This window comes from Bradyrhizobium sp. HKCCYLS20291 (genome assembly GCF_051167715.1).
In the GTDB taxonomy this organism is placed as follows: Bacteria; Pseudomonadota; Alphaproteobacteria; order Rhizobiales; family Xanthobacteraceae; genus Bradyrhizobium.
Genome location: NZ_JBNPTO010000028.1, coordinates 1 through 57,671, shown reverse-complemented (window position 1 = coordinate 57,671; position 57,671 = coordinate 1). Strand labels below are relative to the sequence as shown.

The 57,671-nt window shown below is 66.5% G+C and carries 48 protein-coding genes (1 of these 48 running past the window's edge); 24 read left to right on the top strand and 24 right to left on the bottom strand.

Annotated elements, in window-relative coordinates:
• The 3 genes from ACQR07_RS35615 to ACQR07_RS35605 form a co-directional block, all read right to left on the bottom strand.
• Positions 1 to 1,302, bottom strand: the 5' portion of a protein-coding gene (locus ACQR07_RS35615; RefSeq protein WP_434906709.1) for an FAD-binding oxidoreductase. The gene continues 144 nt to the left of window position 1, outside the view; only the first 1,302 of its 1,446 coding nucleotides appear in the window; the start codon lies at positions 1,300 to 1,302; its stop codon lies off the left edge, out of view.
• 71 nt (positions 1,303 to 1,373) lie between these two features.
• Positions 1,374 to 2,891, bottom strand: a complete 1,518-nt coding sequence (locus ACQR07_RS35610; RefSeq protein WP_434906708.1) for an AMP-binding protein — start codon at positions 2,889 to 2,891, stop codon at positions 1,374 to 1,376.
• 69 nt (positions 2,892 to 2,960) lie between these two features.
• Positions 2,961 to 3,983 (bottom strand): helix-turn-helix domain-containing protein, encoded by a 1,023-nt coding sequence (locus ACQR07_RS35605; protein WP_434906707.1) that lies wholly within the window; start codon positions 3,981 to 3,983, stop codon positions 2,961 to 2,963.
• A 158-nt stretch (positions 3,984 to 4,141) separates the two neighbouring features.
• Between ACQR07_RS35605 and ACQR07_RS35600 the strand changes: the two genes are divergently transcribed.
• Entirely contained in the window at positions 4,142 to 5,332 is a 1,191-nt protein-coding gene (locus tag ACQR07_RS35600) for a serine hydrolase domain-containing protein (protein ID WP_434906706.1), read from the top strand.
• Between the two features lie 33 nt (positions 5,333 to 5,365).
• Positions 5,366 to 7,345 carry a primary-amine oxidase gene (locus ACQR07_RS35595; RefSeq protein WP_434906730.1) on the top strand — a complete coding sequence of 660 codons (1,980 nt, stop codon included), beginning with the start codon at positions 5,366 to 5,368 and terminating at the stop codon, positions 7,343 to 7,345.
• 392 nt (positions 7,346 to 7,737) lie between these two features.
• Here ACQR07_RS35595 and ACQR07_RS35590 read toward each other — a convergent pair whose 3' ends face one another.
• Both ACQR07_RS35590 and ACQR07_RS35585 read right to left on the bottom strand, forming a co-directional pair.
• Positions 7,738 to 7,908 carry a Flp family type IVb pilin gene (locus ACQR07_RS35590; protein ID WP_434906705.1) on the bottom strand — a complete coding sequence of 57 codons (171 nt, stop codon included), beginning with the start codon at positions 7,906 to 7,908 and terminating at the stop codon, positions 7,738 to 7,740.
• A gap of 159 nt (positions 7,909 to 8,067) precedes the next feature.
• The gene (locus ACQR07_RS35585) at positions 8,068 to 9,630 is read right to left on the bottom strand and encodes a winged helix-turn-helix domain-containing protein (RefSeq protein WP_434906704.1); all 1,563 of its coding nucleotides are present in this window, start codon (positions 9,628 to 9,630) and stop codon (positions 8,068 to 8,070) included.
• 139 nt (positions 9,631 to 9,769) lie between these two features.
• Here ACQR07_RS35585 and ACQR07_RS35580 point away from each other — a divergent pair, with 139 nt between their 5' ends.
• Entirely contained in the window at positions 9,770 to 10,819 is a 1,050-nt protein-coding gene (locus ACQR07_RS35580; RefSeq protein WP_434906729.1) for an alpha/beta fold hydrolase, read from the top strand.
• A 9-nt stretch (positions 10,820 to 10,828) separates the two neighbouring features.
• On the opposite strand, the gene ACQR07_RS35575 is transcribed toward ACQR07_RS35580, so the two are convergent.
• Positions 10,829 to 11,398, bottom strand: a complete 570-nt coding sequence (locus ACQR07_RS35575; RefSeq protein WP_434906703.1) for a GNAT family N-acetyltransferase — start codon at positions 11,396 to 11,398, stop codon at positions 10,829 to 10,831.
• A gap of 304 nt (positions 11,399 to 11,702) precedes the next feature.
• Here ACQR07_RS35575 and ACQR07_RS35570 point away from each other — a divergent pair, with 304 nt between their 5' ends.
• From ACQR07_RS35570 to ACQR07_RS35560, 3 genes are all read left to right on the top strand, one after another.
• Complete coding sequence (locus ACQR07_RS35570; protein WP_434906702.1) at positions 11,703 to 13,214, top strand: hypothetical protein; 1,512 nt, start codon at positions 11,703 to 11,705, stop codon at positions 13,212 to 13,214.
• A 178-nt stretch (positions 13,215 to 13,392) separates the two neighbouring features.
• Positions 13,393 to 14,730 (top strand): hypothetical protein, encoded by a 1,338-nt coding sequence (locus tag ACQR07_RS35565; protein WP_434906701.1) that lies wholly within the window; start codon positions 13,393 to 13,395, stop codon positions 14,728 to 14,730.
• Positions 14,731 to 14,991: 261 nt separating this feature from the next.
• A complete protein-coding gene (locus ACQR07_RS35560; RefSeq protein ID WP_434906700.1) occupies positions 14,992 to 16,536 on the top strand; it encodes a hypothetical protein in 1,545 nt (514 codons plus the stop codon).
• 9 nt (positions 16,537 to 16,545) lie between these two features.
• Here the strand turns inward: ACQR07_RS35560 and ACQR07_RS35555 are convergent, their stop codons facing one another.
• Positions 16,546 to 17,805, bottom strand: coding sequence for an Hsp70 family protein (locus tag ACQR07_RS35555; RefSeq protein WP_434906699.1), 1,260 nt, complete (start codon positions 17,803 to 17,805; stop codon positions 16,546 to 16,548).
• An 83-nt stretch (positions 17,806 to 17,888) separates the two neighbouring features.
• Between ACQR07_RS35555 and ACQR07_RS35550 the strand changes: the two genes are divergently transcribed.
• A complete protein-coding gene (locus ACQR07_RS35550) occupies positions 17,889 to 18,503 on the top strand; it encodes a WG repeat-containing protein (protein WP_434906698.1) in 615 nt (204 codons plus the stop codon).
• A gap of 276 nt (positions 18,504 to 18,779) precedes the next feature.
• On the opposite strand, the gene prfH is transcribed toward ACQR07_RS35550, so the two are convergent.
• From prfH to ACQR07_RS35495, 11 genes are all read right to left on the bottom strand, one after another.
• On the bottom strand, positions 18,780 to 19,403 hold the full coding sequence (gene prfH, locus ACQR07_RS35545; RefSeq protein ID WP_434906697.1) for a peptide chain release factor H: 624 nt from the start codon (positions 19,401 to 19,403) through the stop codon (positions 18,780 to 18,782).
• Positions 19,400 to 20,539, bottom strand: a complete 1,140-nt coding sequence (locus ACQR07_RS35540) for an RNA ligase RtcB family protein (protein ID WP_434906696.1) — start codon at positions 20,537 to 20,539, stop codon at positions 19,400 to 19,402. The genes prfH and ACQR07_RS35540 overlap by 4 nt, the downstream gene beginning before the upstream one ends.
• Positions 20,540 to 21,084: 545 nt before the next feature.
• Positions 21,085 to 22,362, bottom strand: coding sequence for a hypothetical protein (locus ACQR07_RS35535; protein WP_434906695.1), 1,278 nt, complete (start codon positions 22,360 to 22,362; stop codon positions 21,085 to 21,087).
• A gap of 66 nt (positions 22,363 to 22,428) precedes the next feature.
• On the bottom strand, positions 22,429 to 23,988 hold the full coding sequence (locus ACQR07_RS35530; RefSeq protein ID WP_434906694.1) for a hypothetical protein: 1,560 nt from the start codon (positions 23,986 to 23,988) through the stop codon (positions 22,429 to 22,431).
• Between the two features lie 161 nt (positions 23,989 to 24,149).
• Positions 24,150 to 24,482, bottom strand: a complete 333-nt coding sequence (locus ACQR07_RS35525) for a hypothetical protein (protein ID WP_434906693.1) — start codon at positions 24,480 to 24,482, stop codon at positions 24,150 to 24,152.
• 409 nt (positions 24,483 to 24,891) lie between these two features.
• Positions 24,892 to 25,929 (bottom strand): helix-turn-helix transcriptional regulator, encoded by a 1,038-nt coding sequence (locus tag ACQR07_RS35520; RefSeq protein ID WP_434906692.1) that lies wholly within the window; start codon positions 25,927 to 25,929, stop codon positions 24,892 to 24,894.
• A 509-nt stretch (positions 25,930 to 26,438) separates the two neighbouring features.
• Positions 26,439 to 26,891: a hypothetical protein gene (locus tag ACQR07_RS35515; protein WP_434906691.1), complete on the bottom strand. Its 453-nt coding sequence runs from the start codon at positions 26,889 to 26,891 to the stop codon at positions 26,439 to 26,441.
• 427 nt (positions 26,892 to 27,318) lie between these two features.
• Positions 27,319 to 28,299: a phosphotransferase enzyme family protein gene (locus ACQR07_RS35510; RefSeq protein WP_434906690.1), complete on the bottom strand. Its 981-nt coding sequence runs from the start codon at positions 28,297 to 28,299 to the stop codon at positions 27,319 to 27,321.
• Between the two features lie 689 nt (positions 28,300 to 28,988).
• A complete protein-coding gene (locus tag ACQR07_RS35505) occupies positions 28,989 to 30,950 on the bottom strand; it encodes a putative bifunctional diguanylate cyclase/phosphodiesterase (protein ID WP_434906689.1) in 1,962 nt (653 codons plus the stop codon).
• A gap of 251 nt (positions 30,951 to 31,201) precedes the next feature.
• Complete coding sequence (locus ACQR07_RS35500; protein WP_434906728.1) at positions 31,202 to 32,095, bottom strand: aldo/keto reductase; 894 nt, start codon at positions 32,093 to 32,095, stop codon at positions 31,202 to 31,204.
• Entirely contained in the window at positions 32,095 to 33,252 is a 1,158-nt protein-coding gene (locus ACQR07_RS35495) for an LLM class flavin-dependent oxidoreductase (protein ID WP_434906688.1), read from the bottom strand. The genes ACQR07_RS35500 and ACQR07_RS35495 overlap by 1 nt, the downstream gene beginning before the upstream one ends.
• Before the next feature lie 111 nt (positions 33,253 to 33,363).
• Here ACQR07_RS35495 and ACQR07_RS35490 point away from each other — a divergent pair, with 111 nt between their 5' ends.
• The 6 genes from ACQR07_RS35490 to ACQR07_RS35465 all read left to right on the top strand — a co-directional run bounded on the left by ACQR07_RS35490 (position 33,364) and on the right by ACQR07_RS35465 (position 40,381).
• On the top strand, positions 33,364 to 34,071 hold the full coding sequence (locus ACQR07_RS35490; protein ID WP_434906687.1) for a GntR family transcriptional regulator: 708 nt from the start codon (positions 33,364 to 33,366) through the stop codon (positions 34,069 to 34,071).
• Between the two features lie 153 nt (positions 34,072 to 34,224).
• Positions 34,225 to 35,298 (top strand): ABC transporter ATP-binding protein, encoded by a 1,074-nt coding sequence (locus ACQR07_RS35485; RefSeq protein ID WP_434906686.1) that lies wholly within the window; start codon positions 34,225 to 34,227, stop codon positions 35,296 to 35,298.
• Between the two features lie 55 nt (positions 35,299 to 35,353).
• A complete protein-coding gene (locus ACQR07_RS35480; RefSeq protein WP_434906685.1) occupies positions 35,354 to 36,589 on the top strand; it encodes an ABC transporter substrate-binding protein in 1,236 nt (411 codons plus the stop codon).
• Positions 36,589 to 37,503, top strand: a complete 915-nt coding sequence (locus ACQR07_RS35475) for a carbohydrate ABC transporter permease (RefSeq protein WP_434906684.1) — start codon at positions 36,589 to 36,591, stop codon at positions 37,501 to 37,503. Before ACQR07_RS35480 ends, ACQR07_RS35475 begins: the two co-directional genes overlap by 1 nt.
• 2 nt (positions 37,504 to 37,505) lie before the next feature.
• Positions 37,506 to 38,357: a carbohydrate ABC transporter permease gene (locus tag ACQR07_RS35470; protein ID WP_434906683.1), complete on the top strand. Its 852-nt coding sequence runs from the start codon at positions 37,506 to 37,508 to the stop codon at positions 38,355 to 38,357.
• Between the two features lie 32 nt (positions 38,358 to 38,389).
• Complete coding sequence (locus ACQR07_RS35465) at positions 38,390 to 40,381, top strand: alpha-glucosidase (RefSeq protein WP_434906727.1); 1,992 nt, start codon at positions 38,390 to 38,392, stop codon at positions 40,379 to 40,381.
• 204 nt (positions 40,382 to 40,585) lie between these two features.
• Here ACQR07_RS35465 and ACQR07_RS35460 read toward each other — a convergent pair whose 3' ends face one another.
• The 4 genes from ACQR07_RS35460 to ACQR07_RS35445 form a co-directional block, all read right to left on the bottom strand.
• Positions 40,586 to 41,143 carry an HNH endonuclease gene (locus tag ACQR07_RS35460; RefSeq protein ID WP_009025578.1) on the bottom strand — a complete coding sequence of 186 codons (558 nt, stop codon included), beginning with the start codon at positions 41,141 to 41,143 and terminating at the stop codon, positions 40,586 to 40,588.
• Between the two features lie 204 nt (positions 41,144 to 41,347).
• Positions 41,348 to 42,322, bottom strand: a complete 975-nt coding sequence (locus ACQR07_RS35455) for a peptidyl-alpha-hydroxyglycine alpha-amidating lyase family protein (RefSeq protein WP_434906682.1) — start codon at positions 42,320 to 42,322, stop codon at positions 41,348 to 41,350.
• Positions 42,323 to 42,352: 30 nt separating this feature from the next.
• Positions 42,353 to 44,125 (bottom strand): flavin-containing monooxygenase, encoded by a 1,773-nt coding sequence (locus tag ACQR07_RS35450; RefSeq protein ID WP_434906681.1) that lies wholly within the window; start codon positions 44,123 to 44,125, stop codon positions 42,353 to 42,355.
• Between the two features lie 81 nt (positions 44,126 to 44,206).
• Complete coding sequence (locus ACQR07_RS35445; protein WP_434906680.1) at positions 44,207 to 44,851, bottom strand: DNA-3-methyladenine glycosylase family protein; 645 nt, start codon at positions 44,849 to 44,851, stop codon at positions 44,207 to 44,209.
• A 125-nt stretch (positions 44,852 to 44,976) separates the two neighbouring features.
• Here ACQR07_RS35445 and gluQRS point away from each other — a divergent pair, with 125 nt between their 5' ends.
• Complete coding sequence (gluQRS, locus tag ACQR07_RS35440; RefSeq protein ID WP_434906679.1) at positions 44,977 to 45,846, top strand: tRNA glutamyl-Q(34) synthetase GluQRS; 870 nt, start codon at positions 44,977 to 44,979, stop codon at positions 45,844 to 45,846.
• A 636-nt stretch (positions 45,847 to 46,482) separates the two neighbouring features.
• Positions 46,483 to 47,616: an ATP-binding protein gene (locus tag ACQR07_RS35435; protein ID WP_434906726.1), complete on the top strand. Its 1,134-nt coding sequence runs from the start codon at positions 46,483 to 46,485 to the stop codon at positions 47,614 to 47,616.
• Here the strand turns inward: ACQR07_RS35435 and ACQR07_RS35430 are convergent.
• On the bottom strand, positions 47,543 to 48,448 hold the full coding sequence (locus ACQR07_RS35430) for a YihY/virulence factor BrkB family protein (RefSeq protein WP_434906725.1): 906 nt from the start codon (positions 48,446 to 48,448) through the stop codon (positions 47,543 to 47,545). The genes ACQR07_RS35435 and ACQR07_RS35430 overlap by 74 nt on opposite strands.
• A 133-nt stretch (positions 48,449 to 48,581) precedes the next feature.
• Here ACQR07_RS35430 and ACQR07_RS35425 point away from each other — a divergent pair, with 133 nt between their 5' ends.
• From ACQR07_RS35425 to ACQR07_RS35395, 7 genes are all read left to right on the top strand, one after another.
• A complete protein-coding gene (locus ACQR07_RS35425) occupies positions 48,582 to 48,776 on the top strand; it encodes a twin transmembrane helix small protein (protein ID WP_434906724.1) in 195 nt (64 codons plus the stop codon).
• Positions 48,777 to 48,811: 35 nt separating this feature from the next.
• The gene (locus ACQR07_RS35420; RefSeq protein ID WP_434906678.1) at positions 48,812 to 49,384 is read left to right on the top strand and encodes a cob(I)yrinic acid a,c-diamide adenosyltransferase; all 573 of its coding nucleotides are present in this window, start codon (positions 48,812 to 48,814) and stop codon (positions 49,382 to 49,384) included.
• Positions 49,385 to 49,502: 118 nt separating this feature from the next.
• Positions 49,503 to 50,252 carry an electron transfer flavoprotein subunit beta/FixA family protein gene (locus ACQR07_RS35415; protein WP_434906677.1) on the top strand — a complete coding sequence of 250 codons (750 nt, stop codon included), beginning with the start codon at positions 49,503 to 49,505 and terminating at the stop codon, positions 50,250 to 50,252.
• Positions 50,252 to 51,196: an electron transfer flavoprotein subunit alpha/FixB family protein gene (locus ACQR07_RS35410; protein ID WP_434906676.1), complete on the top strand. Its 945-nt coding sequence runs from the start codon at positions 50,252 to 50,254 to the stop codon at positions 51,194 to 51,196. Before ACQR07_RS35415 ends, ACQR07_RS35410 begins: the two co-directional genes overlap by 1 nt.
• 98 nt (positions 51,197 to 51,294) lie before the next feature.
• Positions 51,295 to 52,173, top strand: coding sequence for a 3-hydroxybutyryl-CoA dehydrogenase (locus tag ACQR07_RS35405; RefSeq protein WP_434906675.1), 879 nt, complete (start codon positions 51,295 to 51,297; stop codon positions 52,171 to 52,173).
• Between the two features lie 80 nt (positions 52,174 to 52,253).
• Complete coding sequence (locus tag ACQR07_RS35400) at positions 52,254 to 52,451, top strand: putative motility protein (RefSeq protein ID WP_434906674.1); 198 nt, start codon at positions 52,254 to 52,256, stop codon at positions 52,449 to 52,451.
• Between the two features lie 238 nt (positions 52,452 to 52,689).
• On the top strand, positions 52,690 to 54,978 hold the full coding sequence (locus ACQR07_RS35395) for an ATP-binding protein (protein WP_434906673.1): 2,289 nt from the start codon (positions 52,690 to 52,692) through the stop codon (positions 54,976 to 54,978).
• Positions 54,979 to 55,001: 23 nt separating this feature from the next.
• Here the strand turns inward: ACQR07_RS35395 and tlpA are convergent, their stop codons facing one another.
• Positions 55,002 to 55,691, bottom strand: coding sequence for a thiol:disulfide interchange protein TlpA (tlpA, locus tag ACQR07_RS35390; RefSeq protein WP_434906672.1), 690 nt, complete (start codon positions 55,689 to 55,691; stop codon positions 55,002 to 55,004).
• A gap of 98 nt (positions 55,692 to 55,789) precedes the next feature.
• Here tlpA and argH point away from each other — a divergent pair, with 98 nt between their 5' ends.
• Both argH and lptM read left to right on the top strand, forming a co-directional pair.
• Positions 55,790 to 57,181, top strand: a complete 1,392-nt coding sequence (gene argH / locus ACQR07_RS35385; protein WP_434906671.1) for an argininosuccinate lyase — start codon at positions 55,790 to 55,792, stop codon at positions 57,179 to 57,181.
• Between the two features lie 111 nt (positions 57,182 to 57,292).
• Positions 57,293 to 57,571 carry an LPS translocon maturation chaperone LptM gene (gene lptM, locus ACQR07_RS35380; RefSeq protein ID WP_434906670.1) on the top strand — a complete coding sequence of 93 codons (279 nt, stop codon included), beginning with the start codon at positions 57,293 to 57,295 and terminating at the stop codon, positions 57,569 to 57,571.
• Positions 57,572 to 57,671: the final 100 nt, after the last annotated feature.

Genomic DNA, 57,671 nt, shown 5'->3' with positions numbered 1-57,671 from the left:
CGCGCCGCCAATCGCGGTGATGCGGTCGATCAAGGCCTCGGTCGTGCGCATCATGTCGATCTCGCCTTCCGGCGAGGTCGATTGCGAGAACGACATCACGGCGGCGATGCGGCGCACCGGCGCGATGGTCAGCGCCGGCGTCTTGTCCTCGGCGACGTAGCGCAAGGTCACGTTGAGGAATTCGGCACGCGCCTTGGGAATGATCTCGCGGCAGGCGGTGAGGAACTCGCCGAACCGCTCCGGCGCGACGAAATATTCGTGCAGGATGTCGGTGCGGTGCATGTCCTTCTGCGCCAGGTTGGCGACCGGCTCGGCCATCAGCGAGTTGCGGGTGTAGCGGCCGTCGGAGATGGCGGGGCCGAGCCGCGTCTCCATGAACCAGCGCAGCCCCTTGGCGACCTCCCAGCCGGTCTGCGCGCGATAGATCGTGTTGGCGACACCCGTCAGCTTGCCCGAGTTCGTCACCGCAGGCAGCGTCGCCGGTGCGTCGGGGACGGGGCGGAAGGTGACGAGCAGGGCGTCGTCGAAGAACGCCTTGCGTGACACCGACATGCGGCCATAGGCCATCTTCACATTGGCATCGCTGTCGATGCTCTGCGTGAACTTCTCGGCGAACGCCGCCGGCGCCATGCGCTCGAAGCGCGGTTCGAGCAGGACGTTCGGCACCATCTCGACCTCGAGATCGACGATCACGCCGAACAGGCCGTAGCCGCCCATCGCGAGCCCGAACAGCTCGGCATTCTCGGTGCGCGAGCACTGCACCAGCGTGCCGTCGGCGAGCAGCATGCGGATCGACTTCACCGTCGAGCCGAAGGGACCGTAGGGCACCGGCCAGCCATGGGCGTTGACGCTGAACGTGCTGCCGACGCCGAAATCGCTGTTGGACTGCATCACGGCCGGGGAGAAGCCCTTGGTGTCGAGTGCGGCGATGACGTCCCACCAGCGGTTGCCGGCCCCCGTGCGATAGGTCCCCGCCGCGGTGTCGAGCTCGATCGGGCCGCCATCGAGCGTCACGGCGGTGCCGTCGCGGGGCAGGCTCTGGCCGCCCATCGAATGCCGGGCCACCGCCACCGTCATCGGACGCTTCGCAGCCGCAGCCTCCTTCAGCTCGGCGCGCAGGCGTGCGATCAGGTCGTCGGTGGCGGGCTTGGTGATCACGACATGCTTGGCCACCGGTGTCGGATTGAGCCGGCTGGCATCGTTGAGGATGGTGCGCAGCTCGGCCCGCGCCCGCGGCATCCGCGCCAATGGAAGCGATGCAGCCATCGCTGCGGTGCGCAGAAACCGTCGTCTCGAAATCATGGCGCGGACACTCCTACCCCCTCACGGAGTCTATGCCAGCATCGTAAACGTTCGAAAAATTCTCCTGACGGTCAATCCGAGGCCGCTCGCGTCCGGGCCGGCATGATGCGGAAATCGCGGCCGTCCTTGATCCAGCCGGAGCGTTCGTCGCGCAGCAGGGTCCGGCGCACCTTGCCGGAATCGTCGCGCAACATCGTGTCGACCAGCTCATAGCTCTCCGGATGCTTGTAGCGGCTGAGCCGGTCGGCGAGGAACGTGCCCATGCCGTCGATGATCCCCTTGATGTCCTTGGCCCGGTCGATCTCGACGATCGCATGCACGCGCTGGCCAAGCTCCGGATCCGGCAGGCCGACGACGACGCAGGAGCGGATGTCGGGATGCGCCATCAGCGCCGCCTCGACCTCGGCCGGGTAGATGTTGGCGCCGCCGCGCAGGATCATGTCGGCGAGGCGGTCACCGAGATAGAGATAGCCGTCGGCATCGAGCCGGCCGACGTCGCCGAGCGATTCCCAGCCATCGGCACGCCGCTTCGGCTCGGCGCCGAGATAGTGATAGGTGGCGCCGGGACCATCCGCCGGCAGGAAGTAGATCTCGCCGCTCTCGCCGGGCGCGACGTCGTTGCCGTCCGGGCCGAGAATGCGCAAGCCGCAAGTGTCGTCGATCTTGCCGACCGAGCCCTTGTGCTGCAGCCATTCGCTGCCGGAGATGATGGTGCGGCCCTGGCGCTCGGTGCCGCCATAGAGCTCGTAGACGCGTTCCGGCCCGAGCCACTCGATCCACTTTTCCTTCAGCCAGGGCGGCATCGGCGCCGCCATGTGGAACACCATCTTCAGGCTCGACATGTCGTAGCTGTTGCGGATCGCCTCCGGCAGCGCCCAGATCCGGTGCATCATGGTCGGCACGAAGTTGACCCATTGGATGCGCTGCGCCTGGATCAGCCGCAGCGTCTCCTCGGCATCGAACTTCACCATGCCAGTCAGGGTGCCGCCGGCGAACAGCGCATAGTGCGACACGATGAAGGGCGCGTTGTGATAGAGCGGCCCGGGATTGAGCAGCGACGCGCCCTTGGGAATTCCGAGCGGCGGCTCGGCCGCGGTGTCGGTCACCGCCGGCGCATGATCGAGGATCACTTTCGGCCGTCCGGTCGAGCCGCCGGAGGTCATCGCCTTCCAATAGCGCGACACCGGCGCGGTGAGCGGCTCCTCCGAAAATCCCTCGGGCGTGAAGTCCGCCGGCAGCGCGTTGGGCGCGTTCCAGTCGGCCTCGCCGCCGACCACCAGAGACGGTTGGAGAATCTCCAGCACGGCGGCCGCCTCGCCGCGCGGCAGCCGCCACGACAATGAGGTCGGCGTCGCGCCGCATTTCCACACTGCAAAACTGGTCTCGAACAGCGCATTGCCATTGGGCAGGCCGATGGCGACGAAGTCGCCGGGCTTGACGCCCTTGGCGGCGAAGGCGCGGGCGCGCGCATTGGCGCGGCGTTCGAGCTGCTCCCAGGTCAGCGCGTCGGTTCCATGCTGGACGGCGATGCTGTGCTTCGGCTTGCGCTCGGCATACCAGCGCGGCACGTCCGCGAGTGGGATCAGCATCTCATCCTCCGCATCATCGGCCGCGTCGCTTGCGTGCCATTCTTGGTCCGCCGGCTCACGCGGCAGACGTCAGTGATGAGCGGAGTTGTGCCTCAACTGACGAGACGCGTCCATACGCGCCCGCCGCAGGGTTTCGGATGGCAGTTCTGCGAAATGGCGCTTGTAGTCGAGCGAGAACTGGCTGAAGTGCCAGAAGCCGTGACGCACGGCGATGTCGTAAATTCCGTCGCGCGGATCGCGGTCCGACTTCAAGTCGCGTCGTACGCGATTGAGGCGCACCGCGCGCCAATAGGTTACGGGACTGGTGCCGAGCACGTCCTGGAAGCAATAGCTCAGCTTGCGGCGGCTGGCGCCGACCGCCTTGCAGATGTCGAGCATGGACACCGGTTCGTCCGCCGCGGTCAGCATCATCTCGCAGGCCCGATCGACGATGCGCTTGCGCGCCGTACCGCTGCTGATGTCGTCGCAGGGCCGCGCACTCGGCAGCATGTCGGCGATCTCGATCAGCAGGGCGTTCTGCTGTGCCTCGCAGACGGCCGCCGGATCGATGCCGTCGTCGTGTTCGCGCGCCATCGCATCGATGGCCGCCAGCAGACCGCGGAAGCGCCGCAGCGCCTGGGGCGGCACTGCCACCGCTCGCATCCGGTGTTTGAGATCGTGCGGCAGCTCGATGGCGAGCTGGACGATGATGTCGTCGATCTGCTGCGTGGAGATGGTGAGGCCGCGCAACTCGGAGCCGCGCGGCGTGCCGAGGTCGACGTCGCCATCGAAGGACAGGATCAGCGCATCTTGCGGCACGGCCGTGCCGTTGACGTGGATCGGGCCTTCGCCGCGGCAGGGCACGGCGAGGCCGAAGCAGCCATGCCCGAGCTGGCCGGACTGCCGGACCTGCTGGCTGGTCACCTCGTGGAAGATGTCGAGCTGCGGCAGCGAGATCTGGGTGAAGCTGCCGCGGAAGGCGCCCGCGCTGATCTGGTCATAGGTCAGTCGCCAGCCGCCGAGATCGGCGCAATGCTCGTCGACGTCGGCGCTGCGCGTCTGCAGCAGCCACGGCCGGTTGTCCAGGGATCGATGCGATGCGGTCAAGATCATGACGTTACGACGGAAATACAGCCCGAACCTTGCAAGACCCGCGCCTGGGCGCAACGTCTTGCGGGTTGCGGATCCATCGATCTTGCCCGATTTCGATAACCCTGTCCCGCGCCCGATTGGCAGTCTCGCCTCACATCCACGTGCCGAGGGAGGACGACATGCGACCGACGGACATCATGCGCGGCTGCCCTCCGCCGCCGGAGGCGCAGGTCACGAAGGCCAACTGGCGCACCTATCCGGCGATCCGCTGGGGTTTTACCCACGCGCGCGAGCTGCTGCCGACGGCGGCAATCCGCCGTGCCGCGCAGCCCTCCTCGCTGTTCTCGGCGCAGCGCGAACTGACCGGCCTGCCGTTCACCGCGCCCGATGGCCAGGCGACCACGATCGCGGAAACGCTGCAGGCGACCGATGCCGATGCGCTGATCGTCATGCATCGCGGCGTCATCGTGACGGAATGGTATGGCGAGGGCATGAGCGTCACCACGCCACACATGCTGTGCTCGGTGAGCAAGTCGATCTGCGGGACGCTGGGCGGCGTGCTCGCCGCGCGCGGGTTGATCGATCCCGCCGACCAGGTCACGACCCATCTGCCGGAGCTTGCCGACACCGCCTATCGCGACTGCACCGTCCGCCACCTGCTCGACATGCAGGTCGGCATCCGCTTCGAGGAGGACTACGACGACCCGAACGGCGACGTGACGCGCTACCGCTATTCGTCGGGCTGGGACGTCGCGCCGCCCGGCGTGCCCTCCGGTGACCAGCGCGGCTTTCTGACGACCCTGCGTCCGAGCGGCAAGCCGCATGGTGAGGTGTTCCACTACGTGTCACCGAACACCGATGTGTGCGGATGGGTCTATGAGCGCGCCTGCGGCGCGCCCTATGCCAAGCTCCTGTCCGACTATCTCTGGCAGCCGATGGGCGCGGCCGAGGATGCCTCGATCACGCTCGACTCGATGGGAGCAGGGCGGTTCGCGGGCGGCATCTCGGCGACCGCGCGCGACCTCGCCCGTTTCGGCGAGATGATCCGTTGCCGCGGGCTGGTCCAGGGCCGGCAGGTCGTGCCCGGCGCGTGGATCGATGACATTCACGATGCCGGCAACCGGGAGGCCTGGACCAACGGCGATCTCGCCTTCGTGTTTCCCGAGGGCCGCTATCGCAGCAACTGGTACACGGTCGACACTAGGCGCCGCGATCTCGCCGCGGTCGGCATCCACGGCCAGTGGATCTATGTCGATGTCGCCAGCGACACCGTCATCGTCAAGCTCGCCACCCAGGCCAAGGCGCTCGACGTCACCCAGGACCATCGCTGGCTGGCCGCGTTTCGCGAGATCATCGCGCATCTTTCCTGACCCGCATCACCGAGGGAGACGCTCGTGCAGGACATCACCGCTTCGGTTGCCGTTGTTCATCCGCTCGATCCGCTGACATCAAACGAGATTGCGGCCGCCTGCAACCTGGTGCGCGCCGGTGCGGCGTCGCCGGACGATTGCCGCTTTCCCATCGTGCGGCTGGAGGAGCCGACCAAGGCCGAGCTTGCCGCTCATGCGAGCGGGCAAACGCTGCCGCGCAGGGCCTTCGTGGTCTCGCTCGACATTGCCAGCGGCTTGTCGGTCGAGCACGTCGTCGATCTCGACGCGAACGAGATCACGGCCCGCAACGTGGTGGCGAACCGCGACGCACCTTATGGCCAGCCGCCGGTGATGCTGGAGGAGTTCTTCCGCTGCGAGGCGGCGGTCAAGGCCGATCCCGGCTGGCGCAAGGCGATGCACCGGCGCGGCCTGACCGACAAGGACATCGAGCTGGTGCAGGTCGATCCGTTCTCGTCGGGCTTCTTCGACCTGCCGTTCGAGCGCGGCGCCCGCATCGTCCGCGCCGTGAGCTATTTCCGCGAGCATCCGCAGGACAACGGCTATGCGCATCCGATCGAGGGTGTCGTCGCTGTTGTCGACCTGATCGCCGGAAAGGTCATCGACCTCACCGACGAGGACCCGGTGATCCCGATTCCGCGCAAGAAGCGCAACTACGGCGCCCACGAGGTTGCGTCACCGCGCGCCGATATCAAACCGCTCAACATCGAGCAGCCGCAGGGGCCGAGCTTCACGGTCGACGGCTGGAAGGTGGACTGGCAGAAATGGAGCTTTCGTGTCGGCTTCACGCCGCGCGAGGGCCTGGTGCTGCATCGGCTGTCCTATCAGGACGGCGAACGCAGGCGCCCCATCATCCATCGCGCCAGCGTCACCGAGATGGTCGTTCCCTACGCCGATCCGACCGCCAATCATTTCTGGAAGTCGGCTTTCGACGCCGGCGAGTACGGTCTCGGCATGCTCGCCAATGCGCTCGAGCTCGGCTGCGACTGCCTCGGCAACATCCATTATTTCGACGTGCCCGCCGCCGACAGCAAGGGCGAGCCGCTCGTGATGCAGAACGCGATCTGCATGCATGAGGAGGATTACGGCATCCTCTGGAAGCACTACGAGTTTCGCAACGGCCTGTTCGAGGTGCGGCGCTCGCGGCGTCTCGTCATCAGCTTCTTCGCCACCGTCGGCAACTACGATTACGGCTTCTATTGGTACCTGTACCAGGACGGCACCATCCAGCTCGAATGCAAGCTGACCGGCATCATCCAGACCGCGGCGGTGGCGCCCGGCGCGACCTATACGTGGGGCGGCATGGTCGATGACAATATCGGTGGCCCGACTCATCAGCACTTCTTCAACGCGCGCCTGCACATGGATATCGATGGCGGCGGCAACACCGTGACCGAGCACGAGTTTGTGCCGCGTCCGTGGGGCCGCGACAATCCGCATGGCAACGTGTTCGACACCACCAGCCGCGTGCTGGCGCGCGAGCGTGATGCGGCACGGCTCGCCAATGGGGAGACCGGGCGCTACTGGAAGATCTCGAATCCGAACGTCAAGAATTCCGTCGGCGCCGCGCCGGGCTACAAGCTCGTGGTTACTCCGAGCCCGGTAATGCTGGCGCAGGAAGGCAGCTTCGTGCGCCGCCGCGGCGGCTTCGCCACGAAGCATGTCTGGGTTACGGCCTACGAGCCGGCGGAGAAGTATGCGAGCGGCGACTATCCGAACGTGCATGCCGGCGGCGACGGCCTGCCGCGCTACATCGAGCAGAACCGCAACATCGAGAATGCCGACATCGTGGTCTGGCACTCGTTCGGACACACCCACGTCTGCAAGCCGGAGGATTTCCCGGTCATGCCGGTCGAATATGCCGGCTTCATGCTGAAGCCCGTCGGCTTCTTCGCCGCCAATGCCGGCTTCGACGTTCCGGCGGAGCGCAACGCGAAGAGCGTGTTGAGCGCCGACACGTCCGCGGGGCCGAGCGGCGGCTGCTGTCATAGCTAATGAGATGGGGTGGATTCATGCCGGGAACAGGTTAGGCGTCAGCGCGTACCGATACGTTGATGTCGCAGCCAGAAACCGGCAAAATCAGCTGCGTCCGCCGTTCCCCATTATGACCGGTTGTCACCCGGCATGCACGGAGAGAACCAGTTCGAGGGTGGTTCGTTCCGGCGTGACGGGCGGTTAAGAACCCTCTCAGTCGATCGTCATTGACGAAAGACGCCTGCCGCAGTTGCATGAGCGCGTGCGAGGACGCGGGCCGCGGCATGACGCATTGAGCGAGCGCCGCAGGGTGCCTCGAACGACCAAGGGCCGGGCGCGAACGCCCGGCCCGTCCGACCATGGCGACCGGATTGCTCCGGCCCTGAGAACGCCATTGCAGACAATCTGATCGATCAGCCCCCGCCCAACTTCGCCGTGAGCGTCTTGAAGATCCCCTCGATGGTCAGTCCGAGCTGGCCGAGGATGGTGATCAGCGCGAGCGCGATGCCAGCTGCAATCAGTCCGTATTCAATGGCCGTAGCGCCCGATTCATCTTCGTAAAATTTGCCGAGTATTTTTTTCACTGCTCATCTCCGCCGTCCCTCGATTCCGTTGTCGGGCGGCGTCCGCGAAATTACGGAGTGGAACCTAAGGTAGTATGAACGGAGGACGGTCAAGTTTCGCGGCTTTGCAAAATATGGCAGAATTTCCAGTTGTGGCAGTGATTACTACACGCAAGAGCCCTAATCCGGAACACCCGCTGCGCGCAGTGCTTCCGCATAGGTTGTGGCCATCGTGCGAACCGGAAACGGAATCCGTGCCAGGAATTGGGACACCGTGAGGTTGGGTTCCACCTGCAGCAGCTGCCGCGCGACCTCGTTGGCGCGCCCGCCGTTGCCGGTCTTGACCAGCGCCACGATCAAGACGCGTAGCGCGACGGCGAAACGCCGGTTCTGCGACAGCGCCGTTTCGGCCCATTGGATGGCCGCGGCGAGATCGTCCTCCGCGACCGCGCAGATCGCGAGCGCACCGGCGGCGAACCAGCCGCGCGCGTCGCGCGGGTTCAACCGCCGTGCCCGTTCGATCATCGTACGGCCGGCAACCGGATATCCGGCCATGACCTCGATCCAGCCGCTCAACGTCAGCGCCATCGCCGAGTTCGGATTGATGGCCAGCGATCGCTTGAACAGTTCGCGCGCCGGCGCGATCTCGTCGGCCATGTTCCAGATCGCGAACGCCGCCATCCACAGCACCTGCGCGTCGTTGGGAGCGCGTTCGCTTGCCTGCCAGGCCAGCGCCACCGCCGCCGCGCGATGCTCGGCGTCCGGGGCGCTCCAGCCCTGGAAATGGCACAGCGCCCGGCAATAGGCGCTCGCGGCCATGGCCGGCGCCCAGCACGGGTCGATCGCCAGCGCCTGGTCGAGACAGTCCGTCGCCGCCCGCAGACTGTCGGGCGTGAAGGCATCGCGCAGGCTGGCGGCGCGCAGCAGCAGGTCATAGGCGTCCGGATGCAGCGGCGGCATGGCGCGGCGTCGTTCGCCCTCGGCAAGCTCGAGCGTGGGCTCGATGGCGGCGACGATGCTTGCGGTGATGCGGTCCTGCAACGCGAACACATCGTCGAGCAGGCCGTCGAAGCGCTCGGCCCAGAGATGCGCGCCTGACGTCGCGTCGATCAGCTGCCCGCTGATGCGCAGCCGCGCGCCCGCGCGACGGACGCTGCCTTCGAGCACGTAGCCGACGCCGAGCTCGCGTCCGACCTCGCGAATGTCGACGGCCTTGCCCTTGTAGGTGAAGGAGGAGTTGCGCGCGATCACCGCCAGGCCGCTGCAGCGGGACAGCGCGGTGATGATGTCCTCGACGATGCCGTCGGCGAAGTAGTCCTGCTCGGGATCACCGCTCATGTTGGTAAACGGCAGCACGGCGATCGCGGGACCATCGAACGCGGCTGCGGCCGTGGTCGCGGCAGGCGTCGTCGCCGCGTCCGCCGTCTCACGGACGTCGCCGACAAAACGGATGCCCTTGCGTGGAATGGTGCGGATCAGGCGTTGCGTCTCGCCGCTGTCGCCGATCGCGCTGCGCGCGGCGCTGATGCGGCTGGCGAGCGTCGCCTCCGAGACGATGCGGCCGCCCCAGACCTCGGCGAGGATCTCGTCGCGGCTGACGACGTGGTCGCGCGTCCGGATCAGGAACGCCAGCAGGTCGAACACCTGCGGCTCCATTGCGATCAGGCTGTCGCCCCTGCGCAGCTCGCGGCGGCCTGGATCCAGCACGAGATCATCAAAGCAATACACCACATGCGCCGCCATGGCTGTCGCAGGACCCAATCCACCTTCGCGTCACGCGTCCTGCAAAATCAAGCCGGCCTCAAGGAAAAATCCACGCCGCCTGCAAGCGCAGCGACGCGCTACGGCGCACGATGGACGGATCGGAACCCAAGGAGACGTCATCATGTCCGCCCTGCATCAGAGCCGCCGCCGCTTTCTCAGCTTGGTCGGAACCGCAATCGCCGCGCTTCAGCTTGGTTCCACCGCCGCAACGGCGCAGGGCTTCACATCCGCGTCGAAGCTGCCCGCGATCAGGCCGGGCGCGGCGACGGTGCTCGGGCCGATCAAGCAGGTCATCGCAGGGGATGTCAGCATCGGCTATGCCGAGCTCGGCTCTGCCGACGCGCCCGTCGTGATCCTGCTGCACGGCTGGCCCTACGACGTCAATAGCTTCGCCGACGTCGCGCCGGTGCTGGCCGCGTTGGGACATCGCGTCATCATCCCGCATCTGCGCGGCTATGGCACGACGCGTCTGCTGTCGCCGACCGCCCCGCGCAGCGGCCAGCCCGTTGCGGTCGCCGCCGACATCGTGGCGCTGATGGATGCGCTCGCGATCAGGACGGCGACGCTGGCCGGCTACGATTGGGGCGCGCGCACCGCGAACATCATCGCGGCGCTGTGGCCCGAGCGCTGCAACGCCATGGTCTCCGTCAGCGGCTACCTGATCGGCAGCCAACAGGCCGGCCGTATGCCGCTGACGCCCGCGGCCGAACTGCAATGGTGGTATCAGTTCTACTTCGCGACCGAGCGCGGCCGTGAGGGTTACGACAAGAACCGGCGCGCGTTCGCGAAGCTGATCTGGCAGACGGCGTCGCCGAAATGGGCGTTCGACGACGAGACGTTCGCGCGCAGCGCCGCCGCTTTCGACAATCCCGATCACGTCGATATCGTCGTGCACAATTATCGCTGGCGTCTCGGCCTCGCGCAGGGCGAGGCCAAGTACGACGCGCTGGAGGCGAAGCTTGCGACCTTCCCCGACATCGCCGTGCCCACCATCACCATGGAGGGCGATGCCAACGGCGCGCCGCATCCCACGCCGCAGGCCTATGCCAAGAAGTTCACCGGCCGCTACGAGCACCGGCTGATCACCGGCGGCATCGGCCACAATCTGCCGCAGGAGGCGCCGCAGGCGTTTGCGCAGGCCGTGATCGACGTGATCGCCGGCGCGTAAGCGCAACGATCAGGCGGGAGGCTGGGGGGACCTGCGCTGCAGCCACGCCTCTCGCCGCACGATCCATTGCTCGGATCTGGTCTCGCCATTGTGGTGCGCGAGATCGATGAAGCCAGTGAACTCCGCACCGGTCTTCTGCTTGACCCGGCGCGACGCCGCGTTGGTCGCGACGTTGCACACTGTGAACTGATCGAGGCCGAGCGGGCCGAACGCGAAATCGTTGACGGCTGCGATCGCCTCGCTCATCAAGCCGCGATTCCAATAGGGTTCGGCGAGCCAGAAGCCGCGATGGCCCTTCACCGACTCGATGCGCGGCCGGAAGTGGATGTTGCCGATCGCTTCGCCGTCGCCGTCGCGCAGCACCAGCACCCATTGATAGATTTCCTCGCCAGCGGCGATCTTGTCGAGCTGCAGCCTGATGAACGTCTCGGCGCCGTCGCCGGGGTAGGGCCAGGGCACCACCGCCGACAGGTTGCGGATGATGTTCCAATTGTCGAACTGGCGCTGGATCGCCGGCGCATCGGTCAATGCGAGCGGGCGCAGGATCAATCGTGCGGTCTGCAGCTGAGGCGTGAGCATCCCCGTGACCCTTTCCAAGTCCTCCACGCGCACCTCCCACCGCAGCCCGTCCGGTGCGCAAACCCCGTAAAATCCCGTGATATCCGGTAATATTCCGGTGGTGCAATTAAGGTTTCCGGAAGCTTTAAGCCACCGGACGCAGCCCAATACTTCCGCAATGCGGCAACGTCTCGTATTCCACACGTGGCTGCAATGGTGCGGCCCAGATTCAACCGCCGCACGGCCCACCGGGTCGGTTCCACCGCGATGGTGGCCGCGCGATCGGAAAGAAGGGTCCTGGGTCGGCTGGGTTCAGGGTGTTGTTGTGATCAAGCGTCAAACGGCTGGCCAACAGTTGCGTCGTCTGCAGGCTGAGCAGGCGTTCGATTCCCGGACATGGCGCGAGCGGCAGCTTGGCCGCGCCGTTCCGTTCTACGGTTACGCGCTGTTTCAGCTCGGCTGCCCGCCGCTGGCCTCCTTCGTCGGCGCCTTCCTGGGCTGTCTGGTGACGCTGCATCTGAGCGCGGCCGGCGTGTCGCCGCTGATCGCCTCGGCCGCCGCCGCGTTGCTGCTGTGCTCGTCTCTGATCCTGACCCGCACGGTCGAGTTGGTGCCGAGCACGTTCTTCTCCTCGGCCTATGGCGGCAGCTTCGTCGGCATGACCCCGGTCGCGCTGTTGAACGCGAGCATCATCCGCTCCGGGCTGCCGCTCGATGCGGCGTTCGTCCTGCTGTCGCTGTTCTGCGGACTGATGTTCTGCCTCGGCTGCGCGCTCGACATGTGGCTGCGAGGCGGACTCGCCCGCGGCTATGGCGGACGGCTTGGCGCACTGGCCGCAGTGGCCTCCTTCCTGTTCGTCGGTCTGGCGCCGGTGTTCGGCGCGGACGGCGAACTGTTTCCGATCGCCAGCCGCGGCGTGATCGATCGGGGGCTCCTGACGGCCGCGATCACCTTCGTCCTGAGCACGGTGGGCATGCTGGCGACGATGGCCGCGCTGCGCTGGGCTCCGGTCGCAGGCTCGCGGCGCGCGGTGCGCATCTTCGTCGCCGCGACGGTCGCGTTTGCCGGCCTCGTGACGCTGCAGCGGCTCGCGCCGAGCGACGAGTTCTATCTCGACGCCTATTATGCGGGATGCTTCGTCGGCATGTCGTCGGAGCGCCGGCTGCGCAGCCTGTTGCAAGCGGTGGCGGCGGCCGTCGTGCTGACCGCTCTGCTGCTCCTGACCTGTCCGATCCTGCCTGCTGTCGGCGGCAGCCTCGGCTACGTCGCCTTCGTCTCGGTGCTGTTCGTCGATGCCGCCGTCCGGCTGTTCCTCGAAGCAGGGGAGGCGCTGCGACAAAGCATGGTCGCGGGAATGCGGGGCCTTGTCGCTGCGCTCGCCATTCTCGTCGCGCTGCTGTCGACCGAACTGCTCCTCGAGCGTGCCCATGACGACAAGCCCACGGGCACGATCCAGGACGCGAACAATCTGCCTCCCGCACCGCCGGTCCCGCGCATTCCGTTGCCGGACACCGGCGCCGATCCGTCGAGCGGGCCGGCGGCAGTTGAAGGCGTGCCGGATCTGCCATTGGAAATTCTGCGTCCCGAAGACGCCGCGCGCGGCGCGGCGCGTCGCCTGGGCGAGATCGGCTCCGGTGCGCCGCTGCCGGCACCGCCCGAGCCGCCCCGCCGCGTCATCCGCTATGGCCAGACCGGGACCGTGCAGCCGGCGCCGGCCAAGCGCAACCAGGTCCGGGTCGTGCCGCAGTCGAGCCCGCGCCAGCGGCTGATTGCCCGCCATGACGCGCCGCCGGCGCAGGAGTGGCGGCCATTTCCGGCGACGGCGGTAGGGCCCTGATGCGCATGGCGGGCTCAATTGATGTTCTGCCGGTCGCGCCGCGTGCGGCCTCATACCGATCATGGGACATCGACCGATCATGACGGAGCTCGATGCAGGCGGAGCGAACGCGCCCCGGGCCGTTGACATGCGGGCGTGGCGCGCGGAGCTGATCAGAGAGTCCCTCGAGATCCGGACGTTGCCGCTCCAGGTCGTGCCGCTGGCGTCCTTCGCCGGGGCCTTTCTCGGCTGTCTCGCGACGCTGTATCTGAGCTGGCTCGGCCTGCCGCCTGCGCTGGCGTCGGCCTCGGCCACGCTGCTGCTCTGTGCAGCGCTGGTCGCGGCGCCGAGTAGCAATCTCGTCCCGACGACGTTCTCGTCGTCCGCCTATGGCGGCAGCTTCTGCGGCATGACGCCGATCGCGATGCTGACCGAGAGCGTTGCGCGCGCCGGATTGCCGGTGACCACGGCGCCGGTGCTTCTGGCGGCATTCTGCGGCCTGATGTTCCTGGCGGTGTGCGCGCTCGAGGTGCGCCTGCGTGCCGTGCTCCTGCGCGGCTATGGCGGACGGTTCGGCGCGCTCGCCGCCGTCGCATCGTTCCTCTTCCTCAGTCTCGTGCCGATGCTCGGGCCTGACCACGCGCCGGTTCGGCTCGCAGGTCTCGACCGCTTCGACAAGGGCATCGTCGATGCCCTGATCATCTTCCAGCTTTGCCTCACCGGCGCGATTGCGACCATGCTGGCGCTCCGGCTGCCGCGCGTCGCCAGTGCCGGCCGGGCTGCGCGGGTCTTCGTCTCCGCGACGGTGGCGTTTGCAGGTCTGCTCGTTCTGCAGTGGGTCCGTCCCGACGATATGTGCTTTGCGGATTCCTTCTATGCCGGTTGCTTCATCGGCATGTCATCGCCGCATCGGTTGCGAAGCCTGGTTCAGCCGGTCCTGGCCGCGGCGGTGCTGACGATCGTCCTGGTCAAGGGCGCGGCTAGTCTCCCCAGCGTCGGCGGCAGCCTGGGCTTCATCGCATTCGTGTCCGTCATCGGCGTCGACCTCGCCAGCCGCGTCACCGACAGCCTGCCGCTGCTCGGCAGAGGCCTCGCCGTCGCGCTCACCATTGCCGGCATGCTGCTACCGAACGACTTGTTCGACGCGAGACCGGCCGAGGAGACGACGGGTTCGGTCGTCGTTCCCGCAGAGACGGCTGCCGCGGCTCCGGTCGAGACTGCGACGGTGGAACCGCCCCCGGCGGCTACCTCCATCCCGGCTCCGGCCATCCCGGTCTTGTCTGCCGAGCCGAAGCCGGACGCGGCCGTGGTCGTGGTCCAGCCGTTGCGCAGCAAGCAGCCGCGCCCGCGGCGCGCATTGGCTCTGCCACAGACGTCGTTCGCTTCAGGGCCGTGGAGCATGATCGGCCCCGGACCAACGGAGGCGCTGGCCGCCGCACCTCCGGCTGTTCGGCGACCGGCCGCGAAGCGCAGCCAGGTCCGGCGCGCGCCGGATGCGCCGCCGGCGCCTGCCACAGCGGCCACGCCGCCGCGCTGACACGCTCAGCCAAACTTTCGCCGCGCGTCGAGCGCGAGTCCCGGGCCGATGCTGCCGAGCCGGTCGGGTCTCGGCGTATCGGCGGCCCCGTGACGGCAGACGGTAAGCCTTTCCGAGGCGATAACCCGCCGTCGCCATACCTTCGCACGCGTTTGGCCATGTTTTGACTTCATCGTGCACCACGCGGTGCTTAGCGGGTCTTGTCCTGCGTCAGGACGAGATGAGGGGGCCCCGCTCGATCCACAGGGGGGTGGTTCGCAGATGCAGCAGGCCTCAGATTGCGCGCCATGGCGAACAGGCCTGCCGGTCCTGTACGTGCCGCGTCCTCAGCCGTGGCGTTTCGGTGTCACGGTCGCGCTTCTCGCGTCCTTTGCGGGCGCCTGTCTCGGCTGCCTCGCGACGCTGCATCTGAGCGCGTTGGGCCTGCCGCCCGCGCTCGCCTCTGCGGCGGTGACGGTCGTGCTGTGCGCGGGTCTGGTCCTTGCGTCTCCCGATAATCTCGCAGCGACCACATTCGCCGCCTCGGTCTATGGCGGCAGCTTCAGCGGCATGACGCCGATCGGACAGCTGAGCGACAGCGTCGCTCGCACGGGACTGCCTCAGGAGGCGTCACTTTATCTGCTGTCGATCTTCTGCGGCCTGCTGTTCTGCGGCTTCACTGCGATCGAAATCCGGCGGCGCATCGTGCTGTTCGAGGGCTATGGCGGACGATTGGGTGCGCTGGCTGCGCTCGGCTCGCTGCTGTTCGTCACGCTCGGGCCATGGCTCGCCGGGCAAGGCGAAACGCTCCGTCTGGCGCATCTCAATCAGTTCGACCAGGAGCTCGACGGCTCGCTGGCGATCCTTGCGGCCTGTCTGCTCGCGACGTTCCTGACGCTCTCCATCCAACGGCTTCCGCAGGTTGCAGACGCGGGGCGGGTCGCCCGCACCTTCCTTTCGGCTACCCTGGCGTTTGCCGGAATGGCGATCATCCAGACGCTTTGGCCCGACCAGCGCTGTCTCGTCGACGCCTATTATGCAGGATGTTTTCTCGGCATGTCTTCGCCGCAGCGGCTGTCCGGACGGCTGCAGCCGACCGTGGCGGCGCTGACCCTCACCGTCGTTCTGGTCCAGGCTTCGACGGTTCTGCCGATGGTCGGCGGCAGTCTTGGTCTTGCGGCGTTCATTGCGGTGGCCGCTGTCGACCTGGCCAGGCGGGCGGGGGACGCGCTGCCCGCTCCGGCTCACGCCATGACGGTCGGGCTCGGCCGGAGCGTGGCCGTCGTCTTGACGGTGGCGGGGTGTCTGCTGCCGAGCCAGATGTTTCACAGGCTGGTCGACGACACGACCGGCGCCCTGCGCGAAGCTGCTCCGACGATCGCTCCCGCGGTTGCGGCCTTGCCTGAAGCGCATATCGTTGACGCAGCTCCGCCGGACGCCGCGCCGCCGGTGGCGGTCGTTCCTGCCGCCGAACCCGAGCCGGTGCCCGCCGTCGCTACGCAGGCCGAGCCCGCCGTGACGGACGCCATTTTCCTGGCCGCGCCTCCTGACGCCGCCACCGCGCCGGCGCCGCGTGCCGAGCCGCCGCGGACGCAGCGCGCGCGGCGAACCGGCGCTCCGCCGTCTCCGACCAATGCGGGGCCATGGGGCATCATCCGGGCCGCAGAGACGGGGCGGACCGGGCCGGCTGTTGCCCGACCCGCTCGCGCGAAGCCCGCCATGGTCGTCGACGCGGCGTCGGCCGCGCCGCATCCGGTGACGCGATCCCAGCCGCAGGGCGCGCCGAAGCGGCCCGCGCGGTCGGCCGCGACAGCCTCGCCGGAGTGAGTGGCTGCTTCAGCCGAACTTGCGGCGCGCGTCGAGCGCAAGTCCGAGGCCGACGCTGCCGAGCAGGTCGGTCTCGGCAACGCGCGCGTCCGGGAACAGCGCCAGCACCGCCTGGCGCAGCGCCGGCACCATGCTCGAGCCGCCGGTGAGGAAGATCGTGTTGATGGCAGCGGCCTCGACTCCGGCATCGTCGAGCAGGGTCGTCACCGTCCGTACCACGCGCTCGACGGAATCGGCGATGGCGCGGTCGAAATCCTTGCGCGTGAACTTGATGCGCGCCCAGTCGTCCTTCTCGGACAGCACCGAGGTCAGCGATTTCGCCGCCGTCAGCGCGATCTTCGCCTGCTCGACGCCGATCGCCAGCGTATGGCCGCGATGCTCCTCCACCACCTTGATGAAGCGCTCGACGAGGTCGCGCCGCTCGGCCTCGTAGCGGATCTGGCGCAGCTCGTGGATGACGCCCTTCTTGTAGAGCTGGTTGATGCGATGCCAGGTGGCGAGCTCGTGATAGTAGGCCGTCGGCAGATTGCGCTTGCCGTCCACCGTCAGGCTGCCATAGCCGAGATGCGGCATCACGCTTTTCAGGCTGAGCAGCCGGTCGAAATCGGTGCCGCCGATATGGATGCCGCCATTGGCGAGAATGTCGTCCTCGCGGTGCGCCTTGCCGCGCCGTTCGGGTGAGACGCGCACGATCGAGAAGTCCGAGGTGCCGCCGCCGATGTCGACGATCAGCACCAGCTCCTCGCCATTCACCTGCTGCTCGTAGTCGAGCGCGGCAGCGATCGGCTCGTATTGGAACGCGATGTGCTTGAAGCCCTGCTCGCGCGCGATCTGCTCGAGCGCGGCCTGCGCCTCGGCATCGGCGGCATCGTCCTTGTCGACGAAGCGCACGGGACGGCCGAGCACGACCTGATCGACGGCGTGACCGAGTTGCGTCTCGATCTGCGCCTTCAGATGCGCGAAGAAAAAGCCGAGGATGCCGGAGAACGGCACCGCCTTCTGCCTGATGTAGGTCTTCTCGTGGATCAGCGCGGTGCCGAGAATGCTCTTCAGCGCGCGCATGAAGCGGCCGTCATGGCCGGTCAGATAGCGCTCGATCGCGGCGCGCCCGAACTGCACGCCGTGATCCTCGAAATCGAAGAACATCGCGCTCGGCAGGGTGCGCTGCTCGCCCTCCAGCGGGATGAGCTGCGCGGAGGCGTGATCGCTGAGGCCGACCGTGGTGTTCGAAGTGCCGAAGTCGATGCCGCAATAGGCCGCTGCCGCCATGCTCGTCTCGTTTTCGTCCGGGGGGCGGTCCGCTTAGCCGTTTCGCACCGCAATGTCATGTGCGAATGTGAGGCATGATGGGCATGACAAATCTGCACATGGCGCTGCTGGCGCTTCACATTGTCATCATTCTCGCCGTCGCAGGCATAGGCCGCCCTGCCGCCGCCGTCGGTGCATCCCCTGAAGGCCCTGGCGCGTGGTTCGATTGCGGTGAGCCAGGAGTAACCGGCAGCCGTTGCGCAAGCCGCGATGGCAACGGCCAGATGCTTCTGCAGCGCTCCTACCGCGCGCGTCTGCGTTACGACCGGCATGGTCTGGCTGTTGTCCGTCTGGAGGATCCGTCGGGCAGTGGACGAGGTGGATGGTTCTACGCGCGCCGTGACGGATCGATGGCGGAAGTCATGACTTTCGACAACGGGCCGGATGCGTTCGTGAATGGCCGTGCGCGCGCACCCGTCGGTGCGAAAATCGGATATGTCGACCGCGCATTGAAGCGCGTGATCCCCGCGAAATATGACGGCGCCTATCCGTTCGAAAACGGCATCGCCGTGGTTTGCATCGGGTGCTCGCTCGCATCCAAAGGTGAGCATAGCTGGTTCGAAGGCGGAACCTGGGGATGCATCGATCCTGACGGAAAGACGGTTGCTCCGTTCAAGGTCCGCGAGCGGCCGGCGTTTGCCGATATCTGTCGGCCTTGATGGCTCCTGTGGTTTCGGCGCGGCACGGAAAGTAGCACCGTCCTCGCTTGCGAGAGCAGGGCCGTTGCATCCGCAGCAGCTATTGCGACGAACGATCCTGCCAATTAGTTGCTCCGTCATGCCCGGGCTTGACCCGGGCATCCACGTCGATCCCAGGGTGCCGAACGGCGTGGATGGCCGGGACAAGCCCGGCCATGACGGCGTGGAGACAGGCGGGTGCAAAGTCCGATCGTCGATGTGGCGGCCAGGGAGGTTCACTCCCCAGCCTTTCGTCGATCACCCAGCCGGCTTGAACGCTGGACCCTCGAAACGCAATCCAGCCGATCCACGTTCGACTCGATCATGCGCGGCCTGGATCAGGCGTGCCTCTCCGGCCTCGGCGACGCGTGCGCGACCGTCGAGCAGGGCGGCGAGGCGCGCGAGCGCCAGGGCCTTGTTGCGATGCTGCGAGCGGCCGTCGCGGGCGATCGCCGCAAGCCCGCTCGGCAGATGCACGGCGCGCACCGCGCTCTCGGTCTTGTTCTGGTGCTGGCCGCCGGGGCCGCCGGCGCGGAAGCTCTCGAACCGGACGTCGGCAGCGGCCAGGGCCGGCAGTTCTTGCGGCAGCGGCAGATCGACGACGCCGACGAACCAGTTCTTGCGGCCGTGATGCGGCCGCAGCGGGCTGCGGCACACCCAGAGCAGCGAGCCCCGGGTCCAGCGCTGCACGATCGCGTCGGCGCCCGGTCCGTCCAGCACGATGATCGCGCTGGCCGGTCCGTGACGATCCGTCTCGCCTTGCGCGATCGCGCCATCGCAATCGGCCGCCTCGGCTTCGTCGGCGAGCCGTTGCAGCGCATGCGCGACGGCGATCCGGCATTCCGCCGGCCCGCGTCCCGAGGTGAGGAGCAGCCGTCTCATCGGCGGTCCTCCTTCTGCCGCCGCTCCGTGGCGATCTTCTTCACCGTGACCAGCGGGCGGAAGCTGGCGACGACGCGCGCAAGTCCAAAGGACTCCAGATCGGCAATCACGCCTGATATCGGCTTGTAGCCCTCCGGCGCCTCCTCGGCGAGCAGTGCGCGGTCCTCGCAGATCACGCGGCCACCGAACGGATTGCGCGCCAGCCGCTCGCGATCGGACTTGGTCGCGCCGACGCGGCCGATCATCGACGACCGGTCGAACTTGCGTCCGGCGCCATGCGCGATCGACCACAGCGCCTCCTTCGGCGCCGACGCGAGCGGCGCGACCAGATAGGACAGCGCGCCGCGCGAGCCCGGCACGACGACGAGCCCCTGGTCGGACGGCGCCGCGCCCTTCCGGTGCAGCACGCCCTCGCTGCGATGGACGACGCAATTGTGCGAGCATTCGCAGAACGGCTCGGCCTCGCAGCGCAACGCCGACGCCGCACGTCGCGCGATCAATTTGCGGTTCAGCTTTGCCCAGCGCAGCGCATGGTCATGCGCCGCCAGATAGGCGTGGCCGTCCTCGCTGTCCGGCGCAAGCGGCTTCAATCCGTCCGCAACATGCCGTTCGAGCAAAGCATGGCCGAGGCCGCGCGAGCCCGAATGCACAAGCAGGAATGCGCGGTCGCGATCGATGCCGCAAGCTTCATCGAATACTTCCGCAACGGCCTGCAGCTCGCAGAAATGATTGCCGCCGCCGATCGTGCCGAGCGACGCGTCGAAGTCCGACGGCGTCAGCTCATGGGCCGCAAGCTCGCTCGCGATGTCGCCGTCATAGGGCGTGGCGATGTCGCGCAGCCGGTCCGCGGCCTTGTCGATGCGGATGCGGCGCGCGGCGAGATCGAGCTGATACAGCGCCATGCCGCAGCCGGCATCGGAGCCGACGAAGGCCGGATGGATGTGGTTGGCGAGAATGGCGCAGCCGACGGGTCCGAACTTGCCGGGATGCAGATCCGGCAGCCCGGCGACAGCGCGCACGCCAGGGATGTCAGCTACTGTTTCGAGCTGGCGCACGGCGGCGCCCTCGATCCAGGAGCTGGACGAGTAATAGCCGTGGACCGGCGCACGGCCGTCCACGCGATGGGAATTGCCCATGTGGGTACCTTGGAGAAAGACAGGGAGAGAAAGACAGGGAGATCTGGTCTGGGACTAACAGCGCGCGCGAGCGCACGCAGGCCGACCCACACCCCGCCTCACGCGAGGATCAGGCCCGGCGGCTCCTGGCGGAGCAACGGATGATCGCAGTCATCGTCTTTCTCCTGTGCGGCGGAGCGAAATGCTCGACGCCGGCGGTTACTAATCACATGGGCAGTGGTTTGGCAATGTGCGGGAATGATCAGTTGTGCGCTGTGGCCGATGCGACACGGTGTCCATGTCAGCGAACCTGCTGATTGCGTCGTCCATCCACACGCATGAGTGCGTGGAAGCGCGTCTGCCGCATCGAGCGACCTTCATCGGAGCGATGCTGACACTTAGTCGTGCTTGCTGGACCCGAGGCTTTCACCTGATCGAGACGAGGCGACCTGGCGAGCCGCTGGGAAGAAGCAGCGATGGTGGAGTTACTCCCCCACCGCCCAACTTCTCGGAAACGTGCAGCCGTAGCCCCAAGGGACGTGCGCCGTGCGAGGACAGGCCGGCGCTCATGCGAGAGCGATCTCCGCCGCGTCAGCGACCTCTCCAGCTTCTTCCATTTCCTCCGTCTCAAATGCAGGAGCTTCCGCTCGCCTGTCACGTCTGCTTTGCGAATTCGAGGCCCGCGGGGAAAAGCGGCTATCGGTTCCCGCCAAAGCGGTATCTGTCGGGCGTGCGTCACTGAGAGGCCTTGGCGACATGCCAAGGGCACGCGATATTGGTCGGGTCAACTGATTGTCCACGGACAAACGAGCCGCGGGCAGACGCGCGGTTTGAGGTAGGGCGGTCAAGGAGGGGCCGAAGGCTGGCGAGCGTTCAGCCCGAAAGAACCTTCTAGCTACCTCGCTGCGCCGCGAAGTTCCGGATCTGTTACGTCGAATCGACTGCCCGGTATCCGAAAACTGGGCGCCGAGTTGATGATATCCGCAAACGACGGCTTCCGTGAATCCGGCCTTGATCAGTTCATCTAAAAAGATCTGAGCCGTGGCTGGAGGTTTCGCGGACCCGTCCGATGTGGACATGCCGGATTCTTCAAAATCAGAACATTCTTCACCGTCCGCCGAATAACATGCCAGCAGCCGAAAGTCGGAAAAGTCGTCACTCAAGTCGAGTTCTCTCAGCTTTTTAGCAACTTCGCCAACAGAGAAGTCAACAGAGAATGATTTACTCAGTTTGGTTGACAATTCGGGGTCTCCGGCGCTGCCGTGGCCGAGGATATAGAGCTTGTCGAGCCCGCCTTTTAGGCGAAGAAGCCGTCCGGGGCCGAAAATCTTTGTCTCCTCAATCGACTCCAAAAAGGCAAGGAGTCTTGCCCTCTGTATTTCCAGTTTGTGGAAGCGCTGGAGAAACGATTCCTTCATCTGACGTTCGTACGTCTCATGCTCTATCTTCGTCACTTCGTCCGATAGCGGATTGTGTCGTGCCGGAAGACGCACGAGTTCTTCAATAAATTGCCGCTCAAGTTCACGGATTTTCTCTTCGGTCTCTCTGAACTCCTTTTGATACGCCCTGCGCATAGCTCCCACGGTTTCCTGCGCAGCCCGCAGTTGTTCTGACCTCCCGACGATTAAGTCATAGAGAGGCTTTTTCGTTTTTGAGCGCAGATTGGTCAGTGCTCGCTGTGCATTGTGATAGATGGCCATATCGACGATATCGCCCTCACCGTAGTGCGCATACATAGATCCTATCTTTTGCGGTTTCGGAGATTCGCCCGCATAGTCGACCGCTTGCAGATGTTCGGCGTCGTTCGGTAGTCGTAGTTCAGTCGATTCATCATCTCTCGGCATTGTGGATCTCCACGTGCGACCGGATCTCGACGTCGATGTAACCTTAAGCAACCCGACTCTGGCCGCTCAGATCGACAGCGCGATCGCTCTCAGCGCGTATTGCGCTGCCGTGCTGCCGTCCGCGGGTGAGATCTGGATGACAACCGTGTTGCAGCCGAGAATCAGGCAATCGCGATATTCGACGGAGCCGTAGCTCTTGTTGCGTAGCGTGATCTCGAGCACGTTGTCGTTGCCGCCTTCCGCTTCCTTCGCGGTGACGTAGTGCGTCTCGGTGAACGCGCCGTTGTAGCTGATGGTCAGCTTGCACGGCCCGTCGGACTTGACCCAATGCTTCAGATGGAGGGACAGCGGCGCGTCGGGATCAACGATCTTGAAGTTCAGCGTCAGCGAGGCGCCCGCGGCCGACGTGACGCTGGCCAGCATCGGAGCCGCCTGCGTCGTCGGCACGGTGAAGCCGGTCCCGACCACCTGCAGATTGTTCGATCCGGAAATGAACTTGTCGGAATTCGCGAGCGCAATGGCGGTTCCCGGCAGGAAGCCCAGGACCGCGCCATTGTCGAGGCCGTGGTCGAGGATGGGATCGAGCCCGAGCAGCGTGAGGTCGATGAGAGGCGAGCTGACCTGCAAGGACGCAGGTGCAGAGCTCATTGCGTGTATTCGGTTCGTGTCGCTCAGGTAGTGGCTGCCTTGCACGTAGTCGAAGCCATGTGAAAACTGGACCTGCTGGCTCGCTGGGGCGCTGGCCAGCGGAATGATCCAGGCGGCCTTCATGACGAGATCGAGTCCGAACAGCGAGAGTTCCGACGGGGGAAACACGGTCGTGTTCGTGTTGAACATCCGATCCGCGACCGCCGCAGGGAGATGGATCTGGGTCATGCCGGCGCTCGGATCCGATGCGTTTCCCGAGGAGGTGTGGTACTGGACTGCGCTCCACGGATATTCCTGCGCCCAGAGCCATGCGACGGACAGATCGGACGGATCGACCGCGGCATAGGCGCCCCAATCCTTGATGCTCATCGCGTCGCTCTCTGAAAAGGCCGAGTTGGAGGCGCTCTGAGAGCCGCTGGTTGTCGCGCCGTAGGAGCCCGTCGTGCTGGCGTGATTGTAGCCACCGCTGATCGACCCGGTTGCACTCTTACCGAAGAATCCGAGCGAGGCGTCAAATCCGTAACTGTTCGTGGTGGCCGTCGAGGATCCGCTGGTGTGCTCGGACGATGTCGAGGAGGAATTGTTCTGCTCGCTGGATTTCGATGTCTGGATCGCCGCATTGATGGTTCGCGGAGAATAGTTCAGCAGGCGCACGCCGGCCGGAAGTGGCGCCGCCGGTTGGCTGAACGCGGCGGTCCCGCGCAGCATCAGGGGGTAGTTCTGGAAGCCCACGATCGACGTCGTGCCTGGCGTCGGCAGCGGGGTCATGACTTGCTGCAGGATGTCGCTGCTTTCGTTGCTCACCACGACCCGCGCCGTGCACTCCACGCGATAGGCGCGTCCCGACCCGAGGTTCCGCGCATCCGCCACTTCGTGGACGACATAGCGCAGATAGCAGTGGGCATTCGAGGTACTCGAAGACCCGAAGGGAAGTTCCTGTTGGGACGAGACCGTTCGAAGATCGTTGACGTTGATCATGGCTGCAAATCCTTTTCATGGATGGAACGGTGACGACTCGCCCTGAGGTCGGCGACACAGGCGCGAAGCGTCACCTTCATGACGACGGTGAAATGCGCGGACGAACGAGCGGAGCGAGGAATACGCGTGCAGCGCCCAAAACGAGCGCCGGTTGCGGGTTCCTACGACCCGAGCGAGCCCATCGCGACGAATGAAAACGTGCGCGCGGTCCACGCGCCCGTGCTGTTGCCGGTCACCACGGTCGCGTTGCTCGCCGTCACCTGCGGGCAGGCCACGCCGTCGCTCGGGCTTTCGTTGATCGGAGTGCCGGGCGCACTATCGAACTGACACTGGGTTGCCACGATCGCCGGCGGGTTCACGAAGGGCGGATTGAAAGTGATCGTGTAGACGCCGGTCTGCGTGCTTGCGACGGTGAAGTTCGCCGACGAGCCCTGCTGGATCGTGCCGTTCGGATTGATGACTCCCCAAACCGTGTAACCAGGTGCGCTTGCCATGTGATGTCTCCTCGGGCTGAGTTGTGAGTGTGCTGAGATGTTCACGATCCAGATCTGGATCGTCGGAACAGGCTACTAGGCTCCTCGGACGGCGTTTGCGCGTCCGTCTCAGATTGCTGTTCAATCCGTGCCAAATGGGATCGGCGCATGGGCGGATGGATTGCGATGGGGCCGGATAGGCCTGCACAGCACGCGACGATCACGGCCGCGGGATGCAACTGACAAGCCGCAGGTGACGCCGCGGGCTATTTGAGGCCGGGCGACGGGGCTGTCGGACTTCAGATGTGGAAGGGGCGCGTTCGGGTCGACCGATCAGCGTGTGCCCGGGGAGCGTCGTGAGGATCGATACGTCGCCATCACGTCCGAGTCGCAGCCGCCTCGGATGTGGTCGATCGCTGGTCGTCCGTCGTCATGCGCCGTGGTGCAACTGCCGGGTCAGGGACGTCGCCCATCGCGCCATCAGTTCGGCTGTGCTGAGCGCGTTCGACCCCACCGGCGGCAGCGGTGCGCCAAGGCCGGCCTTCGCGGCGAAGCCCGCCTCGCGGGCCTGACTCGGTGTCATGCCGAAATGCTCGTGGAACAAGCGGCTGAACTGACTGGCGGATTCGAAGCCGAATTCGACGGCGATGTCGAAGATGCGGCGATGACGCATCTTCGGGTGCGTGATCGTCAGCATGCATCGGATCAGCCGCCGGCGTTGGATATGATGCCACAGCCCTCCCTGAGGCTTGAAGAGCCGGTAGACCGTCGACCGCGAGCAGCGAAAGCGCTTGCAGACCTGCTCCGTTCCCAGGTTGAAATCGCCCAAATGCTCCTCGATGTAGCGACAGATCGCTGCGAAGGACGCATCTTTCGCAGCGGACGATACGATGTCGCCGGACATCGCCAGCGAATCCATCAGTCCCATCGTCGTGCGAATGAGGCTGTCCGCCTCGGCGGCCTTTGCCGCCGCCAGATTGCGGTAGAGCGAAACGAGATAGTCGACGAAGATACGGGCAGCGGTGGATCCATCGGGCAGAAAGGCGCCGCTTGCATCGCTCAGATAAGGGAGATGCTCGCGAAGCAGGGCGCGCGGCAGCACCAGCGTAATAGCGCGGCCGTCGACGGATTGCGCATCGAGCTGATGGGCCAGGTTGACGGCATAGACGTTGCCTGGCTGTTCTGTGAACTCGGCGTTGCCGTTCACCACCCTGTTGTGGCCCTGAAGCATGAGCTGAAACAGGACATGGTCGCAATCCTCGTACCGAGCCATCCACCGGCGGTCGCGCTTGAAGCGCTGTGCCGGAAAGTTCGAATCGGCCAGGACTGCAAGGCCCAGATGGTACTGCTGGATGTCGGGCAGCTTGCGGCCTGGGAGGGGCCTTTCGACCGGCTCCGCATCGAAGTAGGGCGCGATGCTTCGACGCCATAGCAGGCGATACTCGTCGTCGGGCAGCTCACCCGGCACCAGATTTGCCTTGGTAATTCCCTCTCCCATGATCCGTTGCTCGTCTGTTTGAGACGCGCGTCAGTCATCGCAGGCCTGCACGCGCGCATGGCTATCCTGTCGGCCGTCTGTCCCTGAAGTGCGGCTTCAGCGCAACGAATGACGGCCGATGCGATGGTCTCGGCCGCGCCCCGAGTTGGACGTCGAGATACCCTGTATGATGAGAGCCTGGTCAGACCGCGTGCCTGAAAAACCCAATTGCAGCTGCGCTGAAGGCGCAGCAGCATGAGAGTGAGGGCCTGCACCCTAACGGAGCGTTAGAGTGAAATTGCTACCTTTAATGGACGTCACCGTAATGCGATTCTGGCGATCCATCAATCCGTGTGCTGATCAAAAAGGCCGACCTCGGACGCCGCTGTGGATAGCGCTCATGCGCGAAACGGTCGGCCGCGAGACCGGGTGCTTCAAGCCTTGGCCATCCGCCCGTCGGCATTCTTCATGTGTGGAAATGCAGTGGTTCGTCGCCGCGCTCAGAACAACGATAGGAAATCGCCGACGACATAGATGATCGCCACCACGATCAGGACACCCATCAGCACGAAGGAGAGTTGGACAGCGATCGCGCAGCCGCCCAACGTCGTGGCCATCGCCGCGACGTGGCGCTCTTCGCGGTAGAGCTGCGCGACCACGCCGAGGATGATCGCGAGCAGGCCGAGCGACACCGCGGCCACAGGCAGTTGCTGGTGCAGCCGGTCGGTCCACGAGGTTTCCCTCGTTGGCGCCTGATAGTCGACGCCCTTCAGGTGCGCCACCAGTCGCTCCTTGACGCGGTGTCCGACGTCGACGATGACCTTGTCGATCGGCGGCGGCGGATCGATCACCGGCAGCACCCAGTGCGGCAGGACCGCCGCGACGAGGGCAAGAAGTCCGACCACGCAGCCGATCGCGCCGAGCCGGCGTGAGCGAGTTACTGTGTCCGTCACTGCCAAAATCTCCGATGCCGTCGTACAGTCACTCTGCCCGGTCGCTGCGGGAGGTCGCCGAGCTCGCCGGCACCACCACGCAACGATCGGCGCATGCCGTTCGTTAGATTCGTTGCCGTCTGACCAGCTCACCGTCGAGCTGATTGGATCCGCCGGTATATATGGATTCGCCCTTTCCCTTGTGGGAGAGGGCATGTAGGAAAGCCCTGCAAACTCGGTCGGGTGAGGGGTATCTCTCCACGCATGTCGCTCGCGGAGAGATACCCCTCACCCGACCGCGTGCGCGGATGGGCCGGAGATGCCCTCTCCCATAAGGGGAGAGGGCGCTGCATCGCACAGCACGTTCGGTTGCCCGCACGTGGCGTTGAGCGCCGGATCATGCGTCGGCCGTCGCAGCCATCTGGTTCAATCCATCCCCCCTTCGCGATCACAACAGTCGTCCGCTCAGCCGCTCCGCCTCCCAGGATTCCAGATATTCACGCTCGCGCGTGATCCAGCGCACCGGCTCGCTGCCCCACTCGCGCGCGCGGCTGGCGTGCTCGCCCATCACCCAGAAATGGCGCACGATGACGAAGGCATGCGCGGCCTCGAAATCCGCAGCGGAGATCGGGCGGATCGAGCGGTAGCCTTCGACGAAAGCTCTCCACGTCTGAGGCAGCCGGCGGCCGAACGCGTGCATTGCCCACAGGAAGACGGCGAGGTCGTAGGCGAGATAGCCAGGGCCGCCATCGTCGAAGTCAAAGAACACGGCGCAGCCATCGTCGATGCGTCCGTTGCGGCCATGGCAATCGCCGTGACAATGCGTCCAGGTCAGGCCGTCGGACGCCTCGATTCGTGCCGCCGTTCGCGCCGCGATCTCCTGGTATATCGCGCCGTCGCCGACGCCGAGAAGGCGACATAGGTCCTGGACGCGCTGCAACGGTCGACGCAACAGATGGTCGAGATCCAAACGGTAGAGCGGCGATTCTGCGCGATAGGTGGACGCCGCATCGTGCAGCCTGGCGAGAGTGACTCCTGTGGCGCGTGCATCGATCGGGCAGGCCGGGTCGGGCGTCCGGCCGTCGAGCGCGTGAAACAACACGCCTTCGCGCGCACCTTCCGCCGCCTGGCCGCGGACGAAGAGCGAGCCGTCACGTGTCGGGACCGCAGCGGCCACCGGCACGCCGCAACGGACGAGATGCGCGAGAAAATCGGTTTCAGTACGGACGTCGGCGGGTCCCCGCGCGCGGTGATGCGACAGCCGGAAGACGTAGCGTTCGCCGGTTGCGGCCGTGACCAGATAGACGTCGTTGAAGCCGCGATTCATCATGCGGCATGCGAGCGGCTCCGGCAGCGCGTAGTGTGTCGCCACGAGGCGGCCGATGCTCTCGGCGCTGGTCGTCGTGTAGAGCGGCTCGAGATCGGACACGGCGCCTGTTCCGGATCGTTGGTGGGCGTCGGCATCATAGGTCGCCGCGGAGAATCGTGGAAGGTGGCGGTCGCGCGTGCAATCTCGTGCTCGCGCATGCAGGTTGTGCCGGACTGCCCGTCGGCCAAATCAGTCGGCGCTGCGCGCGCGATCGGCTGAGCTTGTCCAGTGCCTCCGTCAAAAATAAATCTGTTTCGATTTTTCGTAATTCGTGCTTATCTCCCGGCCATCCCGTCCTCATGCAGAGGGACGTACGCGTCGTCACGATACGGAGAGGCGGGGAGTGGTGGCCGCGGGCCTGTCAGGCGCTGATGCGCAGGACGAATGGCAGCTCGCGGACGGTCAAGCCGTGTGGTCCTGGCGCCCCGAAGCTGGCGTCAAGTTCGTGACGTTCGTGCGGTGACAATCGTGCGTCGTTGCCGATGACGGGGGCAAACAAGCCGGTCCCCGGGGAGAGCGCGGAGCAGCCGTTCCAACCATCACGCAGGGGAGGCCGGGTCGTTTCCGGCTGGTCCTGTGGTTCCTGCCCCGTGCATTTTCTCCGCACGGGGGCCACGGGCCTCAGCCGAGGCTCGGTCTTCCCTGCACCCTCTCGCTTCGAGAGGGGGATCGTTCAGCAAAACTCGGACATGCGATGTCGCGAGATCATCAGGCGCGTCCTGATCAGACGCGCTGCGTACAACTGCAGACTACGCGCTGCGCGGCAGCGGCGCGATCGCGGCGGCCGTCGCGTTGCGATGCTGGACCAGCCAGGCGATCGCGTCGTCCTCCTTCATCGGCTTGCCGTACAGCCAGCCCTGGCCGTAGGAGCAGCCGAGCATGCGCAGGCACTCCGCGTCGGCCTCGTGCTCGACGCCTTCGGCGATGATGCGATGGCCGAGCGGCAGCGCCACGGCGGTGATGGCGGCGACGAGCTGCTGACCCATGCGGTTGCTGGCGATGCCGTCGATGAAGGAGCGGTCGATCTTGATGGTGTCGATCTCGACCGCCATCAGGTTGGTGATCGAGGAATGACCGACGCCGAAATCGTCGATCGCGAGCGCGAAGCCGTATTGATCGATCAGCTTGAGCTCGTCGGCGCAGCGCTTCGGATCGAACATCGCCTCCTCGGTGACCTCGATCTCGATCCGCCTGGGGTCAACGCCGTAGCGCTCGGTGACCAGCTTGAGCGTCTGCGCCGGCGAGTGGATCGGGAATTCGCGCGGCGAGACGTTGATCGAGACGCGGATGGCGTGCGCCTTCTTGCGGTCGAGCGCGCGCAGGAAGGCGCAGACGCGCTCGCCGACGAACTCGGTGAGCTGGCCGGCCACGCGCAGCCGGATCGCGGCGGAGACGATGTCCGGCGGCGGAATAAGGCCGGCGGTCGGATGCTTCCAGCGCAGCAGCGCCTCGAAGCCGATGACCTCCTGGGTCGCCATCGCGACCTGCGGCTGAAACTCGACATGCAGCTCGCGGCGCGCCAGCGCGGCCGGCAGCTCGGCATCGAGACGACGCTGCAGCGTGAGCGCGCACTGCATCTGCGCATCGAAGACACGCATGCAGGCGCGGCCGTCGTCCTTGGCGCGGTAGAGCGCCGCGTCGGCGCGCGCCGACAGCTCCTCGATGTCGATCGGACTGCCGACATGCGCCGCGATGCCGATCGAGCAGCTCACGCCCAGCGGCTGGCCGGCGATCATCATCGGGCGCAGCAGCGCCTGCATCAGGCGCTCGCCGAGCGCCACCGACCGATCGGCGGCATCCTCGCCCTGCAGCACCACGATGAACTCGTCGCCGCCGAGGCGAACCGGCAGATCGCCCTCGCTGCACGCCGTGCGCAGCAGCATCGCCACGGCCTGCAGCACGCGGTCGCCGGCGTCGTGGCCGCGGGTGTCGTTGATGATCTTGAAGTTGTCGACGTCGAACAACAAGAACGCCACCCCGCGCCCCTCGGCGCAGGCGGTGCTGGCGACGGTGCGGAAATGGCCGCGGTTGGCGAGCCCGGTCAGCGAATCCGTCCGCACCAGCCGCTCGAGCTTCTGGTTGGCGATGGCGAGCGAATCCGCAAGCCCGGTCGCCTCGATCGTGGTGCTCTGGCCGGCGATGAAGTTACGTTCGCCAAGCCGGGCGGCGCGGAACAGCATGACGGTCAGGAACGCGATGTCGGCGGCAACGACGTAGCCGACGTCGCCGCCGGACAGCAGCATGCGCAAGATCGTCGCGCCCATCAGCGGCGCCCCGAAGGCGATCGCCATCTGCGAGTAGGCGAGGCTCTGGATGATCGAGCCGGTCGTGGCGCCGGCCATGATGAAGACGATGTCGTTGACGTTGTGCGCGTGGGTGAATGCCGGCAGGCCAAGCGGCACCACCGACCACAGCACTCCGCTGGCGAGCGCCATGGTGGTCAGCGTGCGCAGCACGCGTTGCGGATCCCGGTCGATGCTGCCGGAGGATTTCAGGCGCGAGACCCATGCGGCGCGCAGCGTGGCGAAGGCCACGGCCGCAGCCAGCCACCACAGGATCAGCGTGCTGCCCTCGCGCAGATAGATCAGCAGCGCCAGCGATATCGCGATGGCGACGTTCGCGAACAGCGTCAGGAAGATGTTCTGCAGCGAGCTCGCCACCTGGGCTTTCGCGAGCGCCGCCGCCTTGGGGTCGGTCAGAGCGGTCTGCATACGCGGAACGAAGGGCCCTGCTGGATCAATGACGAAAACGGGCTGTGCTGGAGGCGGCCCGCGCGGCAACGCCACAGCATGCTGAAGGGGGACCTAAGGTGGGGTTAATCCGTCAGATAATACCGCTCACCGACTACACCCGCATGCCGCGCGGGAGGAGAGGTGGGCAACCCGGCGTATGGGGTCGTCGTGAGGGCCCCGGTCTCCGCACAGCCACGACGCGCAGCTGCAACGAGTTCCGCGTCAGCCCGTCACGGCACGTCGTGGCCGAGTGCGGCAGTGTAAAGCTCGAACCAGGCCTGGCGGTCGAGATCGACCCGCAGCGCCGCGCAGGCCTTCTCGATCCGCGCCGGATCGTTGGTTCCGAGAATCGGCACGAGCCGGGCCGGATGCCGCAGCAGCCAGGCGATCGCGATTGCGCTGACGTCGACGTCGTGGTCGGCCGCGAGACGCGCGAGCAACGTGCGCAGCCTCTCGGGTGCAGCTGCAACCAGGTTGCCGCCGCCGAGCGGCGACCAGGCCATCACCGGCAGCCTGCGCTCCTGCAGGAAGGCGAGATCGCCGTTCGTGAAGCATCCCGTGCACGTCAGGCTGATCTCGATCTGGTTCGTCACCAGGGGCTGGCGCATCGCAGACTGGAGCAGCGTGAAGTCCCAGGGCCTGAAGTTGGATACGCCGACCGACCTGACCTTGCCGGAAGCGACGAGATCGTCGAGCGCGCGCCCGGTCTCCTCAGGATCGATCATCGGGTCGGGACGGTGGATCAGCAGCAGGTCGATGCGGTCGGTCGCCATCGCGCGCAGCGAGGCATGCACGCTCTCGGCGATGTGGGCGGCCGTGGTGTCGTAGTGCTTGATCCGCGCCGCCGCGTGACGTCCGACCGGCGCGACGATGCCGCATTTGGTGACGATCTCGACGCGGTCGCGCAGCTGAGGCGCGGCGCGCAAGGCGGCGCCCAGCACGGATTCGGCGGTGTAGCCGCCATAGATGTCGGCCTGGTCGATGGTGGTGATCCCGCAGGCGAGCGCGGTCTCGATCTTGCGCTGGACCCGCGCCGGCGAGGTGTCCGCATCATCGCAGACGCGCCACATGCCGTACACGATCCGGCTGATGTCGAGATCGTCGGCGAGCCTCAAGCGGGTCATCATCGGCGTTGTCCGTTGCCGAGCGGTGTCGGCGGTGTCTGGGCGGGCACCCGGCCATATTCGTGCGGCAGCGAACAGGTCTTCATCTGCGGCAGCACCTTGCGGCCGAAATGCTCGGCCTCGTCAAGATGCGGATAGCCGGACAGGATGAAGGCGCGAATGCCCATGCGGCGGTAATCCTCGAGCGTCGACAGGACCTGGTCGGTCGAGCCGACCAGCGCCGCGCCGCAGCCGGAACGCGCCCGCCCGATGCCGGTCCACAGATGGCGCTCGGCATAGCCGAACTTGTCGGCGAGTTCGCGCGTCCGCTGCTGGTAGGAGACCCCGAGCGATTGGCTGTCATGCGCGCGCTCGCGGATCAGGCGGCCATATTCGTCGTCGAGGCGGGAGACGAGATGCTCGGCATAGTCGCGGGCCTCGGCCTCGGTGTCGCGCACGATCACGTGCACGCGCAGGCCGTAGTCCAGCGTCCGCCCGTGCGCCTGCGCCCGCGCGTGCACCGCGCGCATCCGCTCCGCGAGCTGCTCCCTGGTCTCCGGCCACATCAGGTAGACGTCGCACTGCGCGCCGCAGAGTTCGAGCGCGTCCGGCGAATAGCCACCGAAATAGAGCAGCGGGCCGCCGTTCTGCTGATAGGGCTTGGCCGGCGCGGTGCTGACATTGCCGAAACGGTAGATCTTGCCGTCGAAATCGATCGTGTCGCGGGTCCAGGCCTGGCGGAGAATGGCGACCACCTCGTGGCTGCGCCGGTAGCGAAAGGCGCTATCGGCGACCTCGCCCGGGAAGTCGGAACTGATTACGTTCAGCGTCAGGCGGCCCTTCAGCATGTGGTCGAGCGTGGCGACGGTTCGCGCCAGCATGATCGGCTGCATCTCGCCGCAGCGGATCGCGGCGAGGAAGTTGATGTTTTGCGTCAGGGAGGCACAGCCGGCGACGAAGCTCAGCGTGTCCTGCCCGACCTGGTAGGATGAGGGGCAGAGAATGTTGCGAAATCCGAGCGCCTCGGCCCGGCCGACGATCGCCGAGCAGTGCTCCCAGCTTGACCGCAGGCTGCCGTCGGGTATCCCTAGCAGTGCATAATCGTCGGAGCACAGCGCCGAGAACCACGACACCTCGACCGAGTCGAGCCCGTCGGACGTTATCGGAACTACGCTCATTTCCTGCACTTCTCGCTGGATGCCGCCGGGTCGCATAGCATCGATCTCCAAGTAGATCAATCATGCATCAATTCCAGCGCCAACGGACGCAACGCCGATGAAGGCCCTCAGATGAAGGCTCCCTTGGGAAGCCTGCCGCTCCACATGCAGGTCACCGAATTCCTGGTCCGCGAGCTGGCGGCCGGGCGCCTGGTCGAGGGTGAGAAGCTGGCGCCCGAGCGGGAGATGGCCGACGCGCTCGGGATCGCCGTCGGCACGCTGCGCAAGGCGCTGGCCGAGCTGCAGGCGCGCGGGCACCTGGAGCGCATCCAGGGATCGGGCAACTATATCCGCGCCGGTTCGCCGCAGAACAGCATCTATTCGATGTTCAGGCTCGAACTGGCGAGCGGCGGCGGCGGGCTTCCCACCGCGCGAGTGCTCGAGCTGAAGAGACTGCGCAAGCCTCGCCATCTGCCCCCGTTCGGCAGTGCCGACCACGCCCACCGCATCCGCCGCCTGCGCGCGATCTCCGGCCGGCCCGCTGCGCTCGAGGAGATCTGGCTCGACGGCTCCTGTGCCGAACGCCTTTCCAAGGGTGATCTTCTGGAATCCCTGTACCTTTTCTATCGCACGCGCCTCAACCTCTTCATCGAAACCGCGGAGGACCGCATCGGCCTTGGCGAGGTGCCGGACTGGGCGCCGAAGGATTTCGCGCTGCGGCCGGGCAGCCCGGTCCCCCATGTCATGCGGCTCAGCCGGGCGGCAGACCGGAGCATCCCCGAGGTCTCGCAGACCTGGTTCGACCCCGCGGTCGCCGTCTACGTTTCGCGCCTCAGGTGACAAATTCTTCCAAACTTGCCGCATCGGACGAAATTGCTGCATCATTGATTTCTCTTGGTCGGATGGTAAGAATCCTGCGCGCAAGGCTGCAGATGCAAGACTGCAAATGACGGCAGCAAATGGCGGCGGCGAGCCGCCCGATCGGGGGGAAGCGTGGCATCCGTGAGCCTGCGGAAGCTGGAGAAGAGCTTTGGCTCGCAGACCGTCGTCCACGGCATCGACCTCGAGATCGCAGATGGCGAGTTCATCGTGCTCGTCGGCCCGTCCGGCTGCGGCAAATCGACCACGCTGCGGATGATCGCAGGCCTGGAACCGATTTCGGCCGGCGAGGTCCGGATCGACGACCAGGTGATGAACCGCCTGCCTCCGCGTGCGCGCGACGTCGCGATGGTGTTCCAGGACTACGCGCTCTATCCGCACAAGACGGTTCGCGAGAACCTCGCCTTCACGCTGCGGGTGCGCGGCGTGGCCGCCGAGGAGGCCCGCAACCGGATCACGGGTGTCGCAGAGCTGCTCGGCCTCTCCGAGGTGCTCGAGCGCCGGCCGGCGCAGCTGTCGGGGGGCCAGCGCCAGCGCGTCGCGATGGGCCGCGCGATGGTCCGTCGCCCGCGCGTCTTCCTGTTCGACGAGCCGCTCTCCAACTTAGATGCGCAGCTGCGGGCCGAGGTGCGCACCGAAATCAAGCGGCTGCACCAGCAGATCCGCACCACCATCGTCTATGTGACGCACGACCAGGTGGAGGCGATGACGCTCGCCGACCGCATCGTCATCATGCGGGGCGGCGTGATCGAGCAGATCGGCACGCCGGACGAGATCTACAACCGGCCGCGCAATGCCTTCGTCGCCGGCTTCATCGGTTCGCCGCCGATGAACTTCGTGACCGTGCGGATCGAGAACGGCAGCCTGACGTTCGGCAACGGCGCCGCGCTGCCGCTCGCCGCCCTGCCGCTGGCCTCCGCGCAGACGCTGGAGGGACGGACGCTGCTGTTCGGCGTCCGTCCGGAACATTTGGGGCTGCCGGGAGCGCCGTTCGCGTTGCCGGTCGACGTGCAGGTCGTCGAGCCGCTCGGATCGGACACGCTGGTGCACTGTGACATCGGCGGACAGCGGCTGACGGCCCGGCTCGCGCCGGACATGCGGCCAAGCAGCGGAGAACGCTTCAACATCGGCATCGATCCTTTGAAGGTCTACCTGTTCGATGCGGATAGCGGGCAGATCATCAACTGATCGGCAAGGCGGCCTCGGGCCGCCGACGGTCTCGGAAGAGGACAGGGAGGTCCCCATGAAACTGAAACTACTGGCCGCCGCCCTAATGGCAACCGCCCTGCAGGGCGCTTCACCGCCGGCGTCGGCCGATACGCCGCTCCGGATCTTCATCTCGACCCAGCAGCAGCCGCAGGTCTGGCGCAAGGTGTTCGACCAGTACGAGGCGAAGAACCCGGGCGTCACCATCGCCATCGAATCCGGCGGCGCGACCTCCGAACTCCAGGCGCAGTACCTGAACACGGTGATGTCGGCCAAGGACCCGAGCCTCGACATCCTGGCGCTCGACGTGATCCGGCCGGCGCAATATGCCGCCGCGAACTGGACCGTGCCGCTCGACAATGTCGACATGACGAAATATCTCGCCGCCTATGTCGACGCCAACACGGTGGACGGCAAGGTGGTGGCGCTGCCGGCCTTCGCCGACGCCATGTTCCTGTATTACCGCAAGGACCTGCTCGACAAATACGCTATCGCGCCGCCGAAGACGTGGGACGAACTCGCGGCCGCGGCGAAGAAGATCACCGAGGGCGAGAAGAATCCGAACCTGCAGGGCCTGTCGTTCCAGGGCAAGGCGATCGAGGGCGCGGTCTGCACCTTCCTGCTGCCCTACTGGAGCCAGGGCAAGACGCTGGTCAGCAACGGCCGGCTGACCTTCGACCGCGACGCGGCGGTCAAGTCGCTGAAGCTGTGGAAGGACCTCGTCGACCAGGGCGTCGCCAAGAAGAACATCTCCGAGGTCGCGACCGACGACACGCGCAAGGAGTTCCAGGCCGGCAACGTCGCCTTCGCGGTCAACTGGGCCTATGCCTGGGCGCTGTTCCAGGGCGCCGAATCCGCCGTGGCCGGCAAGGTCGGCGTCGCCCGCCTGCCGGCGCTCGGCGGCGGCGAACAGACGAGCTGCCTCGGCGGCTGGGAGTTCGGCGTCTCCGCCTACTCGACCCACAAGGACGAGGCGCGCAAGCTCGTCAGCTATCTCGCCAGCCAGGACGTGTCGTCCTTCATGGCGATCAACGGCTCGCTGCTGCCGACCGTCGCGGCCTCCTACCGCGATCCGGAGGTGCTGAAGGCGGTGCCGTGGTTCGGCGAGGCCCTGAACGTCGTGCAGACCGCCAAGGCGCGGCCGGTGACTGCGCGCTACAACGAGGTCAGCGATGCGATCCGCACCACGGTCAACTCGGTGCTGTCAGGCGTGATCACGCCGGAGGACGGCGCCGGCCAGATCGAGGGCCGGCTCAAGCGCATCCTGCGCTGATGCCGCAGGGCCCCGCTCCCGACGGGCTGCGCGACCGCGCCTGGTCGCGCTGGCTCGATCCCGACGACCGGACGCTGGCGGTGCTGCTGCTGACCCCGGCGGCGCTGCTGCTCGCCGTCATCATCGCCTATCCGGTCGCGAGGCTGTTCTACACCAGCCTCTTCAGCCTCTCCCTGACCTCGGGGCTTCCGGCAAGGTTCGTCGGCCTGGAGAACTACACGCTGGTGATGGAGGATCCGGTGTTCTGGGAGACCACCTGGAACACGCTGCTGATCACGCTGATCACCGTTCCCGGCGCGCTGCTGACGGGCCTTGCGCTGGCGCTGCTCGCCAATTTGCCTTTCCGCATGAAGTGGCCGGTCCGCCTCGCGCTGCTCGTGCCCTGGGCGCTGCCGCTCGCCTTCGCCGGGCTGATCTTCGCGTGGTTCTTTCATTCCGAATACGGCATCGTCAACGACGTGCTGCGGCGCCTCGGCATCCAGGGCGTCATCTGGTTCAATTCGCCGAATTGGGCGTTCGCGGCGATCTGCCTGACCATCATCTGGAAGACCTCCTCGTTCATGGCGCTCCTAATCCTCGCGGGGCTGCAGACCATTCCGCGCTCGCTCTACGAGGCGGCCGACGTCGACGGCGCCGGCCGGCTGCGCCAGTTCTTCGAGATCACGCTGCCGCTGCTCAAGCCCTCGATCGTGGTCGCGCTGATCTTCCGCACCATCACCTCGCTGCAGACCTTCGACATCCCCTACACCATGACCGGCGGCGGGCCCGGCACCTCGACCTCGACGCTGGCGATGTACATCCACCAGAACACGGTCTCCTTTCTCGATCTCGGCTACGGATCGGCGCTCGCGGTGGTGATGTTCGCGATCTCGATGGCCGTTTCTGTGGTCTATCTGCGCGTGATCCGGAGCTAGCCATGGCGACCACCGACCCCGCCCCGCCGCCGTCCATCCCGGGCCGTGTGCTGCGGCTGATCGCCGCCTCGACGCTGCTGATCAATGGCCTGTTTCCTGCGCTGTGGATCCTCTTCACCTCGCTGAAGACGGAGTCCGAGCTGACCGCCAAGCCCATCACCTGGGCACCGCATGCGCCGACCCTCGTCAACTATGTCAGGGCGTTCACCGACCAGCAGCTGCTCGTCTTTTTGTTCAACAGCCTGATGGTCGCGCTGCTGTCGACGCTCCTCACCCTGTTCATCTGCGTGTTGGCCGCCTATGCGCTGGCGCGGCTGAACCTGCGCTTCCGCCAGGCGATCCTGTTCGTGATCATCGGCGTCTCCACCTTTCCGCTGGTGACCCTGCTGGTGCCGCTGTTCGAGACGCTGCGCGGGCTCGGGTTGCTCAATACCTGGATCGCGCTTGTGCTGCCGAACACCGTGCTGTCGCTGCCGGTCTGCACGTTGATGCTGGTCGCGTTCTTCGAGGCCATTCCCCGCGACCTCGAGAACGCCGCGATGATCGACGGCTGCACCCGGATCGGGGCGCTGCTCCACGTCGTGCTGCCCCTGAGCGGTCCGGGCGTGTTCACCGCGGGGATCCTCGCCTTCGTCAACTCCTGGGACGAGTTCCTGATGGCGCTGTCGTTCAATTCGAGCCCGGCGCTTCGCACCCTGCCGGTCGGCATTCAGCTCTACCAGGGCGAGTTCTCCTTCCCATGGCCGGTGATCTCGGCCGCCCTCGTGGTCGGCATCGTGCCGGTCGCGCTCCTGATCGTCGCGTTCCAGGAGCGGGTGGTCTCGGGCCTCGTCGTCGGAGGCATCAAGGGATGAGCCCGGAGCAACCGATCGCGGCGCCCACGCCGCTGCGGATCGAGCCGGTCGCGGACGGGTTCCGCATCGTCGCCGACGGCCGCGTCATCCTGCAGCACGACCGCGCGCGGCCGGCCTTCTTCGTCGGCCGCGGCGAGGAAACCATCGCGATGCTGCGCGGCAATTTCGACATCACCGACTACGTGACCGAGCGGATCGCGCTGCGCGCCGCCGAGATCGACGGCGACACCGTGCGCCTGGCGGCCGTAGCCGGCCTGCCCGCCGCGCTGATCCTGACCCTGGACGGCCACCGGCTGGTTCCCCGCGTCACCGATCCCGCGATCAACCGGCTGTGGTTTCGCATCGTTGCGGAGGATGGCGAGCATGTCTGGGGCGGCGGCGAGCAGATGTCCTATTTCGACATGCGCGGCCGTCGCTTTCCGCTGTGGACGTCCGAGCCCGGGGTCGGTCGCGACAAGACCACCGAGATCACCTTTCGCGCCGACGGTACTGGCGGCGCCGGCGGCGATTACTACACCACCAACTACCCGCAGCCGACCTTCATCTCCTCGCGCCGCTATGCCCTGCACGTCGAGACCTCGGCGTGGTCGGCGTTCGACTTCCGCCATGACGGCTTCCACGAGATCGAGGTCTGGGAGGTGCCGCAGCAGATCGAGATCTTCACTGCGCCGAGCTTTGCCGCGCTCGTCGGCGCGCTGTCGCTGCGCTTCGGCCGCCAGCCGCAGCTGCCGGAGTGGATCTACGGCGGCGCGATCATCGGGCTGAAGGACGGTGAGCGCTCGTTCGCGCGCCTGCAGGCGATCCGCGACGCCGGCGTCGCGGTGTCCGGCCTCTGGTGCGAGGACTGGGTCGGCCTGCGCCAGACCTCGTTCGGGTCACGGCTGTTCTGGGACTGGCGCGCCAATGAGCGTCGCTATCCGGCGCTGCGCGAACGGATCGCCGCACTCGGCGCCGAGGGCATCCGCTTCCTCGGCTATGTCAACCCGTATCTGTGCGTCGACGGCACGCTGTTTGCCGAGGCTGACGCCGCCGGCCATCTCGCGCGCGACGCCGCGGGCGGGACCGCCCGGGTCGATTTCGGCGAGTTCGAATGCGGCGTGGTCGACTTCACCCGCGCCGAGGCCGCGGCCTGGTTCGCCGAGCGCGTGATCGGCGAAGAGATGATCGACCTCGGCATGTCCGGCTGGATGGCCGATTTCGGCGAGTACCTGCCGACCGACGTACACCTTCATGCCGGCATCGATGCGCGCCTTCTGCACAACCGCTGGCCGACGCTGTGGGCCGAGGTCAATGCGCGCGCGGTGGCGGCGCGCGGCCGCACCGGCGAGATCGTGTTCTTCATGCGCGCCGGCTTCACCGGCGTGCAGGCTCACTGCCCGCTGCTATGGGCCGGCGACCAGAGCGTCGACTTCTCCCGCCATGACGGCCTCGTCAGCGTCATCTGCGGGGCGCTGTCGAGCGGCCTGCTCGGCAACGCCTACCACCACTCCGACATCGGCGGCTATACTAGCCTGTTCGGCAATGTGCGCACCGCCGAGCTCCTGATGCGCTGGGCGGAGATGGCGGCGTTCACGCCGGTCATGCGCACACATGAGGGCAACCGGCCGCGCGACAATCTGCAGATCGATCAGGATCCGGCGGTGCTGGCGCACTTCGCCCGCATGACGCGGATCTACGTGCATCTTGCGCCCTATCTGCGGCACCTCTCGGCGGAGGCTGCCGCGACCGGCCTGCCGGTGCAGCGGCCGCTTTTCCTGCATTTCGAGGACGACGCTGCGACCTACAAGGTGCAGGACGCCTATCTCTTCGGACCCGACCTCCTGGTCGCCCCGGTGTGGAAGCCTTCGGCCACGGAGTGGGAGACTTATCTGCCGCGTGGCGCCGACTGGGTGCATCTGTGGACGGCCACCCGCCATTCTGGCGGGCAGACCGTGACGGTGCCGGCGCCGCTGGGCCAGCCGCCGGTGTTCTGCCGCGAAGGATCGCCGTGGTCGGCGCTGTTCGCGGCGCTGCGCAGGCTGTAACGGCGCGAGGGGCAGCCCCTGCGATGGCGCATGATGTCGCTGATCGTCTCAACGCCGAGGAGCATCACCGCGACGAGGACAAATGGTCGGCATGAGCACTGCGCTCGCGCCGGTCATCGGCGTCGCGCGAAATTTGCCGGTCTGCTACGGGCGTCGCGGAGGAGGCGGGAACTCCTCGCACAGCCACGCATGTGCGGCCCGCCGCTACGGATCGAGCTCGGTGTCCCAATAGAGATAGTCCAACCAGCTGTCGTGCAGGTAGTTCGGCGGGAACAGGCGGCCGTTGCGGTGGAGCTGGTGGACGGTCGGCGCGTAGGGCGCCTGCTTGGGAAACATCTTGGCCTGCTGCGGCGTGAGGTTGCCCTTCTTCAGATTGCAGGGCGAGCAGGCGGCGACGACATTTTCCCAGGTGGTCTGGCCACCCTTGCTGCGCGGAATGACGTGGTCGAAGGTCAGATCGTCGCCGGAGTGGCAGTACTGGCAGGCGAAGCGGTCGCGCAGGAAGACGTTGAAGCGGGTGAAGGCGGGGTGCGTGGTCGGCTTGACGAAGGATTTCAGCGACACCACGCTGGGCAGCTGGATTTCGAAGGACGGACTTCGGATCGCGCGGTCGTAATATTCCACGATGTTGACGCGATCGAGGAACACCGCCTTGATCGCGTCCTGCCAGGACCAAAGCGATAGCGGGTAATAACTCAGCGGCCGGAAGTCCGCGTTCAGCACCAACACCGGCCAACCGCCTTGTGAGACATGTGCGTTCAAGTAACGCTCCTGGCCTCCATGTACGGCTGCGAAGCAGCATGCCCTGACATACTACATGCAGCGTGACGGGATTGTGAAGCCCCAAGAATGGCTTGACACGGCTTCTCCCGCCCCGCGACGGACGCCGGAACCCGCCCGCCGCAGCGGGCTGCCGCACTGCAAATCAGTTGCAGATCCGCGTCCCGAGAAGCGGGCGGACGGCCGTCAGGCTGGGACCCGCTCCAGCTTCTGCAGGCAGCGGTGGATCCGGACCTCGGCCGGCATGGCGCGGTCGGGGAAGCTCGTGCTCCAATTGGTGACACCGACTTCGCCGACATAGATGTCGCCGTGGCTGTCGATGGCCAGGCCGTGGGGGGCCAGGAAACGGCCGGTTTCCAAGCCCGGGCCGTGCTCGCCGCCGAGCCGCGCCAGCCGCTTGCCGCCGGCGTCGGTGATGGTCAGGCGCGGGCCGAGATTGGGCACGTTGAGGTTCACCGGCATGCCCGGGCCGAGCTCGCCGATGATGAAGGTCTTACGCCCAGCCCCGCAGGCGCACAGCGCACAGGGACGGTGCAGGTTATTCCACTGCGTCTCGTAGCGGCCGTCACGATCGAAGATCTGGATGCGGTGGTTCTCGCGGTCGGCGACATAGACGAAGCCGTCGGCATCGGTCGCGATGTTGTGAACGATGTTGAACTGGCCGGGGTCCGAACCCGGCTCGCCCCAGCTCCTGATCAGCTTGCCGTCCGGCGTATATTTGTGGACCCGCGCATTGCCATAGCCGTCTGATACGTAGATCTCACCCGATGGCGACAGCGCGGTATGGGTGCAGCGGTTGAACGGCTCGCCGCTCATGAACGGCGTCGGGCGCTCCGGCAGGCCGATGGTCAGCAGCACCTTGCCCTCGGGGGTGCACTTGCGCACCGTGTGGTCGCCGTCATCGGTGCAGTAGAGATTGTCGTCGGCATCGATCGATAGCCCGTGAGCCCGGCTGAACAGGCCCTCGCCCCAGCTCTTCAGGAAATTGCCGTCGCGGTCGAACACGATCATCGGATGGGCGCCGCGGTTGAAGGCGTAGACGCGGTCCTTGCTGTCGACCGCGACCGAGGCGACGTCGGTCAGCTCCCAGCCGTCGGGGAGCTTCGCCCAGTCCTTGACGACGCGATAGGTAAAGTCGCCAGAGCCGAGGGTGGGGGACATGCGAGGGCCTCCATGATCGAATGGCGTCATTCAGCCCGATCCGCTCGCCGGCAGCAAGCCTTGCTCGATGGCCTTGATCTGCAGCGCCAGGAATTTCGAGTTGATGCGGCACTGCGCCAGGCTGCCGGCGATGAAATACAGGCCGGGCTGCGGCGTGCGCGTGTACATGTTGCGCAGCTCCTGACCGTCGCCGAAGCCCCAGATCGGTCCGACGCGATCGGCCGTCGTGTCGCCGAACAGCCGGCGCACCAGCACCTCCTGCGGCTTGTAGCCGGTGGCGAGCACGATCAGATCGGCATCGATCCCAGTGCCGTCCGTCAGTTCGGCGCCATGGACGCCGAAGCGCGCGATGCGATCGAACTGGATCAACTTGACCGCGCCGCTGACCAGCAGATCGGAGCAGCCGACGTTGAAGTAGTAGCCGCCACCGCGGGTGAGGTACTTGAACTGCCAGCCGGTGCCGTCCTCGCCGAAGTCGAGCCTGAAGCCGATCCGGGTCAGGCCATCAAGCAGCTCCTGATCGAGCTGCTTCGACTGCGCGGTCAGCATCTGGTGGCTGCGACGGCCGAGCGCGAGCGGCATCGATGCCGCGATCAGGTCGTTGTCCTCCACCGTCCCGTCATTGTAGGCGGCGTAGGCGAGCTGAGCAGAGGGCTCGATGTTGGTGACGAGCGTCGGCGCCCGCTGCACCATCGTCACGTCGGCGCCACTGGCATGCAGATCCTGCGCGATGTCATGCCCCGAATTGCCGGTGCCGATCACCAGCGCGCGCTTGCCCGCCCAGGCCTCGCCGTCGCCATACTGGCTCGAATGCAGCACCGTGCCGTTGTAGTCGGCCAGGCCGGGCAGCTCCGGCCGGTTGGGAATGCCGCTGACACCAGTCGCCATGACGATATGAACAGGCCGCATCACGCGCCGGCTGCCGTCTGCGCGACGCAGCGTCACCTCCCAGCGCGCCGCCGCCTCGTCATAGCTGCCGCCTTCGAGCTCCGTCTCGGTCCAGACGTTCAGCTCCATCGCCTCGGCATAGGCCTCGAACCAGTTGGCGAGCTTGTCCTTGGGGATGTAGACCGGCCAGTTCGGCGGGAACGGCATGTAGGGCATGTGATTGACCTGCACCTGGTTGTGCAGGGTCAGCGCATGATAGCGCTTGCGCCAGTTGTCGCCGATCCTGGTTTCGCGATCGACCACCAGCGTGTCGATCTGCATCATCGTGAGGCGCGCCGCGATCGCGAGCCCGGCCTGGCCGGCACCGATCACCAGCACGGTCGGATCGCGATCGGCATAGGCGCGCGCGGCCTCGCGTTGATCCAGCCAGTTCGGCCCGCGGAAGTCGCGCGAATACGACTGGCCGCGCGGCCGGTGGGCGCCGAGCGGCTCCTCGAACCCCTTGAGCTCGTCGAGCGCAGTCAGCAGCGTCCACGCTTTCAGGCGCCGGCTGTCGGCTGCATCCGGGATCAGCCGGACGATGCCGAAGCCGCGGCCTTGGACAGTCTCGAACTGGAAGATCGCTTCGATGCTGTCGGTGCCGGCGCGCGTCACGTGGCGCGGGGCGGCGCGGCCAGGCGCGATGGCAAAGGCGAATGGCGCCGCCGCGCGCGCATCGGCCGGCAGCTCGCGCAGGATCGCGTCGCGTCCATTCAGCGTCTTGATGCGCCAGCTCAGCGCCAACACGTCGCGCCAATAGCTGTCGGCATGAAACAATCCGGACAGCGCGGCCGGGTCGCAGGCCGCGATCGCCCGGGCAAAATCCGCGAGCCAGCCGTCGACGCCCGCGGCGAGATCCTGCGTCCTGTCGAGCATCGCTGTCCTCCCCGCCGCGGTGGCCGTACGGCATCGTTGTTGGCGGAGCGTAACCCGGGAGCGAGGCGGACGGAAAGTGGGCTAGCCGACGACCCCCTCGCGCTTCTTGAGCACGCGATAATAGCTCCACCACAGGTGCGCCGCCGCCCCGCGCAGCGGCCGCCAGGCTTCGGCGAGCGGCATCATCTGCTTGGACGTGGGACGCGCGCCAAGGCCGAGCCCGACCTTGACCGCCTCCTGCACGGCGAGGTCGCCGGCCGGCCAAGCGTCGCCATGGCCGAGACAGAACAGCAGATAGACGTCGGCCGTCCATGGCCCGATGCCGGGCAAAGCGGTAAGCGTGGCATGCGCGGCATCGGCGTCCTCATTGGCGAGCACGTCGAGGTTCAGCCGGCCCGCCCCGAGCTCGCGCGCGATGTGCTTCAGCGTCTTGATCTTGGCGGCGGACAGCCCGAGCCGGCCCAGCCGGTCGGCGCGGGCTCGGCGGATCGCGTCGGCCTCGAACGGCGCGAACGCTGTCTGCAGCCGGCCCCAGATCGCCGCTGCGCTCGCGGTCGACAGCTGCTGGCCGCAGACGATGTGTGCGAGCCCCGCAAACCCCGGCTCCCGCCGCCGCAGCGCCGGCATGCCGGTCGCATCGAGGATCGGCGCGAGCCGCTTATCCTGCTTGACGAGGTCACGGACCGCATCCTCGAGAATGGCCTGGCTGTCGAGATGGAGGGTCATCGTATTGCGCTTTCTGCATCGTCATGCGCGGGCTTGACCCGCGCATCCATCTCGGATCGAACGTCCCCGCGAATGAGCATGTGTGTCGGATCATGCGAGCTCAAGTCCTGCAAGGACGATATGACATGCCACCCGTTTTCCGATTTGCCCCCAGCCCCAACGGCTATCTCCATCTTGGCCACGCCTATTCCGCGTTGCTGAACTTTGAGCGTGCGCGGGAGAGCGGCGGCCGCTTCCTGTTGCGGATCGAGGACATCGATCCGACCCGCTGCCGGCCCGACTACGAGCAGGCGATCTACGAGGACCTCGCCTGGCTCGGCATCGCCTGGGAGCAGCCGGTGCGGCGGCAGTCGCAGCATATCGCCGAGTACCAGGCTGCGCTGCAGCGGCTGCAGGCGATGGGGCTGGTCTATCCGAGCTTCGAGAGCCGGGCCGAGATCGCCCGGCTGGTCGCGCAGCGCGATGCTGACGGAGCCTGGCCGCGCGATCCGGATGGCGCGCCGTTGTATCCGGGCGCCGCGACGACGCTGTCTGTAGTCCGGCGTGCAGAGTTGATGGCCGCCGGCGCGCCCTATGCCCTGCGGCTCGACATGGCCTCGGCGACCGCGCGCGCCGGCCGTTTGACCTGGGACGAGTCCGGTGCTGGACCGTCCGGCGTCACCGGCACCGTCGAGGCGCGGCCGGAGGCCTGGGGCGACGTCATCCTTGCCCGCAAGGAGACCCCGACGAGCTACCACCTCTCGGTGGTCGTCGACGACGCGCTGCAGGGCGTGACCGAGGTGGTTCGTGGGCAGGACCTGTTTCATGCGACCAGCGTGCACAGGCTGCTGCAGGCGCTGCTCGACCTGCCGGCGCCGGCCTATCGGCATCACCAACTGATTCGCGACGCTGAAGGCCACAAGCTGTCCAAATCCACGCAGGCGACGGGATTGCGCACATTGCGCGCCACAGGCGTCTCGCCGGCGGAAATCCGACACAGGATCGGCTTGGTCTAGCCGCGTCCTGCCGCAAGTCCCGGTGTCTCCGAATGTTTCCGGCGGGGACAACCTCTGGGGCATCGTGACACCCGGAAACGACCGTGCCATGCTGTTCGTTGGCGCGGGTTATCGGGAGCTTCAATCGAAAGCGGCACGGCGAGACATGACAGGAGAGGTGCCCCTTCGTTTGTCGGAGTTCATGTCACAGGGGCCATGATGAAGCGCGTTCGGAATACGAGTAAGGGGCGTCGGGCCCGCCCGGCCAAGGCGGTTGCGCCCAGGCCTGCTGTGCCCAAGCCTGCTGTGCCCAAGCCTGCTGTGCCCAAGCCTGCTGTGTCCAAGTCTGCTGCGTCCAAGCCCGCCGGCGCGTCCAGGACGACTGGTGGATCACGACCTGCTCAAAAGACGTCCTCCGGCACGGCGTCCGCGGGACGGTCATCCAAGGCCCAGCGGCCGAAGACGCCGGCGACCAAGGCTGTGCCCGCCAAGGAGCGCGCAAAGGCGCGTCCCCTCAAGAAGCATGTCCCTCAGGTGACCGCGCCGGCGGGGGGCCGGCGGAGCTTAGCCAAGCCTATCGCAAGTAAGCCTGTCGCAACGAAGGCTATCACGAAGTCTGGTGCAGGAGGGCCGGGCGCGGGCGTCGTCGAAGCGGCACTGGCCGTGTTCGCGCATGAGGTCCGCACGCCCCTGACGGGCATTCTCGCCATCAGCGACCTGCTCGCCACCTCTGACCTCGGCGAGCGCGAGCGGCGCTGGGTCGACACCATCAAGGCCGGGGCGGAGCACCTGTCGAGCCTGGCGACGCTGTTCGTCGCTGCCGCCAAGGACGAAAGCACGGGCGCGCTGCTGCGCGAGGACCTGTTCGATCTGCGCGTGCTGGCACGCGCCGCGGGCGACTCGCTGGCCGGTCGCGCGGCCGCCAAAGGGCTGGAGGCGCTGGTCGAGGTGTCCGATGCGCTGCCGGGGCTCGTGATCGGCGATCCCGTGCGGCTGCGCGCCGCGCTCGAAAATCTCATCGACAATGCGGTGAAGTTCACCGAGCAGGGCGGCGTGGCGCTCGAGGTCGGCTTGGCCGGTCGGAGCGGCCGCGGCCGATCAGCTTCCGGCAAGGGCAAGGTTGCGGTCGTCTTCGCTGTCTCCGACTCCGGCATCGGCCTGACGCTGCAGGAGATCAGGAGGCTGTTCCGCCCGTTCAGCCAGGCCAATGTCTCGATCGCCTCGCGGTTCGGCGGCGCCGGCCTCGGCCTGTCCTCGGTGCGGCAACTGGCGCGGGCGATGGGCGGCGACGTCGCCGTGTCCCCGCACGAGGGCGGCGGCACGACGTTCACACTGACCGTCGCGCTGACGATCGCAGCGGCGCCGCACACCAGCGCGGAAGGCGAGGATGGCGTCACCCTGGCGCCGACCCGGCCGCTGCGCATCCTCGGCGTCGAGGACAATCCGTTCGGCCGTGTGGTGCTGAACACCATTCTCAACGAGCTCGGCCACCAGGCCGAGTTCATCGGCCGCGGCGAGGCGGCGCCGGACCGGATCGCCGCGGGCAGCTACGATGCCGTGCTGATGGACATGGTGCTGCCCGGCATCAACGGCGTCGAGGCGATTGCCCGGGTGCGCAAGCTCGAAGGGCCGCACGGAGCGATCCCGATCATCGGCGTGTCCGGGCGCGGCGAGGACGAGGCGGCCTCGCGCGCCGCCGGCGCGGATGCGTTCCTGCTCAAACCCGTTTCGCCGCGGGCTCTAGCGACTGCGCTTCTTGAAGCGACACGCCGCGCGGCAGACGCGACTTGATGATCGATGCGTTCAATTCGCCGCCATACACGAAGATCGCGGCGATGAAATACAGGAACACCAGGGCGATGATCACCGAGGCGAGCCCGGCATACATCGTGACGTAGTTGTAGGCGAAGCGCGCCAGATACTGGCCGAACACGATGCCGGACACCAGCGAGGCGACGAAGGTGAAGACGATGCCGGGCATGATCTGCATGAAGCTGCGCCGTCCCGCCGGCAGCCAGGCGTGCAGGAGGAACAGCGCTACGATGAGCGTGCTGACGGTGATGCCGTAGCGCGTCAGGTTGACGAAATGCGCGTTGGCCTCGACTGCCAGTGGCAGGAAGCGGCGCGCGGTTTCCAGCGCCAGCGGGCCGAGCACGATCAGGAACGACATCGCCAGCGCCGTAAAGGCGGCGACCAGCGTGTAGCCGATCGATTCCAGCCGCAGCCAGTACCAGCGGCGCTGCTCGATCACGCCATAGGCGCGGTTGAGCGCGACCCGCAGCGCCTCGACGCCGTTGGAGGCGAAGTACACCGCGAGCACGGCGCCGATCGTCAGCGCGTCGGTCCGGGTCGTCGTCAGCACGTCGTGAATCTCGCCCGCCAGGGCATCGGCGACCTGCGCCGGCCAGGTCTGCAGCATCAGCGTGGCGGCCTGATCGGCGAGATCCTTGGAGCCGAGAAAGCCGGCCAGCGAGGTCAGGACGATCAGGAAGGGAAACAGCGCCATCAGGGTGGACAGCGCAATGTGGCTCGCGATCGCCCAGCCGTCATCGGCGAGGAAGGTGTAGAACGCATCCATGACGACGTGGACGATGTAGCGAAGCGCCTTCACCTGTTCCTGCACTCCGCGAAACAAATTTGATTCCACAATCCGATATTACGGGCCCAAAAGCCAGAAGTTGCAGCCCCGGAAGTTGCAGGTCCAGGTGCCCCGATCCGGCATGGCGCTTCCGCTTTCGCGATGTTATCTAGCCCCAATGGCTTCACTCCTCGGTAAATTGATCCTTCCCATCGCCGTCGGCGCGGTCGCCCTGGTGCTGTTTCTCGGCCTCTTCAACATGATGCGCGGCGGCTCGCCGAATTTGTCGCAGAAGCTGATGCGCTGGCGGGTGATCCTGCAGTTCGTCGCGATCGTCATCGCGATGGCCGCGATCTGGGCCATGGGTCGTTAAGAACGGGACGTTGAGAACGGGACGCTGAAAACGATATGGTCATCCTCAATCGCATCTACACGCGGACGGGCGACGACGGCACGACGGCGCTGGGCAATGGCGAGCGCCGGCCCAAATATGATCTGCGCGTCTCCGCCTATGGAACCGTCGACGAGACCAACGCCGTGATCGGCGTCGTCCGGCTGCACCTTGCCGATGCGCTCGAAATCGATGCGATGCTCGGCCTCATTCAGAACGATCTGTTCGACCTGGGCGCCGATCTGGCGGTGCCGCAGCGGGAGGGCAAGGCCGAGCGGCTGCGCGTCGTCGCCAGCCAGGTCGACCGCCTCGAGCGTGACATCGACACGCTCAACGAGCGGCTGTCGCCGCTGACCTCGTTCGTGCTGCCCGGCGGAACTCCGGCGGCGGCCCATCTGCACGTGGCCCGTACCATTTGCCGCAGGGCGGAACGGATCATGGCGGAACTCGCTGGTAAGCCGGACGAGCCGGTCAGCGAGGCTGCCATTCGTTACATGAACCGGCTGTCGGATTTCCTGTTCGTGGCCAGCCGGGCGGCCAACCGCAATGGCGCCGGCGACGTGCTATGGGTGCCCGGGCAAAACCGTTAACCCGGGGGCGTGCGGGCCTGCTTTTTTCCCCCTTCGCGCGTTGACCGGGGGGTACGGGCGCTTTAGGTTCCGCGCCGAAAAGGTCAACCCCGGACATATTAAGAGCGAAAGAGGATCGATGAAGGTTCTGGTGCCGGTCAAGCGGGTGGTCGATTACAACGTCAAGGTCCGCGTCAAGAGCGACGGATCGGGCGTTGAGCTCGCCAACGTCAAGATGTCGATGAATCCGTTCGACGAGATCGCCGTCGAGGAAGCCCTGCGCCTGAAGGAAGCGGGCAAGGCCACCGAGGTGGTCGTGGTGTCGATCGGGCCTGCCCAGGCCTCCGAGACCATCCGCACCGCGCTCGCGATGGGCGCCGACCGCGGCGTCCTGGTCAAGGCCGAGGGCAATGTGGAGCCGCTCGCGGTCGCCAAAATCCTCAAGGCGGTCGCCCAGGAGGAGCAGCCGGGCCTGATCATCCTCGGCAAGCAGGCGATCGACGACGACTCGAACCAGACCGGCCAGATGCTGGCGGCGCTGCTCGGCTGGGCGCAGGCGACCTTCGCCTCCAAGCTCGAGGTCGAAGGCTCCGACTTCAAGGTTACCCGCGAGGTCGATGGCGGCCTGCAGACCGTGAAGCTCAAGGGCCCGGCGATCGTCACCACCGATCTCCGCCTCAACGAGCCGCGCTATGCGTCGCTGCCGAACATCATGAAGGCGAAGAAGAAGCCGATCGCCGAGAAGACCGCCGCCGACACCGGCGTCGATCTCACGCCGCGGCTCGAGGTCATCAAGACCGCTGAGCCCGCGGGCCGCAAGGCCGGCGTCAAGGTCAAGGACGTCGCCGAACTCGTCAACAAACTCAAGACCGAGGCGGGGGTGCTCTGATGGCCACGCTGCTGATTGCCGAACACGACAACGCTGGGATCAAGGACTCGACCAACAAGGCCCTGACGGCGGCTACAGCCCTCGGCGCCGATGTCGACGTGCTGGTTGCGGGCCAGGGCGCCAAGGGCGCGGCCGATGCGGCTGCCAAGCTCGCCGGCGTCAAGAAGGTGCTGCTCGCCGACGACGCGGCCTATGCGCATGATCTCGCCGAGCCGCTCGCCGACCTCGTCGTCAAGCTCGCCGCGAACTACGACGCGGTCGTCGCGCCGGCGACCTCGCGCTTCAAGAACGTGATGCCGCGCATCGCAGCCCTGCTCGACGTGATGCAGGTGTCGGAGATCATCAAGGTCGTGGCGCCCGACACGTTCGAGCGGCCGATCTATGCCGGCAACGCTATCCAGACTGTGAAGTCGAAGGACGCCAAGAAGGTCATCACCGTTCGCACCTCCACGTTCGCAGCCGCGGGCGAGGGTGGCAGCGCGGCGGTGGAGAGCGTGGCGGCGGCCGGCGATCCGGCGCTGTCGAGCTTCGTCGGCGAGGAGGTCGCCAAGAGCGATCGCCCCGAGCTGACCTCGGCCAAGATCATCGTCTCCGGCGGCCGCGCGATGCAGAGCCGCGAGAACTTCGCCAAGTACATCGAGCCGCTGGCCGACAAGCTCGGCGCCGGTGTCGGCGCCTCGCGCGCCGCGGTCGATGCCGGCTACGCGCCGAACGACTGGCAGGTCGGGCAGACCGGCAAGGTCGTCGCGCCGGAGCTGTATGTCGCAGTCGGCATTTCAGGCGCCATTCAGCATCTGGCTGGTATGAAGGACTCCAAGGTGATCGTCGCGATCAACAAGGACGAGGACGCGCCGATCTTCCAGGTGGCTGACTATGGCCTGGTGGCGGACCTCTACCAGGCGGTTCCCGAACTGACCGACGCGCTCGGCAAGCTCGGCAAGTGACACTCCACACCGGCCGCGCATGGGACTGTCGCGGCCGGTGTTTCATCTGTTAAGGCATGGACGGGCGCAAACGTCGCGCCGTTCCGGTGGATGACGACATGGCTCAGATCAACAAGCTCGGTGTGATCGGCGCGGGACAGATGGGCAACGGCATCGCGCATGTCGCTGCGCTGGCCGGGCTCGACGTGGTGCTCAACGACGTCACCTCCGACCGGTTGAAATCGGGCATGGCGACCATCAACGGCAACCTGACCCGTCAGGTCGCCAAGAAGGTGATCTCCGAGGAGGCACGCAGCCAGGCGCTCGGCCGCATCTCGATCAGCGAAACGCTCGACGGCCTCGCCGATTGCGATCTCGTGATCGAGACCGCGATCGAGAAGGAAGATATCAAGCGCAAGATCTTCCACGACCTCTGCGCCGTCCTGAAGCCGGAGGCGATCGTCGCCTCCAACACCTCGTCGATTTCGATCACCCGGCTCGCCGCCAGCACCGATCGTCCCGAGCGCTTCATCGGCATCCACTTCATGAACCCGGTTCCGCTGATGGAGCTGGTGGAGCTGATCCGCGGCATCGCCACCGACGACACCACGTTCGAGGCGGCCAAGGAGTTCGTCGGGCGTCTCGGCAAGCTGGTCGCTGTGTCCGAGGATTTCCCGGCCTTCATCGTCAACCGCATCCTGCTGCCGATGATCAACGAGGCGATCTACACGCTGTACGAAGGCGTCGGCAACGTCGAGGCGATCGATGCGGCGATGAAGCTCGGCGCGCATCACCCGATGGGCCCGCTCGAGCTCGCGGACTTCATCGGCCTCGATACCTGCCTGTCGATCATGCAGGTGCTGCACGAGGGGCTGGCCGATTCCAAGTACCGGCCGTGTCCGCTGCTGGTCAAATATGTCGAAGCCGGCTGGCTCGGCCGCAAGACGCAGCGCGGCTTCTACGACTATCGCGGGCCCAAGCCGGTCCCGACCCGGTAGTTCAACCGCCCATTGATCCGCTCGATCGATACGCTTCGTTAAGGCTGCCCGGTTACCTTGGCCTTGCGAGGTACATGCGTATGGATATGAGCTTGGTGGCTGCGGCCCTGGCGCAGCAGGCGAATGCGACACAGCAGCAGGTCGCCACGACCGTCATGAAGCAGAACCTGGATGCGCAGAAGGAAGCGGTGCTGACGCTGCTCGGCGGCGCGCAGCAGACGCTGTCGCTCGCCAATGTCGGCCCCGGCGTCGGCGGCAACCTCAACATCGCTGCGTGAGGGCTGCGGACCACCGATCAAATCGGCAGGTTCGAATTAACGGATGCTTCCGTCACATCACCCGGATTTAATGGTTTCATAATACCTCTCGGCGCCCGGCTGAGAGAGGGATGGCTGGCGCTGTCCAGATCGGCGTTCACGATCGAAGACACGGAATTCCGCGGAACTCCGGGGGGTGTTTTTTACGCTCGGGAAATCCCGCACCCGCTAGCGTTGCGCGCGCACGCGGAGCCCTTGAATGTTGCGGGTATTGAGTTGCCTTGAGACGGAGCACGACAAATGGCTGGTCCTGCTGGCCGGCTGCGTGTGCCTGCTGACGAGTCTCGTCGCGGTCAACCTGCTCCAGCGCGCCCGTGTCACCGACCGTTCCGTCCGGCTGGCCTGGCTTGCGACCACCGGAATCGTGACGGGGGGCGGCGTATGGTCGACGCACTTCATCGCCATGCTCGCCTACACGCCGGGTTTCCCGATCCGATACGATCTGCCGATGACGGTCATGTCGCTGGTTGCAGCCACGGTCATGACCACCGCCGGCTTCGCGACGGCTCTTTTCAGCCCGCACCGCATGCGCGCCATGGCCGGAGGTGCGATGGTCGGCCTCGGTATCGCAGCCATGCACTACATGGGCATGGCGTCGCTGCGGATCCCGGCCGTGATCGTCTGGATGCCGGACCTCGTCACAGCGTCCGTGCTGCTCGGCATGGTGTTCGGGGCACTGTCCCTCGTCGTCGCCACGCGCAGCGAGAGCTTCCCGTCATCCGCCGGCGCTGCGGGCCTGCTGACGCTCGCGATCACCTCGCATCATTTCGTCGCCATGGGTGCGATCGATCTGCTCGAGAGACCGGATGCGAGCCCGACCGGCCTGATGTTGTCGACGGTGACCCTGGCCCTGTCGATTTCCGCCGTGACGGCCACGCTGCTGATCGGCGGCCTGATTGTCGCGGTGTTCGACCGCCGCTCCGGACATCAAATGAGCATGCGCAATATGCAGCTCGATGCGGCGCTCAACAACATGGATCATGGGCTTTGCATGTTCGGGCCGGACGGCCGCCTGCAACTGTGCAACCAGAGCTATCTGCGCATTTTCCGGTTATTGCCCGAGCAGGTGCGTCCTGGGATGCTCGCCGAGCACTTGATCGCGGCGCGCAAGCTGGCCGGCACCGCGGTCCAGGATACTGAGCAGTACCTGGCCGGGCTCCATGCCGCTCACCGGGCAGGTGTCCCGGAAAACCGGATCGACAACCTCGTCGATGGCCGAGTCATCAGGCTGACTTACCGACCGATGCCGAATGGCGGCTGGGTCACGACTCATCAGGACATCACCGAGAGCGTACGCGCCACCGAGGCGCTCGCGGCCGCCAAGGAGGCCGCGGAGGCGGCGAGCCGCGCCAAGTCCGACTTCCTTGCGATGATGAGCCACGAGATCCGCACGCCGATGGCCGGCATGATGGGCATGATTGACCTGCTCGCCGGCACCCGTCTCGACCAGGAGCAGCGCGGCTTGGCCGAGATCGCCAGGGAATCGAGCCGCAACCTGCTCGCCGTCGTCAACAACATCCTCGACTTCTCGAAGCTGGAGGCGGGGCGTCTGACGCCCGAGGCGATTGGCTTCAGCCTCGGCCACACGCTGAAGGGCGTGACCACTCTGCTCGGTCAGCAGGCGCGCGACCAGGGCGTGACCCTCGAGATCTCGCAGGCCGGCGACATTCCGGCCTGGCTGATCGGCGATCCGGTCCGGATCGGTCAGGTCCTGTTCAACCTCGTCGGCAATGCGATCAAGTTCACCCGTCAGGGGGGAGTTCGCGTCGATGCGTCGCATCGGCTCATCGCCGACCAGCGCGTCGAGCTTCGCATCGAGGTGGTCGACACCGGCGTCGGGATTCCTGCCGATATCCAGGCGATGCTGTTCGACCCGTTCACCCAGGCCGACACCTCGGTATCACGCAAATTCGGCGGCACCGGGCTTGGGCTGGCGATCTGCCGGCAGCTCTGCCGCGCGATGGGCGGCGAGATCGGGGTCGACAGCGAGCCGGGACGCGGCAGCCGGTTCTGGTTCACCGTGCAATGCGGCGTCGGCGAACGGCCGGAGGTCGCATCGCCGCCGCTGCAGCCTGCGATCCCCGCAAAGCCCGATCGGCTGACCATCCTGGTGGTCGACGACACGCCGATCATCCGCACCCTGATCACCAAGCTGCTGGCGCGGCTCGGATGCCAGTTCGACGTCGCCTGCAACGGCTTGGAGGCGATCGCGGCGGTCCAGCACAAGCGTTACGATCTCGTCCTGATGGACATGCAGATGCCGGAGATGGACGGCATGTCGGCGACCGCTGCGATCCGCAGTCTCGACATCCCGGCCCGCGACGTGCCGATCATCGCGCTGACGGCCAACGCCCTGGTCGGCCAGCGCGAGATCTGCATCGGCGCCGGCATGAATGATTTCCTGACCAAGCCGATCGATCCGGCCGCGCTAGAGGCCACGCTCGCCCGCTGGGGCGCCATCGAACGCCGCCGTCACGAGGCGGCTTAGCCAGGGCGCGCGTGGCTGCCGGGCTATAGGCCCGCGGCGGCCTTCGATGTTGCCGCCTCGATCAGCTTGACGGCATCGGCGCTGTCCCATTCGGCAGGTCCCGCGATGGTCGCGATCTCGCAGCCATTGCCGTCGACCAGCACCGAGGTCGGCATGCCCAAAGCGCGGCCGACCGCCTTCAGGTCCTGGAACACCTTGGCCTTGGCGTCGCTGAAATAGGCGAGCTTCGTCAGCTTGGCGTCGTTCAGGAAGGCCTTCGGCTTCTCCGGATCGCGGGTGTCGATGTTGACCGCGACCACCTGGAAGGCGTCGCTGCCGAGCTTGGCCTGCAGGCCGTCGAGCGCCGGCATCTCCTTGCGGCAGGGCACGCACCACGTCGCCCAGAGGTTCAATAGCACCGTCTTGCCGCGGAAATCCGACAGCTTGGCCGGCTTGCCCGCGGCGTCCTCGAAGGCGAGGTCCGGCAGCCGCAGCGGCACGGTGGCCGCCGTCAGCGCGGCCACCTCGCCCTTGATCTGCGGCGCGAGCCGCGCGGCGGTGGCGACCGCCGCCTGGCAGGCCTGGTCGCCGGCCGGCTTGCCCTTCAGCAGTCCGCCGAACGACGCCGCGGCGACGCCGGCCACGGCGACCACCGCCACGGCGCCGGCGACGAGCAGGGTCCGGCCACGGGAGGCGGGGCGGGCAGGGGACGACTCAGGCTTATCGTTTGTCATCTCGGGTCGGTTGCGGCTATCAGAGGCGCGAATTTGGGATACCGGACGGTGTGTCCCATCCGATGGCGATCAGCAAGGTTTTGAGAAGCGGTTCAGGCATGAGCAACACGATGTGGGGCGGGCGGTTCTCGGAGCGTCCCGACGAGATCATGGAGGACATCAACGTCTCGATCGACGTCGATCGTCACCTTTACGCGCAGGATATCGCCGCTTCCAAGGCGCACGCCGCCATGCTCGCCGCCCAGGGCATCATCACCGCCGGTGATGCGAAAAATATCGGCAAGGGTCTAGACACGATTTTGTCAGAGATCACCAAGGGTTCGTTCGACTTCAAGCGGTCGCTCGAAGACATCCATATGAACGTCGAGAGCAGGCTCTCCGAGCTGATCGGCCCCGCCGCCGGCCGGCTGCACACCGCGCGCTCGCGCAACGACCAGGTCGCGACCGATTTCCGCCTGTTCGTCCGCGACACGATCGACGACATCGACGCGTCGCTCGCGGCCTACCAGCACGCGCTGGCGACCCGCGCGCTGGAGTTCGCCGGCACCGTGATGCCGGGCTTCACCCATCTGCAGACCGCCCAGCCCGTGACCTTCGGCCACCATCTGCTGGCCTATGTCGAGATGGCCGCCCGCGACCGTGGCCGCTTCGCCGATGCCCGCAAGCGGCTCAACGAGTCCCCGCTCGGCGCCGCGGCGCTGGCCGGCACCTCGTTCCCGATCGATCGCCATGCGACGGCCGAGGCGCTCGGCTTCGAGCGCCCGATGGCCAATTCGCTCGACGCCGTCTCCGACCGCGATTTCGTGCTGGAGACGCTGTCGGCCGCATCGATCTGCGCCGTGCATTTGTCGCGCTTCGCCGAGGAGATCGTGATCTGGACCTCGCCTCTGGTCGGCCTGATCAAGCTGTCGGACAAGTTCACCACCGGCTCCTCGATCATGCCGCAGAAGCGCAATCCGGACGCCGCCGAGCTCGTCCGCGCCAAGACCGGCCGCGTCATCGGCGCGCTCAACGGGCTCCTGATCGTGATGAAGGGCCTGCCGCTCGCCTACCAGAAGGACATGCAGGAGGACAAGCAGGGCGCGATGGAGGCGTTCGCCGCGCTGTCGCTCGCCGTGCGCGCCATGACCGGCATGGCGCTCGACCTGGTGCCGGATGCCGAGCGCATGAAGGTGGCCGCCGGCGAGGGCTACGCCACCGCCACGGATCTCGCCGACTGGCTGGTCCGCACCCTGAAGATGCCGTTCCGCGACGCCCACCACGTCACCGGACGCATCGTCGCGCTGGCCTCGAAGCAGGGCGTGGCGCTGCACGAGCTGCCGCTGAAGGCGATGCAGGAGGTCGAGCCCAAGATCACGGCCGAAGTGTTCGGCGTGCTCTCGGTGGAATCCTCGGTCAAGAGCCGCACCAGCTTCGGCGGCACCGCGCCGAAGAACGTCGCCTCGCAGGCCAAGGCCTGGCTGAAGCGGCTGGAAAAGCAGCGAAAGTAGGGCTGCTGGCCGAAATTGACCGCCGAAATTTGACCGGACTGGCGTGGCACTCCCGCACTCGTCAGCCCGGCTCAATCTCTGTATGGTGCCGCCCGCATGGGGATCTCACACGTGAATCGCAGTCGCCGTCCGATGTCCGCCGCCCGGGTCCTGCTCGTCCTCGGCGCCTCAGCCCTGCTGCTGGCCGCCTGCGGCCGCAAGGGCCCGCTGGAACTGCCGGCCAACTCCCCGCCGGCGCCGCAGATGTCCGCCGCCCCGACCGACACCACGATGGACAACGCCGCAAAACCCGGCGTCTTCAACTCCGGCTACGGCACCGACGGCGCCCCCGCCGCCCCGCGCGGCCAGAAGAAACCCTTCATCCTGGACCCGCTGCTCGACAGCAAATAGCGGCGAGCTCCGCCCACGGTGCGTCACCCTCCCCTGGAGGGCAGGGCTATCGCACGTGAGCGAGGAGTTCGAAAAAGAAGTCATCGCTCCAACCGGCGCG

Excerpts from the sequence above, each read along its gene's own strand:
- ACQR07_RS35610 (WP_434906708.1), bottom strand. The coding sequence starts at position 2,891 with ATGCTGATCCCACTCGCGGACGTGCCGCGCTGGTATGCCGAGCGCAAG.
- ACQR07_RS35605 (WP_434906707.1), bottom strand. The coding sequence starts at position 3,983 with ATGATCTTGACCGCATCGCATCGATCCCTGGACAACCGGCCGTGGCTG.
- ACQR07_RS35600 (WP_434906706.1), top strand. The coding sequence starts at position 4,142 with ATGCGACCGACGGACATCATGCGCGGCTGCCCTCCGCCGCCGGAGGCG.
- ACQR07_RS35585 (WP_434906704.1), bottom strand. The coding sequence starts at position 9,630 with ATGGCGGCGCATGTGGTGTATTGCTTTGATGATCTCGTGCTGGATCCA.
- ACQR07_RS35575 (WP_434906703.1), bottom strand. The coding sequence starts at position 11,398 with ATGCTCACGCCTCAGCTGCAGACCGCACGATTGATCCTGCGCCCGCTC.
- ACQR07_RS35560 (WP_434906700.1), top strand. The coding sequence starts at position 14,992 with ATGCAGCAGGCCTCAGATTGCGCGCCATGGCGAACAGGCCTGCCGGTC.
- ACQR07_RS35555 (WP_434906699.1), bottom strand. The coding sequence starts at position 17,805 with ATGGCGGCAGCGGCCTATTGCGGCATCGACTTCGGCACTTCGAACACC.
- ACQR07_RS35550 (WP_434906698.1), top strand. The coding sequence starts at position 17,889 with ATGACAAATCTGCACATGGCGCTGCTGGCGCTTCACATTGTCATCATT.
- prfH (WP_434906697.1), bottom strand. The coding sequence starts at position 19,403 with ATGAGACGGCTGCTCCTCACCTCGGGACGCGGGCCGGCGGAATGCCGG.
- ACQR07_RS35540 (WP_434906696.1), bottom strand. The coding sequence starts at position 20,539 with ATGGGCAATTCCCATCGCGTGGACGGCCGTGCGCCGGTCCACGGCTAT.
- ACQR07_RS35535 (WP_434906695.1), bottom strand. The coding sequence starts at position 22,362 with ATGCCGAGAGATGATGAATCGACTGAACTACGACTACCGAACGACGCC.
- ACQR07_RS35530 (WP_434906694.1), bottom strand. The coding sequence starts at position 23,988 with ATGATCAACGTCAACGATCTTCGAACGGTCTCGTCCCAACAGGAACTT.
- ACQR07_RS35525 (WP_434906693.1), bottom strand. The coding sequence starts at position 24,482 with ATGGCAAGCGCACCTGGTTACACGGTTTGGGGAGTCATCAATCCGAAC.
- ACQR07_RS35505 (WP_434906689.1), bottom strand. The coding sequence starts at position 30,950 with ATGCAGACCGCTCTGACCGACCCCAAGGCGGCGGCGCTCGCGAAAGCC.
- ACQR07_RS35500 (WP_434906728.1), bottom strand. The coding sequence starts at position 32,095 with ATGACCCGCTTGAGGCTCGCCGACGATCTCGACATCAGCCGGATCGTG.
- ACQR07_RS35495 (WP_434906688.1), bottom strand. The coding sequence starts at position 33,252 with ATGAGCGTAGTTCCGATAACGTCCGACGGGCTCGACTCGGTCGAGGTG.
- ACQR07_RS35490 (WP_434906687.1), top strand. The coding sequence starts at position 33,364 with ATGAAGGCTCCCTTGGGAAGCCTGCCGCTCCACATGCAGGTCACCGAA.
- ACQR07_RS35480 (WP_434906685.1), top strand. The coding sequence starts at position 35,354 with ATGAAACTGAAACTACTGGCCGCCGCCCTAATGGCAACCGCCCTGCAG.
- ACQR07_RS35475 (WP_434906684.1), top strand. The coding sequence starts at position 36,589 with ATGCCGCAGGGCCCCGCTCCCGACGGGCTGCGCGACCGCGCCTGGTCG.
- ACQR07_RS35470 (WP_434906683.1), top strand. The coding sequence starts at position 37,506 with ATGGCGACCACCGACCCCGCCCCGCCGCCGTCCATCCCGGGCCGTGTG.
- ACQR07_RS35455 (WP_434906682.1), bottom strand. The coding sequence starts at position 42,322 with ATGTCCCCCACCCTCGGCTCTGGCGACTTTACCTATCGCGTCGTCAAG.
- ACQR07_RS35450 (WP_434906681.1), bottom strand. The coding sequence starts at position 44,125 with ATGCTCGACAGGACGCAGGATCTCGCCGCGGGCGTCGACGGCTGGCTC.
- ACQR07_RS35445 (WP_434906680.1), bottom strand. The coding sequence starts at position 44,851 with ATGACCCTCCATCTCGACAGCCAGGCCATTCTCGAGGATGCGGTCCGT.
- gluQRS (WP_434906679.1), top strand. The coding sequence starts at position 44,977 with ATGCCACCCGTTTTCCGATTTGCCCCCAGCCCCAACGGCTATCTCCAT.
- ACQR07_RS35425 (WP_434906724.1), top strand. The coding sequence starts at position 48,582 with ATGGCTTCACTCCTCGGTAAATTGATCCTTCCCATCGCCGTCGGCGCG.
- ACQR07_RS35420 (WP_434906678.1), top strand. The coding sequence starts at position 48,812 with ATGGTCATCCTCAATCGCATCTACACGCGGACGGGCGACGACGGCACG.
- ACQR07_RS35415 (WP_434906677.1), top strand. The coding sequence starts at position 49,503 with ATGAAGGTTCTGGTGCCGGTCAAGCGGGTGGTCGATTACAACGTCAAG.
- ACQR07_RS35410 (WP_434906676.1), top strand. The coding sequence starts at position 50,252 with ATGGCCACGCTGCTGATTGCCGAACACGACAACGCTGGGATCAAGGAC.
- ACQR07_RS35405 (WP_434906675.1), top strand. The coding sequence starts at position 51,295 with ATGGCTCAGATCAACAAGCTCGGTGTGATCGGCGCGGGACAGATGGGC.
- ACQR07_RS35400 (WP_434906674.1), top strand. The coding sequence starts at position 52,254 with ATGGATATGAGCTTGGTGGCTGCGGCCCTGGCGCAGCAGGCGAATGCG.
- ACQR07_RS35395 (WP_434906673.1), top strand. The coding sequence starts at position 52,690 with ATGTTGCGGGTATTGAGTTGCCTTGAGACGGAGCACGACAAATGGCTG.
- tlpA (WP_434906672.1), bottom strand. The coding sequence starts at position 55,691 with ATGACAAACGATAAGCCTGAGTCGTCCCCTGCCCGCCCCGCCTCCCGT.
- argH (WP_434906671.1), top strand. The coding sequence starts at position 55,790 with ATGAGCAACACGATGTGGGGCGGGCGGTTCTCGGAGCGTCCCGACGAG.